This window comes from uncultured Dokdonia sp., assembly GCF_947492815.1.
Lineage (GTDB): Bacteria > Bacteroidota > Bacteroidia > Flavobacteriales > Flavobacteriaceae > Dokdonia.
On sequence record NZ_CANLOB010000032.1, the window covers coordinates 1 to 54,427 of the forward strand.

The 54,427-nt window shown below is 33.5% G+C and carries 51 protein-coding genes and 1 other RNA gene; 31 read left to right on the forward strand and 21 right to left on the reverse strand.

The window, feature by feature from the left end:
• The first annotated feature begins 2 nt into the window (after positions 1-2).
• From Q1A01_RS23915 to Q1A01_RS20770, 5 genes are all read left to right on the forward strand, one after another.
• Positions 3-98, forward strand: a complete 96-nt coding sequence (locus Q1A01_RS23915; protein WP_366520120.1) for a hypothetical protein — start codon at positions 3-5, stop codon at positions 96-98.
• Positions 99-389: 291 nt separating this feature from the next.
• Positions 390-2,258: a histidine kinase gene (locus Q1A01_RS20755; RefSeq protein WP_299684716.1), complete on the forward strand. Its 1,869-nt coding sequence runs from the start codon at positions 390-392 to the stop codon at positions 2,256-2,258.
• Positions 2,251-2,991, forward strand: a complete 741-nt coding sequence (locus Q1A01_RS20760; protein WP_299684718.1) for a LytTR family DNA-binding domain-containing protein — start codon at positions 2,251-2,253, stop codon at positions 2,989-2,991. Before Q1A01_RS20755 ends, Q1A01_RS20760 begins: the two co-directional genes overlap by 8 nt.
• Positions 2,992-3,108: 117 nt before the next feature.
• Positions 3,109-4,020: a hypothetical protein gene (locus Q1A01_RS20765; RefSeq protein ID WP_299684720.1), complete on the forward strand. Its 912-nt coding sequence runs from the start codon at positions 3,109-3,111 to the stop codon at positions 4,018-4,020.
• Positions 4,021-4,238: 218 nt separating this feature from the next.
• Positions 4,239-4,442, forward strand: a complete 204-nt coding sequence (locus tag Q1A01_RS20770; RefSeq protein WP_299684722.1) for a hypothetical protein — start codon at positions 4,239-4,241, stop codon at positions 4,440-4,442.
• A gap of 51 nt (positions 4,443-4,493) precedes the next feature.
• On the opposite strand, the gene Q1A01_RS20775 is transcribed toward Q1A01_RS20770, so the two are convergent.
• Together Q1A01_RS20775 and Q1A01_RS20780 are read right to left on the reverse strand one after the other, a co-directional pair.
• The gene (locus Q1A01_RS20775; RefSeq protein WP_299684724.1) at positions 4,494-6,653 is read right to left on the reverse strand and encodes a TonB-dependent receptor; all 2,160 of its coding nucleotides are present in this window, start codon (positions 6,651-6,653) and stop codon (positions 4,494-4,496) included.
• 41 nt (positions 6,654-6,694) lie between these two features.
• Entirely contained in the window at positions 6,695-7,270 is a 576-nt protein-coding gene (locus Q1A01_RS20780) for a hypothetical protein (protein WP_299684726.1), read from the reverse strand.
• A gap of 190 nt (positions 7,271-7,460) precedes the next feature.
• Between Q1A01_RS20780 and Q1A01_RS20785 the strand changes: the two genes are divergently transcribed.
• From Q1A01_RS20785 to Q1A01_RS20845, 13 genes are all read left to right on the forward strand, one after another.
• Positions 7,461-8,471, forward strand: coding sequence for a DUF1028 domain-containing protein (locus Q1A01_RS20785; RefSeq protein WP_299684727.1), 1,011 nt, complete (start codon positions 7,461-7,463; stop codon positions 8,469-8,471).
• 8 nt (positions 8,472-8,479) lie between these two features.
• The gene (locus Q1A01_RS20790; RefSeq protein WP_299684729.1) at positions 8,480-9,079 is read left to right on the forward strand and encodes a DUF1801 domain-containing protein; all 600 of its coding nucleotides are present in this window, start codon (positions 8,480-8,482) and stop codon (positions 9,077-9,079) included.
• A gap of 14 nt (positions 9,080-9,093) precedes the next feature.
• Positions 9,094-9,516, forward strand: coding sequence for a DUF1801 domain-containing protein (locus tag Q1A01_RS20795; protein WP_299684731.1), 423 nt, complete (start codon positions 9,094-9,096; stop codon positions 9,514-9,516).
• A gap of 170 nt (positions 9,517-9,686) precedes the next feature.
• The gene (locus tag Q1A01_RS20800; protein ID WP_299684733.1) at positions 9,687-12,335 is read left to right on the forward strand and encodes a choice-of-anchor I family protein; all 2,649 of its coding nucleotides are present in this window, start codon (positions 9,687-9,689) and stop codon (positions 12,333-12,335) included.
• 231 nt (positions 12,336-12,566) lie between these two features.
• On the forward strand, positions 12,567-13,064 hold the full coding sequence (locus tag Q1A01_RS20805) for a sigma-70 family RNA polymerase sigma factor (RefSeq protein ID WP_299684735.1): 498 nt from the start codon (positions 12,567-12,569) through the stop codon (positions 13,062-13,064).
• Between the two features lie 2 nt (positions 13,065-13,066).
• Positions 13,067-13,678, forward strand: coding sequence for a hypothetical protein (locus Q1A01_RS20810; RefSeq protein ID WP_299684737.1), 612 nt, complete (start codon positions 13,067-13,069; stop codon positions 13,676-13,678).
• 239 nt (positions 13,679-13,917) lie between these two features.
• Positions 13,918-14,751 carry a rhomboid family intramembrane serine protease gene (locus Q1A01_RS20815; protein WP_299684739.1) on the forward strand — a complete coding sequence of 278 codons (834 nt, stop codon included), beginning with the start codon at positions 13,918-13,920 and terminating at the stop codon, positions 14,749-14,751.
• A gap of 120 nt (positions 14,752-14,871) precedes the next feature.
• Entirely contained in the window at positions 14,872-15,519 is a 648-nt protein-coding gene (locus Q1A01_RS20820) for a GDSL-type esterase/lipase family protein (protein ID WP_299684740.1), read from the forward strand.
• A 186-nt stretch (positions 15,520-15,705) separates the two neighbouring features.
• Positions 15,706-16,071, forward strand: a complete 366-nt coding sequence (locus Q1A01_RS20825) for a DUF2200 domain-containing protein (protein WP_299684742.1) — start codon at positions 15,706-15,708, stop codon at positions 16,069-16,071.
• 143 nt (positions 16,072-16,214) lie between these two features.
• Entirely contained in the window at positions 16,215-17,414 is a 1,200-nt protein-coding gene (locus tag Q1A01_RS20830; RefSeq protein ID WP_299684744.1) for a hypothetical protein, read from the forward strand.
• Positions 17,415-17,532: 118 nt separating this feature from the next.
• Positions 17,533-17,943, forward strand: a complete 411-nt coding sequence (locus Q1A01_RS20835) for a carboxypeptidase-like regulatory domain-containing protein (RefSeq protein ID WP_299684746.1) — start codon at positions 17,533-17,535, stop codon at positions 17,941-17,943.
• Positions 17,944-17,953: 10 nt separating this feature from the next.
• Complete coding sequence (locus Q1A01_RS20840) at positions 17,954-18,631, forward strand: transglutaminase domain-containing protein (RefSeq protein WP_299684748.1); 678 nt, start codon at positions 17,954-17,956, stop codon at positions 18,629-18,631.
• Between the two features lie 195 nt (positions 18,632-18,826).
• Complete coding sequence (locus Q1A01_RS20845) at positions 18,827-19,930, forward strand: two-component regulator propeller domain-containing protein (RefSeq protein WP_299684750.1); 1,104 nt, start codon at positions 18,827-18,829, stop codon at positions 19,928-19,930.
• 35 nt (positions 19,931-19,965) lie between these two features.
• Here Q1A01_RS20845 and Q1A01_RS20850 read toward each other — a convergent pair whose 3' ends face one another.
• Both Q1A01_RS20850 and Q1A01_RS20855 read right to left on the reverse strand, forming a co-directional pair.
• Positions 19,966-20,151, reverse strand: coding sequence for a hypothetical protein (locus Q1A01_RS20850; protein WP_299684752.1), 186 nt, complete (start codon positions 20,149-20,151; stop codon positions 19,966-19,968).
• A gap of 110 nt (positions 20,152-20,261) precedes the next feature.
• Positions 20,262-20,837: a Crp/Fnr family transcriptional regulator gene (locus Q1A01_RS20855; protein WP_299684754.1), complete on the reverse strand. Its 576-nt coding sequence runs from the start codon at positions 20,835-20,837 to the stop codon at positions 20,262-20,264.
• A 178-nt stretch (positions 20,838-21,015) separates the two neighbouring features.
• Here Q1A01_RS20855 and Q1A01_RS20860 point away from each other — a divergent pair, with 178 nt between their 5' ends.
• From Q1A01_RS20860 to Q1A01_RS20870, 3 genes are read left to right on the forward strand one after another with little or no spacing between them, the layout of a single operon-like run.
• Positions 21,016-21,501 carry a hypothetical protein gene (locus tag Q1A01_RS20860; protein ID WP_299684756.1) on the forward strand — a complete coding sequence of 162 codons (486 nt, stop codon included), beginning with the start codon at positions 21,016-21,018 and terminating at the stop codon, positions 21,499-21,501.
• Between the two features lie 44 nt (positions 21,502-21,545).
• Positions 21,546-23,111 carry an amidohydrolase family protein gene (locus Q1A01_RS20865; RefSeq protein WP_299684758.1) on the forward strand — a complete coding sequence of 522 codons (1,566 nt, stop codon included), beginning with the start codon at positions 21,546-21,548 and terminating at the stop codon, positions 23,109-23,111.
• 3 nt (positions 23,112-23,114) lie between these two features.
• A complete protein-coding gene (locus Q1A01_RS20870) occupies positions 23,115-23,705 on the forward strand; it encodes a hypothetical protein (RefSeq protein WP_299684760.1) in 591 nt (196 codons plus the stop codon).
• Positions 23,706-24,248: 543 nt separating this feature from the next.
• Here Q1A01_RS20870 and Q1A01_RS20875 read toward each other — a convergent pair.
• Complete coding sequence (locus Q1A01_RS20875; RefSeq protein WP_299684762.1) at positions 24,249-24,971, reverse strand: hypothetical protein; 723 nt, start codon at positions 24,969-24,971, stop codon at positions 24,249-24,251.
• Between the two features lie 407 nt (positions 24,972-25,378).
• Complete coding sequence (locus Q1A01_RS20880) at positions 25,379-26,899, reverse strand: hypothetical protein (RefSeq protein ID WP_299684764.1); 1,521 nt, start codon at positions 26,897-26,899, stop codon at positions 25,379-25,381.
• Positions 26,900-27,356: 457 nt separating this feature from the next.
• Here Q1A01_RS20880 and Q1A01_RS20885 point away from each other — a divergent pair, with 457 nt between their 5' ends.
• The 5 genes from Q1A01_RS20885 to Q1A01_RS20905 are packed head-to-tail and all read left to right on the forward strand — an operon-like array spanning position 27,357 to position 31,494.
• Entirely contained in the window at positions 27,357-28,931 is a 1,575-nt protein-coding gene (locus tag Q1A01_RS20885; protein ID WP_299684767.1) for a protein adenylyltransferase SelO, read from the forward strand.
• 18 nt (positions 28,932-28,949) lie between these two features.
• The gene (locus tag Q1A01_RS20890) at positions 28,950-29,489 is read left to right on the forward strand and encodes a Crp/Fnr family transcriptional regulator (RefSeq protein WP_299684769.1); all 540 of its coding nucleotides are present in this window, start codon (positions 28,950-28,952) and stop codon (positions 29,487-29,489) included.
• A gap of 60 nt (positions 29,490-29,549) precedes the next feature.
• Complete coding sequence (locus tag Q1A01_RS20895) at positions 29,550-30,086, forward strand: GNAT family protein (protein ID WP_299684771.1); 537 nt, start codon at positions 29,550-29,552, stop codon at positions 30,084-30,086.
• Complete coding sequence (locus Q1A01_RS20900) at positions 30,083-30,874, forward strand: class I SAM-dependent methyltransferase (RefSeq protein WP_299684773.1); 792 nt, start codon at positions 30,083-30,085, stop codon at positions 30,872-30,874. Before Q1A01_RS20895 ends, Q1A01_RS20900 begins: the two co-directional genes overlap by 4 nt.
• 26 nt (positions 30,875-30,900) lie before the next feature.
• Positions 30,901-31,494 carry a CHAP domain-containing protein gene (locus Q1A01_RS20905; protein ID WP_299684775.1) on the forward strand — a complete coding sequence of 198 codons (594 nt, stop codon included), beginning with the start codon at positions 30,901-30,903 and terminating at the stop codon, positions 31,492-31,494.
• A 67-nt stretch (positions 31,495-31,561) separates the two neighbouring features.
• Here the strand turns inward: Q1A01_RS20905 and Q1A01_RS20910 are convergent, their stop codons facing one another.
• From Q1A01_RS20910 to nhaC, 11 genes are all read right to left on the reverse strand, one after another.
• Positions 31,562-32,653 carry a COX15/CtaA family protein gene (locus Q1A01_RS20910; RefSeq protein ID WP_299684777.1) on the reverse strand — a complete coding sequence of 364 codons (1,092 nt, stop codon included), beginning with the start codon at positions 32,651-32,653 and terminating at the stop codon, positions 31,562-31,564.
• Positions 32,654-32,761: 108 nt separating this feature from the next.
• A complete protein-coding gene (lpdA, locus tag Q1A01_RS20915; RefSeq protein ID WP_299684779.1) occupies positions 32,762-34,162 on the reverse strand; it encodes a dihydrolipoyl dehydrogenase in 1,401 nt (466 codons plus the stop codon).
• A 225-nt stretch (positions 34,163-34,387) separates the two neighbouring features.
• The gene (ribB, locus tag Q1A01_RS20920) at positions 34,388-35,530 is read right to left on the reverse strand and encodes a 3,4-dihydroxy-2-butanone-4-phosphate synthase (RefSeq protein ID WP_299684781.1); all 1,143 of its coding nucleotides are present in this window, start codon (positions 35,528-35,530) and stop codon (positions 34,388-34,390) included.
• Positions 35,531-35,594: 64 nt separating this feature from the next.
• Complete coding sequence (locus Q1A01_RS20925) at positions 35,595-37,598, reverse strand: LptF/LptG family permease (RefSeq protein ID WP_299684783.1); 2,004 nt, start codon at positions 37,596-37,598, stop codon at positions 35,595-35,597.
• 60 nt (positions 37,599-37,658) lie between these two features.
• On the reverse strand, positions 37,659-38,306 hold the full coding sequence (locus Q1A01_RS20930; RefSeq protein WP_299684785.1) for an outer membrane lipoprotein carrier protein LolA: 648 nt from the start codon (positions 38,304-38,306) through the stop codon (positions 37,659-37,661).
• A complete protein-coding gene (locus tag Q1A01_RS20935) occupies positions 38,299-40,791 on the reverse strand; it encodes a DNA translocase FtsK (RefSeq protein ID WP_299684787.1) in 2,493 nt (830 codons plus the stop codon). The genes Q1A01_RS20930 and Q1A01_RS20935 overlap by 8 nt, the downstream gene beginning before the upstream one ends.
• A 182-nt stretch (positions 40,792-40,973) precedes the next feature.
• Entirely contained in the window at positions 40,974-41,336 is a 363-nt protein-coding gene (locus Q1A01_RS20940; protein ID WP_299684789.1) for a diacylglycerol kinase family protein, read from the reverse strand.
• On the reverse strand, positions 41,337-41,837 hold the full coding sequence (tpx, locus tag Q1A01_RS20945) for a thiol peroxidase (protein ID WP_299684791.1): 501 nt from the start codon (positions 41,835-41,837) through the stop codon (positions 41,337-41,339).
• A 111-nt stretch (positions 41,838-41,948) separates the two neighbouring features.
• Positions 41,949-42,593 carry a peroxiredoxin gene (locus tag Q1A01_RS20950; protein ID WP_299684793.1) on the reverse strand — a complete coding sequence of 215 codons (645 nt, stop codon included), beginning with the start codon at positions 42,591-42,593 and terminating at the stop codon, positions 41,949-41,951.
• A 156-nt stretch (positions 42,594-42,749) separates the two neighbouring features.
• The gene (locus Q1A01_RS20955) at positions 42,750-43,205 is read right to left on the reverse strand and encodes a type II secretion system protein GspG (protein WP_299684795.1); all 456 of its coding nucleotides are present in this window, start codon (positions 43,203-43,205) and stop codon (positions 42,750-42,752) included.
• Complete coding sequence (gene nhaC, locus Q1A01_RS20960; RefSeq protein WP_299684797.1) at positions 43,205-44,692, reverse strand: Na+/H+ antiporter NhaC; 1,488 nt, start codon at positions 44,690-44,692, stop codon at positions 43,205-43,207. The genes Q1A01_RS20955 and nhaC overlap by 1 nt, the downstream gene beginning before the upstream one ends.
• Before the next feature lie 251 nt (positions 44,693-44,943).
• On the opposite strand from nhaC, the gene Q1A01_RS20965 reads away from it, so the two are divergent.
• Both Q1A01_RS20965 and Q1A01_RS20970 read left to right on the forward strand, forming a co-directional pair.
• On the forward strand, positions 44,944-46,713 hold the full coding sequence (locus Q1A01_RS20965) for a tail fiber domain-containing protein (RefSeq protein ID WP_299684799.1): 1,770 nt from the start codon (positions 44,944-44,946) through the stop codon (positions 46,711-46,713).
• 257 nt (positions 46,714-46,970) lie between these two features.
• Entirely contained in the window at positions 46,971-47,702 is a 732-nt protein-coding gene (locus Q1A01_RS20970) for a hypothetical protein (protein WP_299684800.1), read from the forward strand.
• 75 nt (positions 47,703-47,777) lie between these two features.
• Here the strand turns inward: Q1A01_RS20970 and Q1A01_RS20975 are convergent, their stop codons facing one another.
• Entirely contained in the window at positions 47,778-48,995 is a 1,218-nt protein-coding gene (locus tag Q1A01_RS20975; protein ID WP_299684801.1) for an aminotransferase class I/II-fold pyridoxal phosphate-dependent enzyme, read from the reverse strand.
• A gap of 190 nt (positions 48,996-49,185) precedes the next feature.
• Between Q1A01_RS20975 and Q1A01_RS20980 the strand changes: the two genes are divergently transcribed.
• Together Q1A01_RS20980 and Q1A01_RS20985 are read left to right on the forward strand one after the other, a co-directional pair.
• Positions 49,186-49,644 carry an Lrp/AsnC family transcriptional regulator gene (locus Q1A01_RS20980; protein WP_299684802.1) on the forward strand — a complete coding sequence of 153 codons (459 nt, stop codon included), beginning with the start codon at positions 49,186-49,188 and terminating at the stop codon, positions 49,642-49,644.
• A gap of 1 nt (position 49,645) precedes the next feature.
• Positions 49,646-50,284: a CPBP family glutamic-type intramembrane protease gene (locus Q1A01_RS20985; RefSeq protein ID WP_299684803.1), complete on the forward strand. Its 639-nt coding sequence runs from the start codon at positions 49,646-49,648 to the stop codon at positions 50,282-50,284.
• 345 nt (positions 50,285-50,629) lie between these two features.
• Here the strand turns inward: Q1A01_RS20985 and Q1A01_RS20990 are convergent, their stop codons facing one another.
• The 3 genes from Q1A01_RS20990 to ffs form a co-directional block, all read right to left on the reverse strand.
• The gene (locus Q1A01_RS20990) at positions 50,630-51,979 is read right to left on the reverse strand and encodes a T9SS type A sorting domain-containing protein (protein WP_299684804.1); all 1,350 of its coding nucleotides are present in this window, start codon (positions 51,977-51,979) and stop codon (positions 50,630-50,632) included.
• 184 nt (positions 51,980-52,163) lie between these two features.
• Positions 52,164-52,661 carry a hypothetical protein gene (locus tag Q1A01_RS20995; RefSeq protein WP_299684805.1) on the reverse strand — a complete coding sequence of 166 codons (498 nt, stop codon included), beginning with the start codon at positions 52,659-52,661 and terminating at the stop codon, positions 52,164-52,166.
• A gap of 222 nt (positions 52,662-52,883) precedes the next feature.
• An RNA gene (ffs, locus tag Q1A01_RS21000) (signal recognition particle sRNA small type) lies at positions 52,884-52,982 on the reverse strand.
• Positions 52,983-53,066: 84 nt separating this feature from the next.
• Between ffs and Q1A01_RS21005 the strand changes: the two genes are divergently transcribed.
• Positions 53,067-54,128 (forward strand): glutaminyl-peptide cyclotransferase, encoded by a 1,062-nt coding sequence (locus Q1A01_RS21005; protein ID WP_299684806.1) that lies wholly within the window; start codon positions 53,067-53,069, stop codon positions 54,126-54,128.
• Positions 54,129-54,427 lie beyond the last annotated feature (299 nt).

Sequence of the window (54,427 nt, forward strand, 5' to 3'; positions counted from 1 at the left end):
CGTTGCAGTTACCAGTATCCAATATAAGTAAGGGTCCTTATATACTTCGACTAGAAACGGATATGGGATCATTTACAAAAAAATTAATTATTCACTAGCGCATTTTATGCATACATTGACAAAAGAAGCCTCTATAATAAGAGGCTTCTTTGTTTTCTGGCAATGTTGTTTTATATGCTTTCGCGAAAGCGTATATAGAAAGCGTACTTTTTAAACTAAAAAATAAAATAACTCCCCTCCTATTTACTTTATTTGTATCATAAAATAGTACCCGCAGAATATCAAAATTATCAAAAATAGTCTAATATTCTAAATGTCAGCAAAATTGACAGACAGTAATATATTATAAAGAATTACCTTTAGTTTAACATTTTCTGTAAGTTTGATATATGATAAGAAATACATCCCTATACTGTATTCTATTAAGTTGCTTTCTTTTCGCATGCTCAACCGATCAAAAATCTACGAATAAAAGTATAGAAGATACCGTAAAGCTTTTTCAAAAAAAAGCTTTTGAAAACGTATCAGACTCTTCATTAATATATCTAAAAGACGCAGCCAATCTTATTAAATCAACCCCTACTCTATCTGATTCTTTACAAGCAGAAAATGATTACTTAACGGGGTCTTACTACTCACAAATAGGGGAAATAGATAGTGCTGCTACCTATTTTCATAAAACAATTGATCGCATTAAAGATTCTATTAAAAATGATAGAGAAGTTGCCTATTTTTATAACTCGTGGGTAACCTACAAGAAACTACAAGAATATGGGGATTGTATTGCTGTCGCACATAAATTTGAATCATTACTCCCTATTAATAATAATGTTTATAGAGCATTTGCTTTCTATCAATTAGAAAACACATACATTGAAATAAAAGATTACAAAAAAGCACTTTCATATAGTGATAAAAGAATTGAAACATTACAAAAACAGAAAGATACATTATCGCTAATCTCTGCTGTTAGCTCTAAAACAAAAATCGAATATAAATATCTAAACAATAAAGAAAAGGCATATCAAACTTTAGAAAATATTCTTCAAAAGGAAGAACAATTAAATGATATATTTAAACAAGAATTATTCATTAATTACGGATACTATAATCATTTAGACAAAAATTATAGAGTTGCATTAAAATATTATTTGAAAGCCTCACATATTGCTAAAAAAATTTCAGAATCACCTACTAAAATTGAGAACTTAGCTAAAACGTACGCAAATTTAGGAGAAGTATATCTTGATTTAAAAATATATGATAGTTCAAAATATTATCTAGACCAAGCAACCACTCTAAAAACACTTAATATTTCAAAAACTACTATAAGCAATATTTCAAATTATAAATTAAGATATGCTTATGAGACAAAATCAAATATTAATGAAGTACTAAAATATCTAGATACGATTACAAAATATCAAAATACGAGATATGAAGAAAAGTATTCTAAAGATTTAAAATCTTTAGAATTTGCATATAAAGAAGAAAAACGCTTGCGTAATGAAAAACAGGAAGCAATTATAGAAAAACTAAGAACACAGACACAATTACTCTTAGTCTTTATAATGGCTATCTTATTAATAAGTATAGGAATATTCTTCTATAAAAAAAGACAACGTACATTTGATGAAATGAGTTTACAAATGCAACAGCGTTTATTGCGTTCACAAATGAATCCTCACTTTACATTTAATACGCTATATGCTATCCAGAATACAATCAAAAAAGATCAACAAGGTGCTATTAATTATCTGTTGAAGTTTTCAAGATTGCTACGATTGATTCTCGAAAATTCAACAAATAATTATGTATTATTAGAAAAAGAATTAGAATCCCTTCGGAAATATATGGATTTACAATTGCTTCGTTTTCCTGATAAATTTGAATATGAAATTCATTTGATAGATCTAGAAGAAGATGACCTTATATTCATCCCTCCTATGCTCCTACAACCTTATATAGAAAACAGTATTGAGCATGCTTTTAAGGGAATTGAATATAAAGGAAAAATTAGCATTACATTGTCAGAAAAAGAAGAATACTTACAATGTATCATAGAAGATAATGGTGTAGGAATACAATCTAAGATGAATTCTCATAAAGAATCTGTTTCTACAACATTGATTTCAGATTTTATAGAAAAAGCAACCAAACAGAAAATTTCCGTCTTAAATAAAGGAGATCGTGATACTTCTACGAGTGGAGTGATCACTTCTTTTTTAATTCCATATAAACAAACAGAGCATGATTAAAACAGTTATTATTGATGATGAAGCAAGCGTAAGAGCAGATATCAAAGAAAAAGTAATATCACATTTTAAAAATGAAATTTCTATTATAGGAGAAGCAGATAGCGTTACTTCAGGGATAAAAATGATTGAGCAACTTAAACCTCAACTCCTATTACTCGATATCAATCTAGGAGATGGTACTAGTTTTGATATTCTGCAACAAACCACTTTTAAAGATTTTGATGTCATATTTATTACAGGATATGATACACATGCCATCAAGGCTATTAAAGTAGGAGCCTTAGATTATATATTAAAACCTATTGAGATAGATGAATTTGTAGATGCCCTTCAAAAGGTAACGACACAAGAAAAAAAGGAAAATCATTTAGAAAAGCTTATTGAGATTTCTAGTGAATATTTTAGTGGCGTTAAAAACAAAAGAGTTATTCTTAAAACGAGTGATAATGTATATGCGATCTATGAAGATGACATCATTTACTGTAGATCTGAAGGAAATTACACTACTTTCTACACACAACAAATGGAGAAAATTATGGTGTCAAAATCTATAAAAAAAGTAGAGGAAATTCTCTCTGAAGAATCTTTTATACGATGTCACCAATCATATATTGTAAATAAGAAACATGTACTCAAATATAATAAACAAGGAATACTTGTCGTACATCTAGATTTCAAAGTACCCGTTTCTAGTAGGCGCAAAGATTATGTATTAAAAAGAATTTTTGATTAAAATCAAAAATGAAATGAATTCATACGAAAATGAAATAAACACATGCACTTATATATGGACATGATTATTTTGTATGAAAATGTAGTACTATTACCCTATAATTAAAATGTAAAAACTATGAGAACACTAAGTCCCTATTTAGTATTAATCGCATTATTATTCGTAATCACATCTTGTTCTGTAGATCAAGAGTCTGTTATCGAAAATGATCCAAGTAACTTTAGTATTGAAACTACAGATGTTGATAACATATCAACTCAAACAGGACAACGTTTCTATGATACCTCGCCTTTATCTCAAGAAAGTATTGACTTAGAGCGCGGAATGCAATGGGCATCTTATATTGCAGCATACACATTGATGCATTATCCCGAAGCAAAAGAAGATTTCATAGATAAAAAAGGTCCTCGAAGATATGTAAGCCTTTCTAATGTTATAGGATTAGATACATCAAATCCTGCAAATGAATTTCAAAACACCTATAAGGAAATCTTAATTGATTTTATAACAATAGTTTTAGAAGAAGAAGACAATCAAAAAAGTTCCAATAATAGATTTGAAGCATCAGATCTACCTGAAAATTGTCGTCCTGAAACGGCTTCTAACATACCTCCTCCTCCTTTGGGTCCTAATGGTCAAAATGGAGCACCTGAATTAGAAAACCCTATTCCTGTAGAAGAAGAAGCTGAAATAATTGCAACTAATTTCATTAATTATATTCTACAAAATAATTGTTTAGAATTCTTTTTCCCATTAAATATAAATGATAATGATTTTTCACAAATTTCCTCAACAGCACATCCTTTAACATCTAGTGACAGTAATACCGCGATTGCACGTAATAGAAGTTCCGTTTTTCCTGGTAATACCTGTCATAACCAAATGACTACTCTTGAGTATATAATCTCATCAAATTATACACCAGCTACAGATGAAATCATTATTGTTACAAGACCAAAAACATCAGTAAATCCAAATCCAGATTGTGTATATCAATATGATATTAACTTTAGCCAATTCTTAAATTAATATTCTGTAAAAAGTAAAAACCTCTTACCATTAATAAATAAAGAGGCTTTTTTATAAAATACATATTTGAAATAAAATCAAGCACTTATGAAATGATACTTGTATTTTAAAGAGGAAATATTCAATTTAGAAATTAAATCTTTTTCGCGAAAAGTAGACATATCTAGTGAATGTCTATAAATGATCACATCATTATTTAATATCTAAAATTAAAATTCATGTTAAAAAACATTTCAAATTTAGGAACAAGATTAAGTAAAAAAGTACAACAAGAAATACAAGGAGGTGATGCCTACTGCGAAGGAGGCTGTTCAGACAAAAATGAAGGAGATGCATGTTATACTTCATCAGGTGGTTGTCGTACAGTTTTACCTGGAGTATGTAAAAACTTTGGAGGTACTCTAGGATGTTTTCCTTTCTAAAATATTTTATAGTAATCTAGTAAAGCACCGACTTAAGTCGGTGTTTTACTTTTACAAATTATCCAACTGATTACTATTATTATCATCACTTATTGTCCAGAAAAAACCAACAAAAAAGAACTGATCTGCTGCAGGAGTAAGTGCTCTTCTATCAAACGTCCCGTTTATATCAGGAGTATTACTATACTGGAATCCGTTTACATTATTAAATCCTAATACATTATTTACAGAAACATATAAAATCTTTTGTTGCGATAGTAAGTACGCCCAGTTTAAACTAATACTATTAAACGATTTTGTTTCTTCCTGTAAAAAACCAGGTACATTTGGATTCGTATACCTACGACCAGAACCATACTGATAACTAAACCCAACCTGAGACTTCCAATCAGTTATAAAGTATTTTACTACTCCAGAAAAATTATGGGTATTAGCAAAAGAAGGCCTTGCTTGTTCTGGAAAATTAAGATATTTCCTTTCTGAATCTAAGAAAGAATAACTTACCCAATAATCCATGTTTTTAATACTGGTATTATCCCTCCAGAATATATCTAATCCTTGCGCATATCCATCTCCTCCATTCTCAAACACACTATCTACACCTGCAAAATCTGTATCAAACGTAACAAGATTGTCATATGTTTTTCTATAGGCCTCTGCTCTAAAAATACGTCCGTTATTATTGTATTGATAATTCAAAATATAATGCTGGGTTTTTTGAGCTTCTAACTCTTGACTAAACTTTAAAAAATCATTCGTAGGATTTTGATAAAAATCTCCATAAGCAAGTGACAACTGACTTTTCTTTCCTGTTTTATAGGCTAGCGAAACTCTAGGCGATACTGTAACTTGGTCTGTTAGATTTGTATATGAACTTCTAAGTCCTGTCTTAAGTGCTAATTTTTTAGAGAATATAACATCTGCTTCTGTAAAAGCAGCACTAATCGAACTATCATACCCATAAGCATCTGTGATCGTTTGGGTATTAAAAACGCCACTGAAATCTTCATTAAAATCTGTAATGAACTGCTCTACCCCCATTGATACCTTAAATCTACTTGAAAAACGCTTTTTTACTTTCAGTTTAAAATGGGCAGAATTCTCTGTGTCATCAATTGTATTGGTCATGATCCCTACATCAGTTTTAGCATACGTATAGCTTCCTCCTGTTTGAATACTCCATGTATCTGATAACACACCTGTGTAGGACGTATTCACATATAAATTACTATTCTTTAAACTAAAGTCAAGTCCATTCTCCAGATTAATATCCTCTTGATTCAGTTCAAAATTAGAGGTGTCAAAAGCACTATAAAGTTTAAATAAACCATTTGCTGTTCTATAGCGATAAACAGCCTCACCAGAAAGCGCTTCAGCTGGTTTGGACCAATTATTACGATCAGGAAAAGCTTCTATATAAGGCGCTAGATTGATATAGGAAGTACTTAAACTAAGCGAAGACTTCTCCCACTTTCTTGTCATCCCTAAACTTCCACCTACAGACATTACAGAAATATCCGTTTTATTTTGATCAGGCTCATTTACTGTATTTAATAAAAGAACACTAGAAAGGGCTTCTCCATACTCAGCAGAATAACCTCCAGTAGAAAACGTAATCCCATCAAATAGAAATGGACTATAGCGTCCTCGTGTAGGGATATTATTAGTGGTGGGTGTATACGGTGTAAATACACGAATACCATCTATAAAAATTTGTGTTTCTCCCGCATCACCACCACGTACAAATAAACGACCATCTTCTGCTACGGTAGTAGTCCCAGGAAGTGTTTGTAACGCCCCTACAAAATCTCCTAAAGCACTTGCTGTTGTCACTACATCCAATGGTTTTAATACAGAAATCTTACTGTTATCACTAGCTTCAAAACTCCCAGCCGAAATAACAACAGTATCTAAAGAATTAATATCTTCTTTAAGCTGTACTTTTAAATCCTTCATACTAGATAAAGGTCCAAAAAATGAGAATGTCTCATATGATAAGAAAGTTACAATAAGTACTTGATCACCCGTTTCACTAGTAGTAAAACTAAACGTTCCATCCACAGCACTAGATGCACCATCGTATGTGCCATCTAGGTATACATTGGCTCCCTCAATAGGAATACCCTTGTTATCTGTCACAGTTCCCGAAACAGTCGTTTGTCCATAGGTACTAATACATAAAAAGAAAAATAAGATATATAAATAGTTCATAGTGATTGGTTTTTGATTGATGATGAATGATGATGAATCCTTTACACAATACGGTATTCTGATGCTTGTGCTAAGTGTTTATTAGAAATAAATAATGTAATTGTAAGTATGGTTAATGCAATAGTCATTGCAAGTGGAGCAAGCATAGGTGATTGGGGAAGCACTGTAAAACTTAAAACAACAGCGCCTATAGAAATAATCCCAGCCATAATAGCATACATTGGTTGTTTATAAAACCAAGCATACGGAAAGAAATGTCCGCCAGTAATAATCATAAAAACAGGCAGAAAATAAGTAGGTATAAATTTGATAACAAGTATTAGAATAGGAAAATAAAATAACTGTGCGATATTAAGCAATAGCCCTAAAGGCTGTAAAGGATTATCTTTTATTTTCCATTGTGACTTATATACTTTTGAAAACAATAACGCCAGTGGCATCATAATCCCTCCTATAGCTAGTGTTGCTATATTTTTGGTTTCTAACGTCATTTCTGTACTCCATATAATAGTGATAAGCACCCAAATAACAGTTGCGGCAGTAATAAAATCAATACCTTGTTTTGCTCTTTGAGCTACATCTAATCGTGCTTCGTTTAATTGTGCTTTAGAGATCATAGTAATCATTTTTTTGGTTACAGGACAAAAGTGTTACTTCTTACGCTTTCGCGAAAGCATAAACTACTAAACCGTCATTTTTTGATTCCCAATTGTATTTTCTTTGCATCATCTTGAAGTAGCTATGCTCTAAACGTCTGAAAAAGTGCTCGTAATTGATTAACTTTAAAGTCTATAAAATTGCTAACTCATGAAAAAAAATTACGTTGTACTCATTGCATTATTCCTAAGTCTTACCACCTATGCGCAAGACACATTCTCTATCATTGCTGTAGATCCCGATACAGGTGAAGTGGGCTCAGCTGGAGCTTCTTGTGTAGATGGTATAGGGCAATTTGGAGGGCTTATTGATATTATTACTGATATTATTCCTGGACGCGGTGGTGTAAACTCTCAGGCTTTTGTTTGTATTCCCAATACCAACTTAGCAAATGCGATTGATCAAATGGAAGCAGGGCTTTCTCCAGATGAAATCATTGATTACCTTATTAATAATGACGATTGTAGTTCTCAAAACTTCAATCCAGAATTCAGACAATACGGTGTTGCCGATTTTGATCCAGATGGAAACCCAAGAACTGCTGGCTTTACAGGCAGCCTCGCAGACGATTTTAAAGATGATAGACAAGGCGCTACCTATAGTGTACAAGGAAATATCCTATTAAATGAAACCGTACTCATTAATATGGAAAACAATTTTAACAATACGACAGGTACTCTAGCAGATAAACTGATGGCTGCAATGCAAGGTGCTAATTTTGCCGGAGCAGATATGAGATGTTTGGATAGAGGTACCTCATCTACTTCTGCTTATCTTGTAGTATATCAAGAAACAGATACTCCAGGAAATCCATCTTTAGAATTGAATATAGAAGAAATGCCTTTTGGAGAAGAACCGATAGATTCGCTTCAGGTACTTTATGATAATGTACTCTCTATACAAGATAATACACTTGAAGATTTAGTAAAAGTATTTCCAAATCCAGTTTCAGATCAATTTCAAGTAATCTTACCTCCTACTACATTTATAAAAAGACTAGAACTATTTGATGTGAGTGGTAAGCGCGTACATCTACAAACACAGTTTTCAGGAGCTAACACTGGAGAAATTATAGACAGTAGCTCCTATCAAAAAGGAGTTTATTTCCTTCGTATTACGGGAGCAAATGAAATACATACCATAAAAATTATTAAGAATTAAGAATACCCATGACTACCGAAGAAAAACTAACACACTATTTTACAAAGTCTTCGCCTTGGAAAGAAGGTATACAGCAGTTACGCGCTGTTATTAAGGATACAGAACTTAAAGAAGAATGGAAATGGAATTTTCCTTGCTATACGATACAAGGTCGTAATGTAATAGGTGTAGGAAATTTTAAAAACCATTTTGGTGTTTGGTTTTTTCAAGGTGTTTTTCTTTCTGACACAAAAAAACTATTACGCAATGCACAAGATGGAAAAACCAAAGCAATGCGCTCATTGCATTATGAATCTCTAGAAGATATTGATACGACCATTTTAAGGGAATATCTTCTAGAGGCTATTCAAAATGCCAAAGATGGGAAAGAAGTAAAACCCGACAGATCTAAAAAAGAAGTGGTCATTCCTCTTGAGCTGGAGTCCGCTTTCGCGAAAGCGGAAACCTTACAAACTGCATTTAAGGCATTGACACCCTCAAAACAAAGAGAATATACAGAACATATAGGCGGGGCAAAACAAGAGGCAACGAGAATACGAAGACTAGAGAAATGTATTCCAATGATTCTAGAAGGAATAGGGCTAAATGATAAGTATAAGAATTGTTAAATATATAGTATACCATGAGCGACGTAAAAACCAAAGTAAATGATGCTTCAGTCGAAGAATTTCTAAATGCCGTTGCACATCCTGTAAAAAAAGCAGATAGTTTTATATTGCTAGAAATGATGACAGAAGTCACAGGTGTAGCTCCCAAAATGTGGGGAGGTAGTATTGTAGGGTTTGACTCGTATCATTATGTATATGCCAGTGGTCGTGAAGGAGATTGGCCTATCGTTGGTTTTTCTCCACGTAAACAAAACATAAGTTTATATATCATGCCAGGCTTTGTTAATTTTGATCCTTTACTTAAAAAATTAGGGAAACACAAAACCAGTAAAGCTTGTTTATATATAAACAAACTAGCCGATGTAGATCTGGACATTCTTAAAGAACTCATACAACAATCGGTTGATTATATGAGAGATAAATACCTTAAACAATAGCTATATTGCGTATTCTTTAAGAGAATATTACCTTTTTTTTATCCCTATATTATAGAAATGTAAATTCTATGATTATACACTACAAAGAGTAAAATTTTCGTAACATTAATTTCAAATGATTACATAGTTGACCTAGTATTTTTACGGGTATCAATCTTATGAAACTCATTATGAAAAAACTCTACTCTTTAATACTCTTACTGAGTATTTCTACAATTACACAAGCGCAAGACCTATTAATTACTGGTATTGTAGACGCAACACTTACAGGCGGAACTCCTAAAGCTATAGAACTATATGTGATAAATGATATTACAGATTTATCTTCTTATGCTATTGGTTCTGCAAATAATGGAGATGGTACTGATGGTGAAGAATTTTTCCTCTCTGGAAATGCAACTGCCGGTGATTTTATTTACATCGCAAGTGAGCAACCAAATTTTAATACTTTTTTTGGATTTGACCCTACGTTTGTAGATGGTACTGCCAATGTAAATGGAGATGATGCTATTGAACTATTTAATAACGGAATGGTAATAGATGTATTTGGAGATATTAATGTAGATGGAAGTGGTGAAGACTGGGAATATCAAGATGGATGGGCATATCGTAATAGTGGTACAACAGCAGATGGATCAAACTTTATGATAGACAACTGGAATTTTAGTGGTCCAAATGCATTAGATGATGAAACTGATAATGCGAGTGCTGCTACTCCTTTCCCATTAGGAACCTACACTACAGGAACGCCTACACGTATTTCTTTTGATGAGGAGCTTTCTGAAGTTACAGAAGATAATGGAACCGTTAATATACCTGTATCTATTTCTGAGTCTGCAGATGCTTCTGTAGCTGTCTCAGTAACACTCACAAATGACCTTGGTAGTTCTTTTACTTTAGATACTACGACACTAGCATTCACTGCAGGCGGAGCAACAACACAAAATGTGACTATTACCCTTGCTGATAATATGGATGAAAATCAAGATTATTATATAGCAATCGCACTAGAAAATTTTACAGAGGCTGAAGAGGGAGAACTTACCACACATACAGTATATGTAATAGACAATGAGTTACAAGCTCCTGATGCAACAAATGCTTTAGGGATGTCTTTTGCTACAAACATAGAGGTAAATGGTGCAGAAATCGTAACACACGATATGAGCTCTAATAGACTTTTTGTATCTAATGCAGGAGATAATGCTGTAGAAGTCATTGATTTTAGTGATCCGTTAAACCTCACCTCATTATCTGCTGTAGATATGAGTGCTTTTGGAGATGAAGTCACTAGTGTAAGTGCTTTTAATGGTACTGTAGCAGTAGCGGTAAGAGCTGCCGATCAAGGAAATGGGCAAATTGTATTTATAGATACAGACGGGACTGTGCTAAGCAATGTAGAAGTTGGTTCGCTGCCAGATATGGTAACCTTTACACCTGATGGAACAAAAGTATTGGTAGCTAACGAAGGAGAGCCTAGTGATGATTATACGATAGACCCAGAAGGGACGATCTCTGTTATTGACATTACTGGAGGAATTGAAACAGTAACACAAGCAGAAGTAACTTCTCTTAACTTTAATAGTTTTGATGCAAACCAAGCAACATTAGAAGCCGCAGGTGTACGTATTTTTGGCCCAGGGGCTTCCGTGTCTCAAGATCTAGAACCAGAATTTATTACCGTTTCTGAAGATAGTACCATTGCTTATGTATCCCTTCAAGAAAACAATGCTTATGCGATCGTAAATCTAGAAACGCCAAGTATTACTGCTGTTGAGGCTTGGGGTGTTAAAGACCATTCTCTTGAAGAAAACGCATTAGATGCTTCCAACAGACTAGATTTCGTATTCATGACGACATGGAATACAGTAGGAATGTATCAACCAGATGCTATCGATACTTATACCGTAGATGGAACAAATTATATTGTCATTGCAAATGAAGGAGATGCTAGAGATTATGATGGATTTAGTGAAGAAGTACGTATAGGTGATCTTGACCTAGATCCAGAAGCCTATCCAAATGCTGAGTTTCTACAAATGGATGAAACGCTAGGAAGACTACGTACTACAAATGCAACAGGAGATACAGACGGCGATGGAGATATTGATTCCATACATATTTATGGAGGACGTTCTTTCTCTATTGTAAATGCAGAAACAGGCGCAATTGTATATGATAGTCAAGACTTACTAGAAAGTATCACAAAAGAAGATCCTGTATATGGAGCGATCTTTAATGCTACCGATGATGAAAATGCTTTTAAAAACCGTTCTGATGATAAAGGACCCGAGCCAGAAGCTGTTATCGTTAGAGAAATTGCAACACAATGGTATGCCTTTGTTGCATTAGAAAGAATTGGAGGGATTGCTGTATTCAATGTAACTGACCCAACAGCGCCTACTTTTGAAACCTATGTAAACAATAGAGATACAACATTAGATATAGAAAATCCAGAAGGTGATCTTGCGCCAGAAGGCATCATTTATGTGGCACCAGAAGATAATGCCACTGGTAACGGACTTATAGTGGTTGCTAATGAAGTAAGTTCAACTATTTCAATATATACACTTGAAAATGATACTTTAAGTACAGAAGAATTCTCTGCAAATAGTGATCTTATTACAGTATATCCAAATCCAACTTCAAATGGAACACTATTCTTTAGCAAAGAAAGTGGTTTTGATATGTATGATCTCGTAGGTCGTAAAGTAGCTAGTAGTCCATTAGCATCTCAAGTAAATGTCAAAACATTAAAAACAGGAATATACCTTATCCATTTTGAAAATGGTACTACTCAAAAAGTAATTATTAAATAAAAAAAAACATTTCAATTATTAATTAGGGAGAAGAGTCCGCTGTATTCGTACAGGGGGCTTTTCGTTTTCTAATGGTCTGTATTAAAATGAAAATCAGCGTTTATACGCTTTCGCAAAAGCGTACTTATAACTATTAAAATAGGACTTCCTGTCCTACATAAAATAAAATTCTAAAGATTTCTGTAACATTACAGTAAAATCCCCTACCAATAGGTAACTAACGATCAATCATTGGAGAAAGATTTACAAGAAAAATTTGTAACACTTCTGGAAGAAAACCAGAACATTGTACACAAGGTCTGCCGATTATACACCAATAATCGAGAGCAGCATAACGACCTGTTTCAAGAAGTGACTATACAGCTATGGCGTGCATTTCCCAAATTTAGAGGAGATGCAAAATTTAGTACATGGATGTATCGTGTGGCATTGAATACAGCAATCACATTGTATAGGAAATCAAAACGTACTGTGCAAACACAGGATTTTGATGATGTGATGTTTCGTATCTCTTCAGAAGAGTATGACGATACTGTCGAGCTGCAATTAAAGGTCATGTATAATGCAATCAAAGATTTAAATGATATAGAAAAAGCCCTAGTTTTTCTTTATTTAGAAGATAAAAATTATAAAGAGATTTCCGAAACGATGGGAATTACCGAGGTAAATGCTCGTGTAAAAATGAATCGTGTAAAAGGAAAGCTTAGAAAACTAGTAAACCCATCATAGTTATGGTAGATGAATTAGAATTATTAAAAAAGCAGTGGCAAAAGCAGGATGAAACACTTCCTAAACTTAGTAAAAAAGATATATACCCCATGTTACTAAAGAAGTCCTCTTCTATTGTAAAGTGGATTTTTATTATCAGTATGCTAGAATTTGTATTTTGGATTGTACTCTCCTTTGCTTTTGGCGGAGACGATTCCAAACAATTTGAAAAAGAACATGGTCTACAAACCTTTGACACAGTGATACTGGTCTTACATTTAGGAGCATTGATTTTCTTTGTTTCTTGGTTTTATCGAAATTATAAACGTATAGAAACTACCGATTCTTCAAAAGTATTATTAGAGAATATTATCAAAACCCGAAAAACCGTAAAGTATTATATCTGGTTTAGTATGGCATTTTTAGCCGTAAGTGCTTTGATTGCTTTTATCATCTCTACTCAAAATGATACAGGGGATTTTGCAGATCGAAGTATGACAGTACTTGCATTACAATTTACAGCTATCATGACTGTAATCATGCTTCTTATGTGGGGCTTTTATAAAATGATCTATGGAATCTTAATGAGACGTTTAGACCGTAATTATAAAGAACTAAAAAAAATGGAAGTATAGTTTTTGGGGAACTATACTCACTCCCAAATGGGTTTTAAAATGAGCCTAAATCATTTTGATTTATAAGACTTGTTTACTACTCATTTGGTATAAAGCCTGAACATGTGTATGGATGTTCAGGCTTTTATGTTTATAGATTACGCTTTCGCGAAAGCGTATACTGGTTTTCAAAATATATTAATCCTCAAATAATACATTCAAATTCTTACTTTTATACATACAATCCCAAACGAAAACGAATGGAAGACATAGGAATCGTAACTTTAACACTTATAGCTATAAATGGAATAGTTACTTATAAAGGTTTAAAAGACTTCAACTTCTTAGATCGATTTGCTTTTCATATTGATCAAATTTTAATACATAAAGATTACAAAAGACTTATTACCTCTGGTTTTCTACACTTAGATTGGAAACACTTTGGGTTTAATATGATTACGCTCTATTTATTTAGTACTAGTTTAGAACCCTCTATAGGGATAATAGCTATTGTACTGTTATATGCTGCTAGCTTAATTGGTGGAAATTTACTTGCCTTATACGTTCATAGAAATCATCCTGATTATACTGCAGTAGGAGCCTCAGGAGCCGTGAGCGGATTAGTTTTTGCATCTATTGGATTGTTTCCTGGTATGGATATTGGTTTTATCATCATACCTATTCATATTCCAGCATGGTTGTATGGAATAGCGTATGTATTATATTCTATATATGGAATCAAAACACAAAGAGATAACATAGGACACGAAGCGCATTTAGGAGGCGGTATCATAGGTTTAATTGTCGCGATATTCATAGATCCTACTATCTTGACTACGAATTATTTCCCCATACTTCTTATTCTTATACCATCATTTATTTTTCTATTCTTGATGATTAAAAAACCACATATATTACTTATTTCCAATCCTTTTTCAACATCAAAAAAAGCCTACACAATAGAAGATAAATACAATGAAAATAAAGCTTCAAAACAAGTAGAACTTGATAGAATTCTTGATAAGATTCATAAAAAAGGATACGACAAACTTTCTAAGAAAGAAAAGGATACACTAAACGAACTCTCCAAGTAACATTTATTAATGTTATCAAAAACACATCATTGCTTCCTACTTATTAAACTTCTTATGGTTTTAGTATCTTAGTTTCTCTGAATTTTCACAAATAGTAGTAAACTAAAAAAATACGAACTTATGAAGAAAATAGTAGTCATATTCTTTCTCTTCATCATACCGTTTGCAAATCTAATAGCACAAGATCCAAATCGTTTTGATGAAGACATTAAAAAATTTACTGAGATAGCAATCTCAAAAGGGGAAGAATTAACGGTATTTACTGGAAGTTCTAGTATTCGTTTTTGGGAACAGTTACAAACAGATTGTAATAATACAAAAGTTATTAATACAGGCTTTGGAGGATCACATATGTCTGATCTACTTTATTTTTTAGAAGAAACTGTATTGAGATTTCAACCAGATCATGTTTACATATATGAAGGCGATAATGACATTGCTGCAGAAAAAGATTTAGAAGACATTCTAAAAACAGCAGAACAAATCACTGCAAAAATACTAGCCTCAAACCCAAAGATTAAGATTCATTTTATGAGTGCTAAACCAAGCCCCTCTCGTTGGAAATATAAAGAGAAGTACCTAGCATTTAATTCGCTACTAAAGACCTATTGTAATAGTCATAAACAACTTTCATATATAGATGTATGGCATCCAATGTTAGCTAAAAATGGCCGTCCAATACCCAATATTTTCATTTCAGATAGTTTACATATGAATAGACAAGGCTATCTATTATGGAAAGATATTATCTGTTCTGATTTTGAATAATGATGAGAACCATTTTTTGATGCTACTTATACAGAAAGTTCTTATGATGATAAATCTTACAGTCCCATACATATCATATACGCTTTCAACTAAAAAACGATAAGAAAGTCTATACTGCACACTATCAAAGAGCAAAAGCATAATTATTTTTATATATTGTATATGTAATAACATCAAACTAAAATCATGGCAACAACTCCAGAACACGATGCTCGTGTAGCCAGCATAAAATTCTTTTCTGTCTATCCCCATTACGTGAATAAAGTAGAGAAAAAAGGGAGAACTAAAGAAGAATTACATCAAGTAATAGAATGGCTTACAGGTTTTAATGAGATTGATATTCAAAAACTCATAGATGAAAAAGTAACCTTTGCGACCTTCTTTGAAAGAGCAACGTTGCATCCTAATGCATCATTAATTAAAGGAGTTATATGTGGGTATAGGATAGAAGAAATTGAAACACCTTTAACCAAACAATGTCGCTATTTAGATAAACTCATCGACGAACTTGCTAGAGGTAGAAAAATGGAAAAAATACTGCGTACAGCATAATACCTCCACTCATTCTTATCACTGAAATCATATATAAACTTTCTTTACAACTAAATAATTAGTTTAAACTAATTATTTAGTTATTTTTACAATCACAACGAATTTAGAAAGTTATGATTTCAAAAAACACTTTTAACCTATTCTTGTCTTTCCTACTTCTAGTCATAATAGTAAGCTGTAAAGAAGAGAAAAGAACAATACAAGAAATAGATTTTACATCTGAGTATAAATTAAATCAACAAATCCAAGACAAGGTTCATCAAGATACTGTCCCGTGGAAATATCAAATTTCGGCTTCAGATTATGCTACAAAAGGAGCCTATAAAAATGCCTTGAACGACTGGGATATAGCAATGGGCGGAAGAGAACAAAGCTATACCCCTATTCAGATAGATTCCATACATAAAAAACATACTCAAATCAATGCTTCTAAGTATATCATTGAGCAAGCAAAACAAACACAAGTAGTTATCATAAATGAGGCACATCATAACTCTTCGCATCGAGTATTTACCAAATCCCTTCTTAAGGATTTATATCAATTAGGCTACAGAAACTTAGGATTGGAAGCACTTGCTAGTGGAAAATTTACAGATTCTTTATTAAATGAACGAGGCTATCCTATTCAAAAATCGGGATATTATATCAAAGATCCTCAGTTTGGAGATTTAGTGAGAACAGCTTTACAAATTGGATATACTGTTTTTCCATATGAGCAAACTACTAATGTTAATGGGAAACAAAGGGAAATTGAGCAAGCAAAAAATATCCAAAAAGCAATGCAAGCTAAACCAAATGAAAAATTTCTAATTCATTGTGGTTTTGATCATGCACTTGAGGGAACACATTCATCTTGGGAGAAAGCGATGGCAGGAAGAATTACAGAATACACTGGTATAAATCCGCTTACCATTAATCAAGTGGTTTATAGTGAAAAAGGAAACCCAGCTTACAACCACCCGTTATTAAAAGCATTAACCATAAAAGAATCTTCTGTTATCATTGATACATTACAAAACCCTTTAAAATACGAACGTGGAGAAGCTTGGTCAGATATTGCTGTATTTCATCCAAATACAACGTATATAAATGGCAGACCTAATTGGTTATTTGATCGTGATCATCAACCTACGATTGTTACGCTAGATGACCTCATCATTGAATATCCAGTAATGGTATTAGCATATGCAAAAGGGGAAGACATTACTACTGCCATTCCGCTAGATATTACGGAAGTTGAAAACAACACTGACGATGCACATCTAAGTTTAAAGAAAGGGACCTATACAATAGTCGTGACTAATGGAAAAAAATCCTATACATTTTATCAGATTGTAAACTAATCAACAGGAATACTTGTCAAAATGGCGGTTTTACTCAAGCAATCGTATCATTACCTCATTATAGCTTTTTATACACATGATGTATTTCTAAGTTTGATAGAAACAAAACAGATATATTATGAAAACACTATGTATTCCAAAACAACAAAACGTATTAAAAACGGGAATTGCTTTAGGCATTTTCCTAATCATTGCATTATGTACAACGACTGTAAATGCACAAGAAACAGAACGCACAGTCACTGGGCAAGTAACCTCTACTGATGGTGTTGTCCCCTCTGCCACTGTACTCTTAAAAGGGACTTATGTGGGCGTAGTTTGTGATGATGATGGAAAATTTACATTTCCTCAAAAATTAAAAGAAAATGATGTATTGGTCGTGACTTCGCTAGGATATAAAGATAGAGAGATCAAAATTACAGGAAATACGACATATATCGAGCCGTTTTTAGATGATATTCCGTTAATTATTATAGGTTCTTTACGTACAAAAGCGACACCAACATCTTCAGATATAAAAAAGAAGTAATACACGTAGGATGAAAACGTATTTTCTTTTCATGTTCTTTACCTTTATACAATTCTTGCAAGCCCAACAAAGCGATTTTAAAACCATCGATTTTACAAAAGCAGAGTATCTTGCAGAACGCTATAAAGGTGAAGAACTTACCAATTTACCAATACTCGCACATCACCTAACGTATACCTTAGATACCGATGTAGAGCGTTTTAGAGCTATCTATTATTGGGTATGCCATAATATTAAAGGTGAATATGGCTTGATGCAAAAAAACAATCGTAAACGCCAAAAACTAAAAGACCATCCAGCAATACTACATGCTTGGAATCATCAATTTAAAAGACAGGTATTTAAAAAACTAATCAATGATAAAGAAACCCTTTGCACAGGATATGCTTATCTAATTAAAGAGTTGTCTAGACTTGCTGGTTTAGAGTGCAAAATTGTTAATGGGTATGGTCTAGATGGAAGTATGAAATCTAAAAATTTGGATATCCCTAACCATTCCTGGAACGCTATTAAACTACAAGGTAAATGGTATCTATGCGATGCCACTTGGTCTAGTGGCTTTACAGATGTAACCACTGAATTATTTGAATTTGATTATGATAATTCATTCTTCTTAATGAAGCCTTCCATATTTATAAAAACACATCAACCTGTAGATGAAACTTGGACATTACTTCCTGAAAAATGATACTGGAATGTTTCTGGGTACGCTTTCGCGAAAGCGTGTATAGCATTTTCTAGATTTAATAACGTATTCATTACAAGAAATTTGATGTGCAAAAAAAACGACTAACAACAACTACAAAAGTTACCCCCATAGAATACAAATTATTAAGTACCTTTAATTACTAGCACACTATAGATAAAAAGTAAAAGGTCATATATGAATATCGTTCTAAACAACTGGAAAAATAAAATTACTATACTTAGGTATATAGTAGTTTTAGTCGCTATTTCTATTACCGCTTGTAACGGACAAGACCATATAAAAGATCCGGAAAAAGCAACCGAAAACATACAATCGCAACAAAAACAAACAACGCCACCCGCTGTTGAGTATAGCGCTACACAACTCTTATCTCCTCCCATAAGTGACTTTGTACGTAGGATATTTCAAGACTCAAAAGGTAATGTATGGTTAGGGACTAATGGAGATGGTGTTGCGCGCTACAACGGACAGTCTTTGGAGTATTTTACGATTAAAAATGGTTTTGAAGGGGCTGCTGTACGAGGTATTTTAGAAGATCGTAATGGGGCAATTTGGTTTGGTACCAATAGAGGTATTATAAAATATAATGGAACCTCTTTTACAAATTATACAGAAAAAGAAGGTTTAGCTGATAATAATGTGTGGAGCATGACCATAGACAAAGAAGGGATCTTATGGATAGGCACCTATCAAGGAATAAGCCTATTTGATGGTACTTCATTTACTCCTTTTACACTTCCTGAAACAAAAGAAGATCACAGAAGAGGTGTGACAAGCAAAAAAATTGTGCATAGTATTATGCAGGATAGTAAAAATCGTATGTGGTTTGGCACCAATGGCGGTGCATATATCTACGACGGAAAATCGCTAACAAATCTCTCTGAGAAAGATGGTTTAAGTGATAATTCTGTCAATGATATTTTAGAAGACACTCAAGGAAATTTCTGGTTTGCTACTCATTTTAAAGGGATTAGTAAATACGATGGAACTACTTTTACAAATTATACCAAAGACGGTGTTATAGCAGGAGATGAAGTGTGGAGTGTATATGAAGATCAAAATGGGCATATTTGGTTTCCCGCAGAGAATTATGGTGTATATCGCTATGATGGTACCACATTTACAAATTTTTACAATGATCAAGGACTTACTACCAATGGAGTACAAACCGTTTATCAAGATGCTGAAGGCAGAATTTGGGCGGGAGGTTGGAAAGGGCTCTTCCTTAAAAAAGAAGAAAGTTTTGTTCCTGTAACGATACATGGTCCTTGGAAATAATACATTTCATAAACCAACGACTCATCGTATTAATCTTAAAACAGCGTACTATGTAAGTCGTTCATTGCTTCTACCATAGTAGCCCCATAACCACGTATAATTTCAAAACCAGTCAAATCAACTAAACTTACAACATGCTGATCCTCGTATTGTTCAAATTTTAAATGCTTTAACTCTCCTAATACAATATCGGCAAGATTCATTTTATCTAAAATATTCATATCACATTATTTTTTGTTTCTAATTACTACAAATGTATAGAGGTCATTAAAAAACACATGTGACATATGTCAATAAATAAACTACCCTAGTTTATAAGAGAAAGACTCCCCTATAATGAGACTTTCTTACGTATTCTACTTAGTGTTTCTCTGGTAATTCCAAGAAATGATGATAATTCTTTTTGAGGAAGTTTTTGTATAAAGTGGGGCATATTATGAAGTACATAATCATATTTTTGTGTAGCAGAAAGGGCTTGTAAAAAAAACAAACGCTCGTCAGATTGAATAAAATAGATCTCTAGCATTTCTCTAAAAAAAGTCTCTACCGCATGATATTTTGCTGCTAGACGATAACAATTTTCTCTAGAAATATGAATATACTCACAATCTTCAATAACTGCTATTTCTTCCTTGCTCGTTTTTTGAGTTACAAAACTCGTATAAGCAGTAACAAGATCATTTTCAAAATTAAACCATGTTATATGCTCTGTCCCGTCTTCTTTATATCTATATTGTTTTGCTATCCCTTTTTGTAACACATATAATTGATCGCATATACTACCATGAGATACTAAAATGTCACCCTTTTTAGCATTCCCCGATTTAAATGCTCCTTGGAACTCTAAAAAAGCCTGGTTATTTTTTGATTCAAGAGCTTCTAGTCTTTGTGACATTATATCATTCATACAATAGGTATTATAAGTACTAAGATAACGTTTGTATGGCTAAAAAATAACCTCTTATTGTTAAGTGTATCTTATGTTAGAAATATCACAAAATATAGAGTTACCCGATTTTCCCTCACAATACGTATCTTTAGCAATGAACATTCATTCTAATACACATTAATAACTACGACCATTTATGAATAAAAAAGCTACCTACACGATCATTTTGCTTTTAGGGCTTTGTCAAATAGGATTTGCACAGATCTTAAATACATCAGAGAAATATTCTTTTTCATTTGAAACCCCTGTAGAATTAGAATTATACGATACAGAATCTGTACGTGTAGTGGGTTATGAAAACGATGATCTTGCGGTAGATACAGAGATTTTTCTTGTAAATGAAGTGAGTAAAGATTACTTTGTAAATCTTGCTAGAACTACCGAAATTGTAGCTTCTCAATTAAGCCTACATGAGGTACAAACAGCTCAAAAACTAACAACTGTCGCCAAAGGGTATTATGTACGAGCAACAGATATAGATGGTGAGACTAAAAATCCCGTTTTTGTAGTTGTCATGTACCATCCAGAAAAAAAGATCATATACGAGGCAACTATCTATTGCTATGATAATGATGCTGATGCTGGCGAAAAAATAGCGCAAAGTTTTAGATTAATATACTAGTATTATAAAAAACCATCCATAGAATAGAATACAAACCATCACTCATGAAAAAACAACTACTTCTCACTTTAACCATTATTTTGAGTGTATACGCTTTCGCGAAAGCGCAAACACAACAAGGCCCATTTAATCAATTAATCATTCGTGGCGTTACGGTGATAAACGGTGATGGTGCTCCGCCTATTGGTCCTGTAGACATTGTTGTAGAAAATAATGTTATTAAAGAAATAAAAGTAGTAGGTTATCCTGGTGTACCTATCGATAATTCTAAACGACCTCAACTTAAAAGCGGAGGGAAAGAACTAGATGCTAATGGCATGTATCTCTTACCTGGCTTTGTAGACATGCATGGTCATATAGGAGGTGTTGCACAAGGCGCCGATTGGGAATATGTATTTAAATTATGGATGGCACATGGCGTAACTACAGTGCGTGAGCCTTCTGGTAGAGGCATCGATTATGCACTAGATTTAAAACGTAGATCTGCAAAAAATGAAATCATTGCACCACGTATTGTCGCTCATACAGGGTTTGGACAAGGGAGTAAAAATCCTATCACTACAGCAGAGCAAGCAAGACAATGGGTACGTGATAATGCAAAAAAAGGTGCTGATGGGATTAAGTTTTTTGGCGCAGAACCACATATCATGCAAGCTGCCCTTGAAGAAAATAAAAAACTAGGTCTTACTTCCTCTATGCATCATGCACAAATGAGTGTAGCTCGATGGAATGTATTACACTCAGCCAGAGCAGGACTTACCTCTATGGAACATTGGTATGGATTACCTGAGGCATTGTTTACAGATCGTACGGTACAAGATTATCCATTAGATTATAATTACAATAATGAGCAACACCGTTTTGGAGAGGCAGGTCGATTATGGCAACAAGCTGCTGCGCCCTACTCTGATCATTGGAATGCTGTTATGGAAGAATTATTAGCCTTAGACTTTACGCTTGATCCTACGTTTAATATTTATGAAGCAAGTCGCGATCTCATGAGAGCACGTAGAGCTGAATGGCATGAAGACTATACGTTACCTTCTTTATGGCGTTTTTATCAGCCTAGTAAAATCTCACATGGGTCCTACTGGCATTTCTGGGGAACAGAAGAAGAAGTTGCTTGGCGCGAAAACTACCGCTTGTGGATGACTTTTATTAATGAATATAAAAACCGAGGAGGACGGGTTACTGCTGGATCTGATTCTGGATTTATCTTTCAACTCTATGGATTTGCATATATACGCGAATTAGAACTTTTAAGAGAAGCAGGATTTCATCCTATGGAAGTGATTAGAGCTGCAACATTGAATGGTGCCGAAGCGTTACGTATGGATGATAAAATAGGATCTGTACAAGTAGGAAAACTAGCCGATTTTGTGATTGTAGATGAAAATCCGCTTCAAAACTTAAAAGTACTGTATGGAACGGGGGCTATTAAACTTACAGAAGATAATGAGGTGATTCGTGCTGGTGGTGTAAAATACACCATTAAAGATGGTATTATCTATGATGCTAAACAGCTATTACGTGACGTAAAAGCAATGGTAGACAAAGCCAAAGCTGAGGAAGGTGGATTTGAAATTAAACAACCCGGAGTTAAAGATTAGTCAATGGATTATATAATTATTCTTGTTTTAATAGGAGTTATGATAGTTCCTATTTTAATCGCTTACTATTATGATTATAAAAGTAATCCAAAAGAGTTTTCATCATCTTTAAAAATAGATCTAGTAGATCTAAAAAAATTATTACGTTGGGTAATTTTTTCTCTTCTAGCACTAGGAATCAATTCTCTTTACAAAGCTGTCATCCCTTTTAATAAAGAGCATGGAATAGTTTTCAACCAAGAAAGAGAAAATCTTGGATTACCTTTACTAGATGAAACTTGGTATTTAGATAAAGATCGCTCTGAACAATTTACTACGTATTGGAGGAAAAATGATGTTCAAAAAGGATTGTTTAAGAAAGAAATAACCTATAGTATTTTTGATATTAAAGCAGAAACCAGCTATTATAAAAATCCTGATTATCAAAATAAAATAGGAAATTCATCTATTTATGTGTGGTCTATTTATGATTTTAGTACTACATCTACTACCTATTTTATGAACAATCCTAAATATGGATTTCCATTTGAGCCTAAGCAAGACAAAACAATAGAAATATCTCAAGAAGCATTTAAGGAGTATCTATTAAAATAAAAGATATTAACCAGGATCCTCCTATATATTGAAACGAGTTCAGTAAACAGCGGGATGAATTCAACTATTTATTTTGTATGTGTCTTTCAGGCTTTACAAGACTGTTTCTTATGAATAAAAAACACGTTACCCAATAAAGAATAACGTGTTTTCATTTTAAAATAGAATCTTAACCCAAAGGTTGCTCTCATTGAAAAGTCTCAAAAGAAGGTACTATTGTACTTCTTTTTGATTAGAGTCTTTCTCCATCAAAGTTCCTACAACAATCACTTAAAAAGTAATGACTGTCTTCACTTACAAAGGCAAAATACATCTTTCACAAAAGTGTCTTACAAAGTAGTAGTGTTCATAGTCTATCAAAGCGATTTTTACACCACTAAGACACACATACGTTTTACCAAAACCTTTGCACTAATGCGATTATAAGTTGCCAGAGCAGGCTATACACATATCAAATCTAGTCTCATGACTGTTTTCATAAAGGTACTTCTCGTATAAAGTCATCCTACCCAGTTAAGGTTATTCTATTTATGAGCATATTGCTTAATCAAAAGCAAAATTTATAGCATCTGTTGTTTCACCACTTCCCAAAACTATTTTTAGGTCTATAGGATGTGATGTGTAATTCATATTATCTATAGTTATTTGTAATTTCATTTGAATCGGAACGTACGATTTTCCGTGTCGAGAGTATTTAAAAGATCCTGATCTACGTATACTCCCCGAAGGCCTAAAATCTCTAAAACTCGCGCCAGGTTTAAAATAATGAATAGGTCCTATGTCTACAATCATTTCCTTTGAAGTCACATCATATTCGGACTTTCTATTCCATAATGCGGCATCAAATGGTAATTCTTTATAAAAGCCTGCTGGTTTGATATACCCACTAGCTAATTTCTTTTTTTGTTTATAGCGTTCTATAATAATTTTAGGTTGATGCCTTTCAATATCAATAGTTCCTTCTATTGTACACACTAATTCTTTATATTGAATTACTCTACTTGAAAGCAATGTATAACCCGACATCTCTTCTGCAACACTTCCAAACGGAGCTTCGACTGTTTTATGGGCTTCTGCAGAAGAAGGTGAATTAGAAGCATAAAAATGATAGAACTTCGTTTGTAGAGTTCCTGAAGGTTTTAATTTTAACCCAAAGTTCAGTTCATTTAAATGCACATAAGAATCTATAAGTTGTGCAAATTGAATTTCTGTTGGTCGATCTCCATTTTCAAAATATGTCTTTAATACTTCTCTTTGTTCTCTCATAATGTTATTTTATCATTCTCCAAGTTAATCCCCTGTTCATATGTTTGTCAAAAATAGACTCCTTTTTTTAAAATTATATTACGTTTTCTCAATCAGATCAGTAGTTTCAGTAGATCTTTAAAAACTTATTTTAGTATTTTAGAATGACATAATGTTACTCTTTTATTAAATAACCTCTATATCATTTCTAGTATCAAAAGTAAATGAAGAAATCAAAAATCAAACTATTATTTCAAGATCAGATCAGTCGTTTCAGTCTTATTTATAAAAATAAAATATCAAAAAAACTTCTATAATAATACCTTACCAAGACGTAAGAAATATTAATATCCAATCTCATTTTCAAACCTCATCTTGAAGCCCTCATACATCATTTAAGTTTAAAATCTTTTGGATACTTTCTATAATTATAAGGTACCCCAAATAGTTCTTTCTGAATTACCTTGAACAACTGTGAATGTTCTTGGATTATACCCACTATTATATACAGATGCTCCTACTAGTCCTGTTTGCTCTGCAAAATTATAATATTCATTTCCTATTCGTAGGTTACGGATATATCCTATATGTGCTGATGCCTGTGCACCTTTAAAAATTTCATCTATAGTCCATGTATAATCGCTATTTCCTATCAAAGTTTCTGGATGATCATTCAATTTTATAAAGATATCATTATCAGCATCTCTACGAAGTCTTACAAAATTATCTTCTGCTACTGTAGCATCTAGATTACTATTTTCTCCAAAAGTGGTTCCATTTAATGTTAAAATAGGTCTTGTCCCATTAAAATAGAAAGTGTTATCACCTAGTGCACTACTACTATGCCCTAACATGCTTTGAACAACTCCAGATTGAATATTATTAACTCCAAATTCTACAGTAAACGCTCCTTGCAATACATGTGGTTGATCAAAAGAAGCTGTATTTTCTTGATTTAAATGTAATACGTTTAATCGTTCTTTAGACTGTCCACCTCCATTAATCCAGTAATTTCCTGTCGCTTCTAACAAGTCTATAGGAACGGTATATGTCCCCTGTCTATATATTATACAGCTAGGAACAGAATTTAATACAAGATCACTTGTTGTATTTAATCTAAATGATACACTTGTAGCATCATATGATGTTATCATTAGAGGATGACTACCAACAGAAGCTTCATTTAAGACAATAGTTGGTGCTAAGTTTCTACTCATTTTAACTTCAGGATGATTAATAGTTACTATATCTGTTGAAGTATCAAATGTATAGCTGAAATAACTATTAGGGATATTATCTGATGACGTATTAACAAATGTAAGATTACTATTATCTATATTTATTTTAATTGGAAATCCATTTGTAGCGGTAATACGCATAATACCTATTCTACCCCCTACAGAACCTCCTATAATATATCCTTTTGATCCATCACTCTCATCTGCTGTTGCTAGTAAGCTACCTACTACATTATCGGCATTAGGATAACATACTGCAAATTGAAAAGATCCTGTACCAAAAGGGTCTGTAATAATAAACCTTGCTCCTATAGGTTTATGAGTAGTATTATCTAATAAATCAAATTTACCAGTTGTATTATTTTTTCTTAGTACACATTGTACATTAAAAGGTGTTATTCTTTCCCATCCGTCACTTTTTCTAATAAAATGCACAACATCGTGAAGGTAATTATCAACCACCGCAATATCTCCTTCTTGAGAATTTTCTAATAAAATGAGTTCTCTCAAATCAACAGGGTTCGCAAGTGTTAGATATGTTGTTTTTACACCTTTTGATACTTCTAGTGTCTGTTGCAAATTTTGAATATTCTCAATAGGTATTTGGTCTTCCTTATGCCAAAAACTATCCCAAGTATTTGAAAATTGTGATTCTGTAGGTCTTAGCCCTCTTTTAAACCAGTTTTTAATTGTATTAATTGATACTGTCATTTTACTAAATTCTATTTTTAAAGTTTATATATTTTGGGTGTTTAAGTTTTCTCTAATGGGAGCACTACACTCTTATTTTAATCAAAGAATCATTCTAGAAAGAATTAACGTGACTCTCATCATTTTTACTGTTGTCAAAAGTAAATGAGGAAATCAAGAATCACACTATTATTTCAAGATCAGATCAGTCGTTTCAGTAGTTCTTATCAAACACTTTAAACATAACATCAATGATATATTCATGCCTTACTTCTTCGTATTATTGGCATTTTGTCATCTTGATTTCCTTCATTACAACGTACACTTCAAAAATAAAACATGACTTCATATATTGGGTGTGATTTTCAGTATCAGATCAGTAGTTTCAGTGTTTTACTGAGGGCTCAAATAATATGATATACTACTGAAAATTGCATAAGTCGTTGTAACTTTGATACAACGTATTCAAAAATGCACTATGCGACTAGTTATAGAAGATACTTTTACTAAAGAACTCCCTGCCGACCCTATTACAACAACTGAAAGACGACAGGTAGAAAAAGCTTGTTTTTCTTATGTAACTCCGAGAATTCCATCAGCTCCTTCATTACTACACATTTCTAAAGAAGTAACTGAAACGCTTGGTTTTTCGGAAGAAGATGTGCAATCAAAAGAGTTTCTGGATATGGTCACTGGAGCCAACGTTCAAGAGGGTACTTCTCCATATGCAATGTGTTATGGTGGTCATCAGTTTGGACATTGGGCTGGTCAATTAGGAGATGGTAGAGCCATTAATCTTACCGAGATCACACACAATAATAAACGGTGGACATTACAACTTAAAGGCGCTGGAGAAACTCCCTATTCCCGTACGGCAGATGGATTGGCAGTACTTCGTTCTTCTGTGCGAGAACATTTATGCAGTGAAGCCATGTTTCATTTAGGCGTTCCTACCACACGATCATTATCACTGTCTTTATCTGGAGATCAAGTATTAAGAGACGTTTTATACGATGGTAATGCCGCTTATGAAAAAGGAGCGATTGTATGTCGCGTGGCACCTAGTTTTATACGCTTTGGAAGTTTTGAAATTTTTGCAAGCCGACAAGATACAGAGACACTTAAAACTCTTACAGATTACACGATTAAGTATTTTTATCCGCAATATGAAAGCGGCACTAAGGAAGGGTATCTTGGATTCTTTAATGAAGTCGTGCAAAATACCCTCAATATGATTGTTCATTGGCAACGTGTCGGGTTTGTACATGGTGTAATGAATACCGATAATATGTCTATTCTCGGACTTACCATAGATTATGGTCCTTATGGCTGGCTAGAAGGCTATGAACCCGGATGGACTCCTAATACAACCGATCGTCAAAACAAACGCTATCGCTATGGAAATCAGCCTCAAATAGGCTTATGGAATCTGCTACAACTTGCCAATGCACTCGTTCCGCTTATTGGGGAGACTGCACAGTTAGAAGCCATTTTGCAAAGCTATCATACAGAATACCCTAAGAAGTATCTATCTATGATGCGTGATAAATTAGGATTGCAGTTAGCGTTAGAAACTGATAGTCAATTGGTAGCTGATCTTGAAAAAAACCTCCAAGCTTCTGAAACAGATATGACCTTATTTTTTAGAAACCTCTCTCAAGTTTCTAAAAATGATTCTACTAATGTGAAAGATGCTTTTTTTGCTTTCGCGAAAGCGGCCTTCTACAAACCTGAAGAGATTATAGGAGCGATCTATACACGTTGGGAATCATGGTTTCAAAACTATCTCCAACGACTTTCACAAGAACGCCTAACGGATGTTGAACGTACCGTACAAATGAATAAAGTAAATCCTAAATATGTGTTGCGCAATTACATCTCACAGCTTGTAATTGATGAAGCTGAAAAAGGGAATTACGAATTACTAAACGAGATCCATACGCTTCTTAAAAATCCATACGATGAGCAACCTGAACATGAACGTTGGTTTGCCAAACGTCCTGAGTGGGCACGTCATAAAGTAGGATGTTCAATGTTATCGTGTAGTTCCTAAATATCTAACCCTATTTTGATGGAAAATGCCATCCAACGTTTAAAAGATATAATTACTACTGCCAATTTATGGGAGCAAGAATTGGTACTGAAAAGAGACACCTATATTAAAGATGCAAATACGATTGATACGCATCTTTATTTTCTTGAAGAAGGAAGTGTACGTGTTTATTTTACAGAAGATGCTAAAGAACATATTGTATACTTTGGTTATAAAGGATCATTAGTATCTGCTATCGATTCATTTTTGACAGATACTACTTCTAAACTATGCATCAAAACCATCAAAAAAACAACCGTAAAAGTCATCTCTAAGAAACAATTTTTAGCATTTATTCAAAAAGAGAAAGAAATAGTAACACTTTGGCAACACGTACTTTCTCAGCTCCTAGTTATGCAAATTGATCGAGAGAAGACCTTATTACTTGACGCACCAACCTCGAGGTATCAACATGTCTTAGACACACATCCTATGTTATTTCAAAAAATACCGCATCGTTATATTGCTTCCTATTTAAGAATGACGCCTGAAACATTATCAAGAATTCAGAAATCTTGATTTCAATCAATACTTTTGGGGAGAATTCATTGTAACATTGTGTTATCAACTACCTACCCTATGTCATTTGATTTTGATACGTATCAGTTTACACGCTTAGAAGAAGGAGATAGTACGTTATTGTTCCATCTTATACAATCTAATAAGCAACGATTACAAGACTTCTTTGCTGGAACAGTTTCTAAAACCGCTACACTAGAAGCTACGCAAGCGTATTGTAAAGAAGTCATGACACGTATAGAGGATCGCTCTTATTTTCCTTATATCATTAAAGAGAAGGCATCTCAACAGCTCATAGGGTTTATAGATATAAAGAATATAGATTGGGACGTCCAGAAAGCTGAGTTAGGTGCTTTTATAGATAAGAACTTTGAAGGGAAAGGGATTATAACACATCATCTTACAATGCTTATAGATCGTATCGTAAAAGAACATGGTTTTAAAAAACTCTTATGTAGAATTGCCAAGGAGAACAAGAGAAGTATTCAAGTTGCACTAGCGTGTGGTTTTGAATATGAAGGTACTGTTAAGTGTGACTATCGTACTACAGATGGACGATTAGTCGATTTAAATTATTATAGAAAGTTGTTTCAATGAAAGCCAAATACGACAAGATAGGAATTGATTATGATCTGACTAGAAAGGCTGATCCATATCTTATGGAGCGTATGTTATATCATCTGCAACCCACTGTAGAAGGCGTATATCTAGATATTGGGTGTGGTTCAGGAAATTATACACATGAGTTCCAACAATATGGAGGACAGTACATAGGCATTGATCCATCTATGACGATGTTAGATAAAGCAAAAAAGAGAAATACGGCTATAGACTGGAGAATAGGTACTGCAGAAGAAACAGGATTAGACACTGAAAGTGTGCATGGAATGACTGCTTTTTTAACCCTACACCATTGGCCTGATATTCATAAAGGAATCGCAGCATTAGCAAATGTGCTAAAACACAAAGGCCGTATGGTTATTTTCACCTCGACCCCTAAACAAATGAAACAGTATTGGTTATGTCATTACTTTCCTAAAATGCTTGCGGGTTCTATCGCACAAATGCCTTCTTTAGCATCTATTACAAAGTCATTAAATAATGCTGATCTTGAAATCATCACAACAGCACCATATAGTATTCATCCTGATTTACAGGATCATTTTTTATATTGTGGCAAGCACAATCCAGCAATATATTTTAAGCCACAAATTCGAAATGGGATTTCATCATTTTCTGCTTTAGCGCATACAGAAGAAGTCATCCAAGGGCTTGCAAATCTTAGAAAGGATATTGATTCTGGAGGTATTCATCGAGTGATGAAATCTTATGAAAATGATCTAGGAGATTATGTTTTTATTGTTGGAGAGAAGAATTGTCTTTAATTTGTTTGTGAGAACAGTACGTATACATGAATAAAAAACAATTACTCATACTTGGATTGTCATTACTTATATTACTAGTAATAGGCATTTTAATGTCAAAAAAAGTACATCTAAATCCACTTTATGAAGTAGGTCAGAAAATAGATAGTCTAGATGGTGTCTATGTTTATTACAATGGCGGAGTTGGAAATGTTAATGGGAGAAGAGTCACCAAAGATGGATATAATCTAGGATTAAAATATCAATGTGTTGAGTTTGTAAAACGTTATTATTACGAAGAATTACATCATAAAATGCCAGACAGTTATGGTCATGCAAAAGATTTCTTTAACCCAAGAGTAAAAGACGCCAGTATAAATAAACAGCGAGATTTAATTCAATACACAAACACAAGCATCTCTAAACCAAAAATAAAAGATTTAATTATTTATTCAGGAACATTATTCAACACATATGGTCATGTTGCTATTATCTCTAAAGTAACTGAAAATAAAGTCGAAATCATCCAACAAAACCCTGGATCTTTTGGAACATCAAGAGAAACTTATACATTGAAAAAAGTTGATGGGAAGTGGCATATCGATAACCAACGAATTCTAGGTTGGTTAAGGAAACCATAGAAGTCTTGATAAATATCTTCCATTGTATTAAGAGTAAACATTCTTCTCTAGTAAAGAAGGAATACCTTTACGCTGTTAATTCTTCTTCTCTCCTACTCACACTCCCTAAATACACATAAAACTGAACCCCAAAGAGTAACGATGCTACTACCAAGTGTAACGGTTGTGTTCCAAATGGAAAATCTATATAATACATGGCAATTCCTGTCACAACTTCTAATGCGATAAGAATTAACACCCATAGCAACAGATTTGCATGTCCTAATAGATATTTTCGGTTACGCCAGAATAGGTATACATTCAATACCGTCACGAGTATAGAAAATGATCTATGTACATAAAACATCACTGTAGGCGGATTCAACCATTGGTCTTTGGCTTCATATCCTAGAGCAATAACTTGTTCATCTATATATTGACGTACTTGAGTTCCAAATGCTACCTGAACTAACGTCAATACGCCAGCTAATAACACTAAGTTCTTAAATAGAGGATCATACTTTTTAAATTTTAATGCTTCGCTCTCCCTATGATCGTGAATCTCACGAGTTCGATTTCGCGAAAGCGTACTCCCCTCCTTCTCCTGAGACTTATACCATAGATATAATAAAAGCGCTACAATAACTAAGGCTGCAATCAAGTGAATGGTAATCTTTACTGGTAATAGATTGGAATCTACGACTTGTTTTCCCAACCATGCTTCAAACCCCATAAGTGGTAGTACAAAGAAAGACCCAAAAATGAGCCATGGGCGTCGTCTCCAATACCAAAAAGCACTTATAATCATTAAGAGAATTGGTATTCCTGCAAGTACTGTTACTTGTCTATTAATATATTCTATCCATGTTTGTAAGACATTAAATTTGGCATAGTCATGCTTGTCATACGTAGACCAATTATTTTCAGCATATGTACTTCCAGAAGTAAAATCTTTGGAAGCAATACGCAATGATTCTTCTACAATAATAATGTATCCTTCTTTATATTCTTTATGAGGTTCCCATTGGATTTGTGCTTCTTCTGTAGGAGGTATATAGTATCCAAAACATTTTGGCCAATCGGGACATCCCATACCACTCCCCGTCATCCTAACAACAGCACCAGCAATGATAATAAGGTATAAGAATATGATAGATATTTTGAGGGTTGTTCTGTACATAGGTAGTTAGATTAAAGTACAATAGGGTTCAAAAAAATCCCGCGACGAGCGCGGGATATATTTAGCTATATGTTTTAAGTGCGCTACACTTGTTAAAACATCGTTTCCTTAAATATGTAAGGGTCTATCTTCTGTAGCAGCAAGAGCAGCTTCTTTTACCGCTTCTGCATAGGTTGGGTGTGCATGACTCATACGTGCAATATCTTCTGCACTTGCTCGGAATTCCATAGCGGTAACTCCTTCTGCTATAAGGTCTGCTACACGAGCGCCTACCATATGTACTCCTAGTACTTCATCGGTAGTTTTATCTGCTAAGATTTTTACAAATCCGTCTATATCTCCACTTGCACGACTACGTCCTAAAGCACGCATTGGGAATTGTCCAGACTTATAGGCTACACCAGCTTCTTTTAATTGTTCTTCTGTTTTTCCAACAGAAGCCACTTCTGGCCATGTATACACAACACCTGGAATTAAATTATAGTTGATATGTGGTTTCTGTCCTGCTAATGTCTCAGCAACAAATACACCTTCTTCTTCGGCTTTATGTGCAAGCATTGCTCCTTTAATGACATCACCTATCGCATAGATATTAGACACATTAGTTTGTAAATGCTCATTTACTTCTATTTTACCACGCTTGTCAGTAGGAATACCCACAGCTTCAAGGTTTAATCCTTCTGTATATGCATGACGCCCTACCGCAACCAATACATAATCAGCTTTAAATTCTACCTCTGTATTTTTCTTATTGTTGGTCGCTTTTACGGTAATTTCATCTCCATTACGCTCTACAGAAGTCACTCCATGAGACAATGCAAATTTCACTTTTTGCTTCTTAAGCGCTTTGAGTATTTCTTTACTTTGAGCACTATCCATTCCAGCAATCAGACGATCCATGTATTCTATCACCGTTACCTCAGCACCTAGTCTCTTGTATACTTGTCCAAGTTCTAAACCTATTACTCCACCACCTATCACAATCATGTGCTTAGGAACTTCTTTAAGTTTTAAGGCTTCTGTGGAAGTAATGATACGTTCTTTATCTAAGGTTATAAAAGGAAGTGTACTTGGTTTTGATCCTGTAGCAATAATGGTGTTTTTTGCTTCGATCGTTTCCGTTTTCTCTCCTTCTATTTGGATATGTGTTGCATCTTTAAAAGATCCCACACCTTGGTATACGTCTATTTTATTTTTCCCCATTAGGAATTCAATTCCTTTTGTGGTCATATCGACAACGCCTTGCTTACGAGCAATCATTTTTTCTAGATTAAACTTTACGTCACCTACTTCAATACCATGCTCATCAAAATGCTTGATAGCATCTTCATAATGGTGTGAAGAGTCTAGTAAGGCTTTAGAAGGGATACATCCTACATTCAAGCAGGTTCCTCCTAAGGTGTTGTACTTTTCTATAATGGCAGTTTTCATTCCTAGTTGTGCGCAACGTATCGCTGCTACATATCCTCCAGGTCCAGAGCCTATAACGGCTACATCATATGAACTCATAAGTTTTTTTTAATATAGTCGTACAAAGGTACGAACCGTTACTTGAGTTTAAAAGTTTATGTGGGATTGTTTTTACTATTAGTATACGCTTTCGCGAAAGCGTATACAATAAAAATAACGGTATTTAAAAAGTAGTTTGAAATGTTATTCTATTATATATCAATTCTATGAGAAGCTGAAACAAGTTCAGCTTGACAACAATTATTTTTTTAGAAATGTTCATTTTTAGTACGCTACTCGATCTACGATTTCGAGTCCATAGCCTATCATACCTACGCGTTTTGTCCCATCACTATTAGATAGTAATTTAATTTTGGTAACAGAAAGGTCGTGAAGTATTTGTGCGCCTATTCCAAAATCTTTGGAATCCATTATGATGTTTGGAGCTTTCATAACGCCTTCTTTTTGGTTCTTTTTAAGCTCACTGAGTCTTCCTAAAAGATTGGCAGCTGTACTATCTTGATTAATAAAGACAATAGCACCTTTTCCTGCATCATTAATCACCCTAAACATATCGTCCAGTTTCTTGTCTGCATTATTCGTAAGTGTACCTAGAATATCATTATTGATCTGTGTTGAATTTACACGTACTAATACAGTTTCTTCTTTTGTCCAACTTCCTTTGGTTAGGGCAATATGTACTTGGTCATTGGTGGTTTGTTTATAAGCACGTAATCTAAAATCACCAAAGCGTGTTTGTATATCAAAGTCGTCTTTTTTCTCAATAAGGCTATCATGCTCCATACGATAGGCAACAAGATCTTCGATAGAGACAATTTTTAAGTCAAATTTTTCGGCTACTTCTAGCAGTTGTGGTAAACGTGCCATGGTTCCGTCTTCATTCATGATTTCTACAATCACTCCGGCAGGTTCAAATCCAGCAAGCCTTGCAAAATCTATGGCTGCTTCGGTATGGCCTGTACGACGTAATACGCCTCCTTCTTTCGCTTTTAAAGGAAAGATATGTCCTGGTCTACTTAAATCGTGTGGCTTCGTGGCTGGATCAGTCAATGCGATAACGGTTTTAGCGCGATCACTTGCAGAAATTCCTGTGGTAACGCCTTGTCCTTTTAAATCTATAGAAACCGTAAATGCTGTTTCCATAGGGTCTGTATTACTAGTTACCATCATATTTAATTGCAGGTCATCACAACGATCTTCGGTAATAGGCGCACAAATCAATCCACGACCATGTGTTGCCATAAAATTGATCATCTCTGGAGTTGCAGCACCCGCTGCGGCTACAAAATCCCCTTCATTTTCACGGTCTTCATCATCTACCACAATGATCACTTTACCTTGTCTGATGTCTTCTATGGCTTCTTCTATAGTATGGAGTTGGGTAGTACGTTCTGCAGTCACTTGCATTGTTTGAAATTTTGATTACAAAGATACGAATTATGATATGTTTATTAGGTGTAGGAAATGATAGTTACTCTAAAGTATTCATATCTTCTTTAATCTTTTTCTTAAAATAAAAATAGGTTATAAGATAAAATGGTATGCCAAGTATTTCTGCTACAAGAAAGGCATTAGCTCCTTCTTTTACTTTCCCCATAGATTTATATATTTTTCTAAAAGAATTAATAGAAATATAGTAGAAAACTACATATATTAAAGATGAAAATATATTAACTAGTAAAGCAATTTCTCTTGTTAAAAAACCAGAGAATGTTTTAAATAATAATGGAGTAAACGAGATTATTAAAGAAAGTAATGCTAAACCATAAAATATAAAAGTTACTATTGAATATTTCTTATAAGCATTATAATATCTTTCAGCATCATTGTATTCTTTATTTTCATAAAACCCTTGAACCTTCAGATTTTCTTTCGTGATTCCTAGTGCATCCAATCGATCTAAAGCACCGTATCGTAGGGCTTCACTATAGTTATATTGTTTATAGTTTTTTACGATCTCTTTTAGTTGATTAATAGAACGTGCATCAAGTAGTGCTACCTCTTCTTCTGTTAAGGTATACTCAATTTTTTCTTCTATAACTTCCTTTTCTTTTTTCTTCTTTCCAAAGATTTTCTGAAGTAATAAACGCACAGGATCTAGATCTATAAGTCCTTGGTCTGTTGTGGCTCTATAGGTGAGATAGACGCCTATGGGTAGTGTAATAAATGTACTTAACCAACTTGCTGTAAAAGCAGATAGTGTTCCATCTTCTGCGCTGTTTTTTGCAAATATGCCTATAAAGTGAAATGTCAAGAAAAGAACCACTCCTACTACTATAGGTAATCCTAACCCTCCTTTACGAATAATAGCTCCTAGAGGTGCTCCTACAAAGAATAATACAATACAACTAAATCCAAGAACATACTTTTCATGAATCGCAATCTCAAATTTGTTAAGGCGCTTTACATCTACTGCATGTATTTTTTTTCTTCGTTCTATAGAGGTGATAGCATTCCCTATACTAGATTTTACAGTCTGTAAAATAGCAACCTTATCGGTGAGATTATAGTTATCTAAAAGGACTTCTTGTATGGTATCTTCTACAGGTAATTTAAAATCTTTTACAGGTTTAAAATTAGCTTTTCGTACAAAGGTCTGGCCAAAATCTTTTCTACTTTTATCATACTTTATCGCTAATCCTGTTAATGAAGAATCTAACTCTTGTACGTTAAGCATTTGATAAGAATTATCTATTCCTTTTTTATCAAGATCTACTCCTCCATTAAGTACGCCTAAATCTATATTAAGTGTATATGTCTCAAAGTAACTCTTTGCAAAAGGTTCTCTTTTTTGCTTTTTATAATCTGTTTGTTTTACTTCATTATAATAATTACCGTCCGTAAGTTTTAAAGAAAGTATAGGTGACTCTAAAGAACTTATCAATTCGCCTTCTTTTGCTTTTATAACAGTAAAATTACCAACACGCCCTGGTTCTTTTTTATGTATAATCACATCTTCAAGGTACTGATCTCGATCTCCATATTTATTAGCAACACGTATATTGATTTCCTCTCCTATCGCATTAAACTGTCCAGAACGAATAATCATAGCAGGTTTTAACTTTCCTATATTATTACGAAGATTCCTAAACTCAAATTGAGAGGCTGGAATCACATAATTTGCAAATAAGAAGGAAGTAATGCCTAAGAAAACAATAAATACGATGAGGCTTTTCATAGCTCTCTGTAATGAAATCCCTGTCGATTTCATTGCCGCAAATTCATAATTCTCAGCAAAATTACCAAAGGTCATGATACTCGTAAGTAATACAGAAAGTGGTAAAACTAGCGTAACAAGACTTGGCGTTACAAATAATAAAAACTTAAGAATTACGCTAAAGTCAAGGTCTCGACCCGCAAGTTCTTGTATATAAAGCCAGACACTTTGTAAAACAAAAATGAACATCAATATGATAAAGATGCTCAAGAATGTTTTCACGAACGTGAAAAGTATATAACGATCTAGTATTTTCATTAATTAGGAAATCGAAAACAAAAATACAATACCTTCTTCATTCCTACAGTACTGTGCTTGTTATATTTTGTTAATATAATAATCTGCGTACTTACTTTGATCAAATACAAATGCATTTGCAGACATTGTTTGATCAGGTTTAAAAGAATTTACTGTGATTGTAATTTTAGTATCGTTCTTTTGTACAATGATCAATCTATAAATGTGTTTTGTTGTAGTATCAACTCCTAATAATGTATGTTTTACCTCACTATTAGAATCCATAGGAGTTAATTTCACATATTGTATAGTACGTCCATTTACTTTTTGAGTAATATCCATTTTTTGAGTATACCCATCATTAAAAAACGATAGCATTTTTGAGGGCGTAATTGCATTTGGATCTTGATCATTTAAAGCACTTACAGTTACCTCTTCATCTTCTGGAACAATAGTATAAATATTAGATCCATCAAAAATTTGCTTTGTTCCTAATAAATTAAGCGCATATAAATCTCCTTTTAATACGACATTTCCCTTGGTTTCTTGGTTTACACCTTGCGCTTCGTTGGTCAATGCGTATTTAAAGTCGATCGCTATATTTTTATAGCTTTTGACTTTACTGTCTACTTCTTTAAGTAATGACTGTGCTGATTGCGCTTTCGCGAAAGCGTACCCACCTACAATTAACATCATACTTATTAAAAATCGCATACTAACTTTATTCATTTCCTTCATTATTTAAAAGTTGGTCTAGAGCCATTATATCTGGTACGAGTACTTGACGTGCTTTACTACCTTCAAAAGGTCCTACAATGCCTGCTGCTTCCAGCTGATCTATAAGACGTCCTGCTCTATTATATCCTAGTTTGAGTTTACGTTGTAATAAAGAGGCACTTCCTTGTTGTGCAATCACCAATACTTCGGCGGCTTCTCGGAAGAGTTTATCTCTATCACTAGCATCTATATCAAGACTCGTGCCACTTTCTTCACCTACGTATTCTGGTAAAAGGTGTGCATCTGGATAAGCTTTTTGCCCTCCAATATAATCTACAATACGTTCAACTTCAGGAGTGTCTACAAACGCACACTGAATACGTACCACTTCATTTCCTTGTGTATATAACATATCTCCTCTACCTATTAATTGATCTGCACCAGAAGTATCTAAAATAGTACGACTATCAATTTTTGAGGTTACTCTAAAAGCAATACGCGCTGGGAAGTTTGCTTTAATAATACCCGTAATTACATTTACAGAAGGTCTTTGGGTCGCAATGATCAAATGAATTCCAATAGCACGTGCTAACTGTGCTAAACGTGCAATAGGGGTTTCTACTTCTTTTCCAGAAGTCATAATTAAATCTGCAAACTCATCTACCACCAATACGATATAAGGTAGAAATTTATGTCCATTATTTGGATTGAGCTTACGGGCTTTAAACTTAGCGTTATACTCTTTAATGTTACGACACATGGCGTTTTTAAGAAGGTCATAACGTGCATCCATCTCAATACACATAGAATTAAGTGTATTAATTACCTTAGAATTATCTGTAATAATAGCTTCTTCGGTATCTGGAAGTTTTGCCAAGTAGTGACGTTCTATTTTATTAAAGAGGGTGAGTTCTACCTTTTTAGGATCTACGAGTACAAATTTTACTTCGGCTGGATGTTTCTTATATAATAAGGATGTCAATATTGCATTCAGTCCTACTGATTTTCCTTGTCCTGTGGCACCCGCCATTAATAAGTGAGGCATTTTGGCAAGATCTACCACAAAAGTTTCATTAGAAATCGTTTTACCTAAGGTTAATGGTAGTTCCATCTCTGCTTCTTGAAACTTAGGAGAAGCCACAGCAGATCGCATAGAGACAATTCTTGGCTTTTTATTTGGTACTTCAATACCTATAGTTCCTTTTCCAGGAATAGGAGCTATAATACGAATACCAAGTGCACTTAAAGATAATGCAATATCATCTTCTAAGTTTTTGATTTTAGAGATACGAATTCCTGCTTCGGGTACAATTTCATATAAGGTTACTGTAGGTCCAACTGTTGCTTTGATATTTGCAATCCCTATCTTATAGTTATTTAAGGTCTCTACAATTCGGTTTTTATTTTCTTCTAGCTCTTCTTGGTTAATGGTAATTCCTTGCCCTTTAGTATAATCTTTTAATAGATCTATAGGCGGAAATTTATAATGTCCTAATTCTAACGTAGGATCAAACTCTCCAAAATCATCTACAAGTTTATCACTCAGATTCTTTTTAACTTCTTTTTCTTCTACAGGAGCTTTTATTTCGATGTCTATTTGTTCTGTTACTTCTGGAGTAACTACTAATTCTGGTTCAGGGTCAGGAGTTGTAATTTCCATAGGCGGATTTACAACTTCTCCTTTTGTTTTCTTTTTACCAATAGTAGGTTGTAAATTTTCTACATTCATTTCAAATGTAGATTTTCCAGATGTAATTTCTTCTTCGGTATTTTTAATAACTTCTTCTACAATCGCAGGTGTTTCTTTTATTTCTGAATCTGCTATTGGTGTTTCTATTTTTTCAGGAGATTCAGTTATCTCAACAGGAGTTTCTTTAAACTCATCAGATAATTGATCTTTTGTACTTTTAAAGAAGGTTCCGACTTTATCAGGTGTCATTTTAAGTCTTATCACGGCATACGCTATTGCTAGAAACGCCAAAATAAAAGCAGCTCCTATGCTTCCTAAATAATCTTGTAAGTAATCATTAATTTCATAACCTACTTGTCCTCCAAGAATATCGTTCTGTTTATGGAAAAAACCAAAGAATACTGAGAGCCATATCATCACTAAAATACCCCAAAACCAAAACTGTCTTAATTTTGCTTTTGCATAATCAAAGAAATAATATACCCCCGATATGGTAAGGAGTGCAGCTATAATAAATGCTGCAATTCCAAATCCTTTGTAGATAAAAAAGTTACTTACTCCTGCTCCAAAATTACTTAACCAGTTCTTGGTTTGCGCATCTCGATCTGAGAGATCTGCAATGACACTTTGGTCTACTTTCCAAGTAAATAAATAAGAAATAAAGGAAAATAACAAAGCGATTCCAAGAAAGAACAAAAAACTTCCTAGTATAATCTGTTGTTGTCTAGAAAGTTTAAAGCTTATAGGTTTTCTGGGTGTCTTTGTCTTTTTAGGTTTACTTTTAGTCGTTGTTTTCTTTTTAGCCATTAAGCTAGTGATTGGATTGTGTTGTTAGGTTAAAAATACAAATATGAAACGGAAATATAGATGATTTGGTGCCCTATTACTGCTTTTTGTAAACAGAAATATCTTCAGTTATCATTAATATTATTTTTATAATCTATAAAAAAACTTCGAAACAATGAGACTACTATTGGTATTCTTTAGAACTAAAACACCTTAGGAACATAGATAATACCAGCTACTATTACAGCAATAAGTGCAGCAATACCTACAGCTCCTGCTGCAATATCTTTGATCTTTCCTATTTTATCATGAAAATCGGGATGTACGAAATCTGCAATCTCTTCTACGGCAGTATTTAACCCTTCAATACTCATCACCATACCTATACAGAGGGTTTGTATCATCCATTCTGTAGGAGAAATACGGAAATAAAAACCTGCAATAGTTATGAGTATAGCGATCCCAAATTGCACCTGAATACTTGCTTCAGATTTTAACAGGAGTATTCCTCCTTTAAATGCATATACACATCCTTTAAGACGTCCTTTTATAAAACTAGTTGGCATTTATGACAATGCATTAAGTGCTGCTTCATAATTAGGTTCATGTCCTATTTCTGAAACTTGTTCGGTATGGATTACTTTTCCCTTTTCGTCTACAACCACAATAGCTCTTGAGTGTAATCCTTCAAAACCTCCATCTATAAGTTCTACCCCGTAATCTTTACCAAATTCACCACGTTTAAAGTCAGAAAGTGTGCTTACATTTTCAATACCCTCGGCACCACAAAAACGTGCTTGAGCAAATGGTAAATCACGAGATATACAAAGTACTTCTGTATTTTCTAATGCACTTGCTTTTTCATTAAAAGTGCGTATAGATTGTGCACATACTCCTGTGTCTACACTTGGAAATATATTCAATACCAGATTTTTACCTCTATAATCGTTAAGGGTTACAGAAGAAAGATCATTTCGCGAAAGCGTAAAAGCAGGCGCTGGACTTCCAATTTCAGGAAGACTGCTAATTGTATTTACTGGGGTTCCCCCTAAGGTTACTGATGCCATAAAAAAGTGTTTTTGTAAATGTAAAAAATCTATGAGAAAATACCGTCTATATTCTAAAGAAAAAGCCCTGTGAAATCACAAGGCTTTGTTAAATTTCATAAAGAAATTATATTAGTTTAATTGCTCACTTAAATATGTTGCAACACCTTCTCTATTTGCATTCATTGCTTCTTCTCCTTCTGTCCAATTTGCAGGACATACTTCTCCATTTTGCTGTACATGTGTATATGCGTCTATCAAACGAATAAATTCTGCGACATTACGTCCTACAGGCATATGGTTTACACTTTCGTGAAAAACAACTCCTTTTTCATCAATAAGATAGGTTGCTCTATAGGTTACATTATCTCCATCTACCATTACTGCTCCAGTTTCTTCATCATAACGCTCATTAGTCACATCAAGAATCCCTAATTGATTTGCCAAATTACGATTACTATCTGCCAATATTGGGTAGCTCACCCCTTCTATACCGCCATTATTTTTTGGAGTACACAACCATGCAAAATGAACTTCTGGAGTATCACAAGAAGCACCAATAACAATAGTGTTTCTTTTTTCGAATGCTTCAACGGCTGCTTGAAAAGCATGAAGTTCTGTAGGACATACAAAAGTAAAATCTTTAGGGTACCAAAAAAGAAGTACTTTTTTACCTTGATTTTGAGCTTCTTCTACAATGTTTATTTTTTTGTTTTCGCCGCGATTATTCATTGAATCAACAGCAAGATTTGGAAAGTTTTTCCCAACTAAGGTCATACGATTATTTTTATAAATAGTTAGCTATTTTTTGAGCGCGCAAAAGTAGGTATGTACTATTTAAAAACAAAGATAGCATCACTAATATTTTTCGATTTTATGATCCTTATAATCATCATATCGTTCTACTAAGAAAGTACTAAAAAAAATGGCTTATTAATGAGATATTCTGATATCATCTTCTGTTCCAAATTGTGAATCACTTCCAGCTGATATTAATTGAAAATTTGGTATTGTAGTAAGCTGATAAGGTTTTCCCCATGCATCTTTTAACCAATCTTTTCGTAGAGGTCTACCGACAACAAGAGTCTCTAAGGATTGTATTTTTTTGCCAGTATTTTCTTCATAGGATACTATAGCATGTGTAATTGTTTTCATTTCTTTCAATGTTTGTTTAGGGTAAGCAAATAGTACTGTATATAGAAACCAAGACCCAATAAGAAAAATAACAATTACAAAAACAGATACGTATATTTTGACTGATGGAGAAAGTACATATTTTTGAATAGGTCTAGAACTACCATCTGCTTTCTCTTTTTTTCTAACTTTTTTATAATGCCTTTCATCTGCCACTAAAAGACCTAACTCTAGAAAAATTTCAAGTAACCACATTATGCTTCTTTTCCTGCATCCTTTAGTTGACGGATTTTAATATTAAAAGCAGCAAATAATAAAGTCATAAACGGACTTAACCAGTTAAAGACGGCAAATATTGCATAGTCAGCTACACTAACTCCCAGAACACCACTCTGATAAGCTCCACAAGTATTATAAGGTATCAATACTGATGTTACAGTTCCTGAATCTTCCAGTGTTCTTGATAAATTTTCAGGAGCTAGTCCTTTATCTTTAAACGCTTTACTATACATTTTACCTGGCACCACAATTGCCAAATATTGATCACTTGCTGTAGCATTAAGTCCTAAACAAGTAATTACTGTACTTGCAAATAGTCCAAAAGTACTCTCAAATAGACTAAGCATAAACTTACTTATTCGTGCCAATGCTCCAATAGCATCCATGACTCCTCCAAATACCATGGCACATATAATTAGCCATATTGTCTTTAACATACCATACATACCTCCTGCTGAAAAAAGATCATTAAGTGATTCTGCATCAGTAGCTACTGCTGTATCTACCGTTATAGCATTCATAATACCTTTATATGCATTAATAAAATTTAGAGTTTTTCCTCCTGATACAGCTAAAACAATCTCTGGTTGAAAGATTAACGCAGCAACTGCTCCTAATAATGTTCCTAATAAAAGGGCTATTAATGGTGGTGTCTTTTTTACAATAAGTATGATCACAATAATAGGTACTAAGAATAACCAAGGTGAAATATTAAAAGATTTATCAATTGAAGCTAAAATAGATGCAGTATCTGCTGTACCTACAGGTTCTAATGTAAAGCCGATAATTATAAATACAATAAGTGTAATAATGATTGTGGGTACTGTTGTTAATGTCATATACTTTATATGTGTAAACAAATCTGTTCCTGCCATAGCAGGTGCTAAATTTGTCGTATCACTCATAGGAGATAGTTTGTCCCCAAAATAAGCGCCGGAAAGTACCGCTCCTGCAGTCATTCCTAATGAAATCCCTAAAGCTTCAGCAATACCTATAAGTGCTATACCTACGGTTGCAGATGTGGTCCAAGAACTTCCTGTAGCTATTGATATAATAGCACATATAACAACACAAGATGCTAAAAATATAGTAGGATTTAATATTTGTAATCCATAATAAATCATAGTAGGGATAATTCCACTTATTAACCAGGTTCCTGCTAGCGCTCCAACCATCAATAGTATCAATATAGCACCTGTAGTAGATTTTAAATTTTGCGACACCTCCTCTATCATAGTTTTATAACTTACTTTATTGAAGTATCCTACTATAGCAGCGACGGCAGCACCTAATAGTAAAATGAATTGATTTGACCCATTTAAAGCATTATCTCCAAAAGCAAAGAACACATTAAAGAATAACATACCCACAAGAGCAAAAACAGGAATCATTGCTTCCCATATATTCAACTCTTTATTTTCTACTATTTTTTCGTTTTGTGTATCCTGCCTTTGGCTATCCATATGATCTAAATTTTAAACTCACAATGTAACCATTTTATATAAAATACGGAATACACATTGCCAAGATATCATTAGATATTTTTTACGGTTTTACCACAAACTCTGTGCGTAATTGTAGTAAAACGATGTTAAAAACAGTGTTTTTTGTGACTTTCATCGAGTTTTTGAGACATGTTAACGAAAAGTATATGTTACTACATACCAGTACCTTTTAATATCTATATGTTTGTACTCCCAAATCGTATTTAATAATGAAACAGCTACTACTTATTACCCTTCTAATGGTATCTACAATTACCATCGCTCAAGTTGGTATAAATACAACAAGCCCAAAAGCAACTTTAGATATCACAGCTTCTAATAGTTCTTCTCCAACTGCTACAGATGGAATTCTAATACCTCGCATTAGTAATTTCCCTATTACAAACCCTACTGCAGAACAGCAATCGATGCTGGTATATTTAAATACTGCTAGAACAGGTGTAAACATTAGTGGTACTCCACAGGATTACAGTGTTGGATTTTACTATTGGGATCATACCATTCCTAATTGGGTATCTGTAGTACCTGAGGTGAGTGCAGATTGGAAAACTACAGGAAATAATGATGCTATCAGTGGTACTCATTTTATAGGAACCACTAATAATCAAGAAGTAGACTTTAGAGTAAATAATAAGTTTGTAGGACGTCTTACAGAAATGGGACAATTTGAATTACAATCTGATGAATTATCATTATTCATAGGTTTTGAGGCTGGAGAAGCATATGATCCTGATAGTACTTCTGCCGAACACAATACATTTATAGGGTATCAAACAGGAAAAACAACAAGTTCTGGACGAGATAATACGGCAGTAGGAACATTAAGTCTTACTAAAAATACAACTGGAGATTTTAATACTGCTGTAGGAGATGAAACATTAGAAAATAATACTTTTGGAAGTCGTAATACTGCTGTAGGAAATGATGCTTTAAGACAAAATACATCAGGCGGTAATAACACCGCTATTGGACAAACGTCACTAGCTAGTAACCTATCAGGTATTAATAATACCGCTATAGGAATTAATGCTGGATTAACTAATCAAACAGGAAGTAATAATGTTTTTATAGGAGTAAATTCAGATGCAAATAGTACGTCAAGTAATCTTTCTATTGCCATTGGACGCAATGCAATAATAAGTGGAAGTAGTGCTACTGCTATAGGACATGAAGCGAGTGCAACTGCAAATGAAGCAATTGCTATTGGAGATAATACTATTGTAGATGGAGGTTCTAGTAGTGGTGTTGCTATTGGAGATAATACTATTGTAGATGGAGGTTCTAGTAGTGCTGTTGCTATCGGAAAAAATTCAACAGTAGACGGAGGATCTGATGAATCAGTTGTATTAGGAATTGGAAGTATTATTAATAATGGAGCTAGTTCAAGTATTGCTTTAGGAAATAACAATACTATTGCTGGTGGTGCTAAAAATGCCGTTGCTTTAGGAAGCAATATCACTATAGATAATGGATATGATAACGCTGTCGGTATAGGAAATGGCGCTGTACCTACAAAAGCTAATCAATTGAAATATGGGAGTATTACTGAAATTGATCAAGGAACTGCTACGATTGTAAATACATCTGACGGCCGATTCAAATATGACATCAAAGCAAATGTACCTGGATTAGATTTTATAAATCGATTACGACCTGTAACATACAAGTTTGATCTAGCAAAACTAGATGCATTTCATAATGCACAAACCATAAGAGAAAATCCTACAAAAATCGAAACAGGGTTTATTGCTCAAGAAATTGAAGAAGCTATGATCGCTTCAGATTATGACTTTTCAGGTTTGGTAAAACCAGAAGATTTAACAAAGGATAATTATAAAGTGTCTTATGTTACTTTTGTTGTACCGCTAGTACAGGCAGTTCAAGAACAACAAAAAGTGATCGATTCTCAAAATGAAAAAATTGATGCACTTGAAGCACATCTTAAAAAATTAGAAAGCCTTATTGAAGGCCTTAAGTAAAACAACTATTTCTATATCAATACTTGTAAAAGTCCGAAAATACTTATTTCGGACTTTTACTATTTATAGTAGTTTATACGTACTCTTACGTTTGTGTAATTTTGATAACACAAACCAGAAAAAAACAACGGTTTTTACTTAATTAATTCTTAATACTTAGTTGTTTATAGATGGAACTGGTCATTTCAACGAATACCTATTGTTAATTATTTTATATAAAGATCTACGTCCCTACTTTTGAGCGTAAATTGAGTACTATGAAAAAACTTATCTTTCTAATTGTCTTTATTTTTATCAACATAACTATGTCTTATGGACAAGTAGGTGTTGGTACCACTACACCTAGAGCAGCTTTAGAAATTTCTAATACTACAAATGGCGGTGTTCTCGTTCCTAAATACGCACTTTCAGGAAATGATGATACATCTACTGTTACCAATCCGCAAGGAACTGCTTTAGAAATTGGTACAGTTGTATTTAATACAACGCAAGTAACAGGCACTAATGGTCTGGAGGTCGGTTTTGTATATTGGGATGGTGCTGTGTGGACTAGTATTATGCCTAGAACACAAATTATGCAACGATCTTTTAGTTCTAATACTTTAACTTCTAGTACTGTTACTCCGTTTAATTATGATACAGAACTTTTTAGTAATATTGATGGGGCTTCTTTCTCTGGAACAACAGTAACATTACCAAGAGGAGTCTATGAACTCACTGCCACAATTCGTGTCAATGAACGTGTTTCTGTTGACTATCAAGTACGAGTAAACGGTGCTAATATAGGATCTATAGGAACTTCAAGTGCTGCATCATTTAACTCTGATGCAGGAAGCTATTCTCCTGTAGCCGCTGTATTTGAAATTACAGCTGCTTCTGGTACTGTAGATTTTTTGATTGTCAATGCTTTTGACCAAGGTAGTGGCGATGTAAGTAATGGAATAACTGTATTATCAGGACAATGTTATATGACTATTAAAAAATTATAAGTACAAAAAATAAGATATAATAAGAGCCTGTGTTTTTTTATACAGGCTCTTATCTTTTTATATACATATAGTATGTTATATGACAGCTGCGGTTTCAAAAACACCTACCTCATACATACATTTTTTCATTTCTTGATACGTACGTTCTATATCATTATCGAGTCCTACAGAAAAACGGATTAAACCATCGGTAAGTCCCATTTCTACTTGTTCTTCTTCTGGAATTTCTGAAGAAGTAGAGGTACCTGGTGCACTAAATAATGTTTTATAAAACCCTAAACTTACAGCTAGATATCCTAAATTACGTTCTTGCATTAATTCCATAAGCGCATTTGCTTTATCAAGACTTCCTACATCTATAGTAAGCATTCCTCCAAAACCATATTCTTCATTCATCATACGCTTAAACACTTCATGACTTGGATGTGATATTAATCCTGGATAAACAGTACGTAAACCATCAGCTTGGAATTGAGTTGCTAAATACAATGCATTATGGCTATGTTGCTTCATTCTAATATGTAACGTACGTAAGTTCTTAAGTACTGAAGAAGCACGCAAACTATCCATAGTAGATCCTAACAACATACTTGCCCCGTCATTTACATTACGTAACTGATCGATAAATTCCTGACTACCACATACAACTCCACCTACAGTATCTGAAGAACCGTTAATAAACTTTGTCAAACTATGAATGACGATATCTGCTCCGTGTTTTACAGGAGTAATAGATAAGGGTGAGAATGTATTATCTACAACAAGTTTCAGGTTATGCTTTCGCGAAAGCGCACTTAATGCCTCCAAATCGGCTATTTCTAATAAAGGATTACTTACTGACTCACAATACAACACTTTGGTTTTCGGTGTAATAGCGGCGGCTACTTTTTCTAAGTTGGTGATATCTACAAAACTGGTTGAAATTCCTAACCTAGGTGTAAAATTCTTCAAAAATGCATACGTACCTCCATAAATCGTTCTACTAGAAACGATATGATCTCCCGCTTCGCATAATTGTAATAGTACAGGAGTTATAGCTCCCATTCCACTAGCGGCAACATTAGCTGTTTCTGTATCTTCCATAGCAGCAAGCGCTTCTCCTAGGTACAAATTAGAAGGGGTACTATGACGTGAATATAAATAACATCCATCGGCATCTCCTTCAAAGGTGTCAAACATGGTTTTGGCAGATAGAAATGTATAGGTAGAACTGTCAGAAATAGAAGGGTTCACACCTCCAAATTCTCCAAAGTACTGTAAATCTTGAATCTTATTTGCGGGTTTATAGGACATAATATATGTATTTTTATAGTGTATTTTTTTTAAGATAAAATTATTTATACATCAAATCTACAGCACGCTAGATTATTTATCAATCATTATGATTATATTTAGAAAATTAAACTACAAATAATGTATTTTTGCTGTATACGCTTTCGCGAAAGCGTATAAATCACCATAACCACTAGAAATATTTTCTATCATGACTTTTGACGCTATCGATAAAAAACTCTTGGGCTATCTTCAAGAGGATTGTAAAAAAACAAATAAAGAACTTTCAGGTTTATTAAATCTCTCGGTTACTGCTGTCTATGAGCGTATAAAGAAATTAGAACGTGAAGGTATTATTGAGAACTATGTAGGACTCGTTAATAAATCAAAAGTAAATCGTGATTTTGTGGTGTTGTGTCATATCAAATTAATACAGCATCGTAAAGAATATCTCACTACTTTTGAGAAAGCAGTACTTGCTATAGAAGAAGTGGTAGAATGTTACCATGTAAGTGGAGATTACGATTATATTATCAAGGTTTTGGTGGCCGATATTAATGAGTTTAGAGAGTTTATGGTTACTAAATTAACAACGCTAGACCACATAGGAAGTACACACAGTTCGTTTGTTATTAATGAAGTAAAACATACTACAGCTATCACCTTATAATATGCAATTATCTAAATACCTCGCTATCGAATTATTTGTGCTTTTTATAGTGCTTCCGCTTAGTTTATTACTACCGTATGATTTTAGAATTAAAGCTGCCTCTATTCTAATTGCTTTTACCTACCTTATCGTAGTACTTTTTAGAAAAACACCGGTTCGGCTTAGATTAAAAAAGGGAATTAACTGGGCTTCATTCTGGAAAGCCACAGGTATTAAGTTTATAGGTATTGCTATTATCACAAGTATCTATGTATATATCATGGATGCTTCTGCCCTATTTTGTGTGCCTCGTAATAAACCAGATTTATGGGTCACCATTCTCTTTATCTATACCTTTTTATCGGTATGGCCTCAAGAAGTAATTTATCGTACTTTTTTCTTTGAGCGGTACCAATCGATCTTTACCAATAAGAAGGTGTTCATTTTTATAAATGCCATTGTATTTTCTATGGCGCATTTGTTTTTACGTAATACACTGGTGACTGTTCTTACTTTTATAGGAGGATTATTATTTGCATATACGTATACCAAAACAAAATCTACTACACTAGTTTCGATAGAGCATGCTTTATATGGCAATTGGCTCTTCACGGTAGGTATGGGTCAAATGCTTGCCTTTCCTGGTATGGATGCTTGTTAGCCTGAGATGGGTGGTTGTTTATAGAAAAGTGTATTTTTCTATACATTTTTATATAAACTTTCCGTAACACATCTACCACACCTTTCCTGGTATGGATGCTTGTTAGCCTAAGACGGGTGGTTGTTTATAGAAAAGTGTATTTTTCTATACATTTTTATATAAACTTTCCGTAACAAATCTACCACACCTTTCCTGGTATGGATGCTTGTTAAATTCATTGTCATGAAGATGAGAATTTCATTGTCTTCAGGCAAAGTCTTCTAGGCTTTACAAAATCGTGTTTCACTTATAAAAAGAAGTGTTATGCTTCCGCAAAAGCATAACACAACATAGAATACGTGTTCTTTATTTTTTTAGGAGCTGTTTTACTTCAGATATAGTATTAGAAGTGATTGTCATAAAATAGATACCTGAATCATAACTAGATATATCGATAGTTTTTTCATTGATGAGGTTTTCAAATATTCCTACGCGTTGCCCAAGTGCATTATGAATCGTTACAGAACTAATAGGCATACGACTTTCTATAGTCACAAAATCACTTGTTGGGTTAGGATATACTGCCAAATCAATAAACACATTACTGTCTGTAGCTAACTGGCAATCTTCGATAAATTCGGCTGATGTAGAGACTAGAAAATTTTCTTCTGCAAATTGAATATTATCTACACAAACACTAGCCAAGGCATTTCCCATTAGAAAAACTTCTGAAGGTGTAGAGAAAGATGTAAAACCTGCACTCACAGAGCAGTTTCCTCCATTTTCAAATGCTTCATTGGCGCCATTTTGGAGATTGACTGTTTCTAACTTATCTGATAGTGCAAAGACATTGCAAAGTGCTGTGTTGCTAGAAAAATCAATGTCTTGAATATCTGTTTGAGAAAAATCAATAAACTGTAAATCTGGTAATACAAACGGATTTAACTCTGAAAATAGTGTGTTACTAATATTCAACAAACGAAGGTTCTCATTAGCAGAAAAGTCTATAGTTGCAACAGATGTTCCTGCTACTGTCAAAATCTCTAATAACGGATTATTGGAAATATCGATCGTATTGAGCGCAAGGTTATTTGCCTGTAATGTCAACAGATTCTCATTTTGAGATAAATCGATTGTGGTTATATTAGAACCACTTATTTCTAATGTATTTAATGCACTAAGCGTGGTGATATCAAGAGTTTCAGTTGTAGCATCGGCGATACGTATGAGTTCTAGTAGTGTATTATTTTGAACATCTATCGTTTGTAATAAGGTCTCATTTAGATTAAGTACTGTTAGATTTGTATTATTTGAAATATCAAGACTTGTAAGCGGATTGTTACTTGCTATAATTGTTACGAGATTAGGGTTTTCAGAAAAATCTAAGTTTTGCAAATCATTGGATGCTATAGATACTGTTTCTAGGTTAGGAAAAAAAGAGGTATCCAACTCACTTATACTATTAAAAGAAGCTTGAAGGAATTCTAAACTTATAAAAGCTGCTATACCTGTTAGATCAGAAATATTACTATCAAATACCACAATCATTGTTGTTGCCTCGGCTTCTGTTACTTGAATTTCTCCATCATTATTACTATCAATAACTGGCGTTTGATTAAGTAATGCATTTTTAAAATTTTCATCAGGGATGTCTACAGTTTGTGCAACACTTAATATGGTTTGAAATAGGATGGTGAGGAGTGTTATTTTTTTCATAATATGTGATTGTTTATACATACTATATCTAGTTATCCTCAAAAAGGTTGCGTTAGAAAAACTGATTCTTTCTTTCTTTTATCAATTTTGTTTTTAAATAAATAGTTGCAAGAGTACGCTTTCGCGAAAGCGTAAGAAGCAAAAAAACCGAAGCAAATTTGCTTCGGTTTAAAAAGAATCATTCCTATTTTAGGGTCTTATAACTGGTATAATCTTTTAATGTTTTTAGATCATAAATCTTTTCTTTGATTTCATTAATTATTTTGATGTTACTTAGTGGCACATTTTGGCAGTGAATAAAACTAATAAACTGTCCTGGATTAAATTCACCTTCTACAACAATATCAAAACCATTCTCTACTTCAAGAGAACTGTACCATTTCCAATCTTTAATTGTTTGTAAATTATAAATTGTTATGTCTATATAGTCTAATAACTCATCATATTTATAATCAGTATCATCTAATTGTTTTAATTTATTTATAATTCCAACTGGTAATATCTTTTCCCATCTAAGATCTTCATCATTAATAGTTTTATTTTGTAAAAAAATTAATATTGCATTTTTAAAGTTTTCTAAAACTATATTAGCATTAGGTGTATTCCTAATTCTAATTATCTCATAATTACTTGATGGCTTTTCACCTTTTATTTTGTTTTTTATATTATAGACTTCTGTCATCTTTTTATTTCTTTATAATTACTGCTCTATTTTTAAATATTTTAATAAAATCTTCTATAGTTATAGTAATATGAAGCTGTTATTGTAATAAGGTATTCTCGAGAAAAAGAGTAAGAATCATTTCTACAACTTGTTTATTCCTAGATTCTTTTAAAGAAACAAAAAAACCGAAGCAATTTTGCTTCGGTTTCTTCTATATAAACTTTAAATAATGTGCATAAAAAAAGGCAAGCTACCTACATCACACCGCTACGACCGTCTACCCTTGCTGTGTTCCCACCCTGGGGGATTCAACAGGAGCTAGTTGTGTAGGACTTGCCGATGCAAAGATACATCATTTAGATACCTATGCAAGGTTTTTTTGCCCGATTTTTTGTTATAAATTGCCATTCAAATTTGATACCCATGACATCGCTATATAAGACCCTCTGTTTCCTGAGTTTATCTCTTCTAATGTACGCTTGCGGAGACACCAAAAGTTTAGTTGGAAACTACTCCATTAAAACATCATCTACTAAAAATGCTGTTACCAATGGTGAAGACATTTCGTTTTCTCTTACTGCAAAAGAAACATATGCAATAGATTCTATTATATATGTAGTAGATGGCAAAAAATTACCTAAGACTACAGCAGTGACAAATTATACGACCAATATAAAAACGGCTACACTAGGTCGTAAAACAGTTGCGGCAACAATATATACCTCAGAAGGTACTGCAAATGCTACAACTCAGATTTCAGTTCTTCATACCAAAGCACCAAAAATATACGGTTATAAAATTATAAATCGTTTTCCTCATAAAACCGATGCGTATACACAAGGATTGGAATTTGTAGGAGACACCTTATATGAAAGTGCAGGAAAGTATGCTGAATCAAAACTACGTAAAGTAGATTATAAGACGGGAGATATATTACAAGAAGTCAAATTAGATAACGCCTATTTCGCAGAAGGGCTTACGATATATAATGATAAGATATACCAACTCACTTGGAGAGAAAACACAGGATTTATTTATAATTTATCTGATTTTAAAAAGACAGGTACATTTACATACAATAGAAGTAAAGAAGGTTGGGGATTATGTAATGATGGTACTACAGTATATAAATCTGATGGATCTAGTAAAATATGGAAGTTAGATCCTACTACCCTAGCAGAGCAAAGTTATATAGAACCTACTAATCACAAAAGTGTATCTAAAGCTTTTAATGAACTTGAATATATAGACGGTAAGATATATGCCAATACCTATCAAGTAGCCAGTATTGCTATTATTGACCCAACTACAGGCGCTATAGAAGGTCTTATTGACCTCACATCTTTACCAAAAGAAGTACAAAGTGGTCTTGATCCTCAGAATGAGGTATTAAATGGTATTGCGTATAAAGTAAATGAAGGACGCCTTTTTGTTACTGGAAAACACTGGAATACCTTGTTTGAAATTGAAATTTTTGAGAAGTAGGTTTTTAATTTTCGTAATCAAGTATAACGTATTCTTACTTCAACAATAAATTTATCTAAGTGCTTATTACAGGATGCTTAGATAGAAAACTAATATGATATTAAGGGACGTTTTCTAAGTACGTTTTACCTTTTGATCATGAATCTCGCAAGTTTGCTTTCGCGAAAGCGTATATAAGCTATCTCAAAATATAATTTTGAATATATAAGTTCTCGACTGCGCTCGAAATTGTAAAGGTTACCTAATTCGTTGACAAAAATGTATATTTTGTTATGCGAATAAATACCAATGATTTAACC

Bases quoted from the DNA above. Each gene is read 5' to 3' on its own strand.
- Q1A01_RS20755 (WP_299684716.1), top strand. From the start codon at position 390: ATGATAAGAAATACATCCCTATACTGTATTCTATTAAGTTGCTTTCTT.
- Q1A01_RS20760 (WP_299684718.1), top strand. From the start codon at position 2,251: ATGATTAAAACAGTTATTATTGATGATGAAGCAAGCGTAAGAGCAGAT.
- Q1A01_RS20765 (WP_299684720.1), top strand. From the start codon at position 3,109: ATGAGAACACTAAGTCCCTATTTAGTATTAATCGCATTATTATTCGTA.
- Q1A01_RS20770 (WP_299684722.1), top strand. From the start codon at position 4,239: ATGTTAAAAAACATTTCAAATTTAGGAACAAGATTAAGTAAAAAAGTA.
- Q1A01_RS20775 (WP_299684724.1), bottom strand. From the start codon at position 6,653: ATGAACTATTTATATATCTTATTTTTCTTTTTATGTATTAGTACCTAT.
- Q1A01_RS20780 (WP_299684726.1), bottom strand. From the start codon at position 7,270: ATGATCTCTAAAGCACAATTAAACGAAGCACGATTAGATGTAGCTCAA.
- Q1A01_RS20785 (WP_299684727.1), top strand. From the start codon at position 7,461: ATGAAAAAAAATTACGTTGTACTCATTGCATTATTCCTAAGTCTTACC.
- Q1A01_RS20790 (WP_299684729.1), top strand. From the start codon at position 8,480: ATGACTACCGAAGAAAAACTAACACACTATTTTACAAAGTCTTCGCCT.
- Q1A01_RS20795 (WP_299684731.1), top strand. From the start codon at position 9,094: ATGAGCGACGTAAAAACCAAAGTAAATGATGCTTCAGTCGAAGAATTT.
- Q1A01_RS20800 (WP_299684733.1), top strand. From the start codon at position 9,687: ATGAAAAAACTCTACTCTTTAATACTCTTACTGAGTATTTCTACAATT.
- Q1A01_RS20810 (WP_299684737.1), top strand. From the start codon at position 13,067: ATGGTAGATGAATTAGAATTATTAAAAAAGCAGTGGCAAAAGCAGGAT.
- Q1A01_RS20815 (WP_299684739.1), top strand. From the start codon at position 13,918: ATGGAAGACATAGGAATCGTAACTTTAACACTTATAGCTATAAATGGA.
- Q1A01_RS20820 (WP_299684740.1), top strand. From the start codon at position 14,872: ATGAAGAAAATAGTAGTCATATTCTTTCTCTTCATCATACCGTTTGCA.
- Q1A01_RS20825 (WP_299684742.1), top strand. From the start codon at position 15,706: ATGGCAACAACTCCAGAACACGATGCTCGTGTAGCCAGCATAAAATTC.
- Q1A01_RS20835 (WP_299684746.1), top strand. From the start codon at position 17,533: ATGAAAACACTATGTATTCCAAAACAACAAAACGTATTAAAAACGGGA.
- Q1A01_RS20840 (WP_299684748.1), top strand. From the start codon at position 17,954: ATGAAAACGTATTTTCTTTTCATGTTCTTTACCTTTATACAATTCTTG.
- Q1A01_RS20845 (WP_299684750.1), top strand. From the start codon at position 18,827: ATGAATATCGTTCTAAACAACTGGAAAAATAAAATTACTATACTTAGG.
- Q1A01_RS20850 (WP_299684752.1), bottom strand. From the start codon at position 20,151: ATGAATATTTTAGATAAAATGAATCTTGCCGATATTGTATTAGGAGAG.
- Q1A01_RS20855 (WP_299684754.1), bottom strand. From the start codon at position 20,837: ATGAATGATATAATGTCACAAAGACTAGAAGCTCTTGAATCAAAAAAT.
- Q1A01_RS20860 (WP_299684756.1), top strand. From the start codon at position 21,016: ATGAATAAAAAAGCTACCTACACGATCATTTTGCTTTTAGGGCTTTGT.
- Q1A01_RS20865 (WP_299684758.1), top strand. From the start codon at position 21,546: ATGAAAAAACAACTACTTCTCACTTTAACCATTATTTTGAGTGTATAC.
- Q1A01_RS20870 (WP_299684760.1), top strand. From the start codon at position 23,115: ATGGATTATATAATTATTCTTGTTTTAATAGGAGTTATGATAGTTCCT.
- Q1A01_RS20875 (WP_299684762.1), bottom strand. From the start codon at position 24,971: ATGAGAGAACAAAGAGAAGTATTAAAGACATATTTTGAAAATGGAGAT.
- Q1A01_RS20880 (WP_299684764.1), bottom strand. From the start codon at position 26,899: ATGACAGTATCAATTAATACAATTAAAAACTGGTTTAAAAGAGGGCTA.
- Q1A01_RS20885 (WP_299684767.1), top strand. From the start codon at position 27,357: ATGCGACTAGTTATAGAAGATACTTTTACTAAAGAACTCCCTGCCGAC.
- Q1A01_RS20890 (WP_299684769.1), top strand. From the start codon at position 28,950: ATGGAAAATGCCATCCAACGTTTAAAAGATATAATTACTACTGCCAAT.
- Q1A01_RS20895 (WP_299684771.1), top strand. From the start codon at position 29,550: ATGTCATTTGATTTTGATACGTATCAGTTTACACGCTTAGAAGAAGGA.
- Q1A01_RS20900 (WP_299684773.1), top strand. From the start codon at position 30,083: ATGAAAGCCAAATACGACAAGATAGGAATTGATTATGATCTGACTAGA.
- Q1A01_RS20905 (WP_299684775.1), top strand. From the start codon at position 30,901: ATGAATAAAAAACAATTACTCATACTTGGATTGTCATTACTTATATTA.
- Q1A01_RS20910 (WP_299684777.1), bottom strand. From the start codon at position 32,653: ATGTACAGAACAACCCTCAAAATATCTATCATATTCTTATACCTTATT.
- lpdA (WP_299684779.1), bottom strand. From the start codon at position 34,162: ATGAGTTCATATGATGTAGCCGTTATAGGCTCTGGACCTGGAGGATAT.
- ribB (WP_299684781.1), bottom strand. From the start codon at position 35,530: ATGCAAGTGACTGCAGAACGTACTACCCAACTCCATACTATAGAAGAA.
- Q1A01_RS20925 (WP_299684783.1), bottom strand. From the start codon at position 37,598: ATGAAAATACTAGATCGTTATATACTTTTCACGTTCGTGAAAACATTC.
- Q1A01_RS20930 (WP_299684785.1), bottom strand. From the start codon at position 38,306: ATGAATAAAGTTAGTATGCGATTTTTAATAAGTATGATGTTAATTGTA.
- Q1A01_RS20935 (WP_299684787.1), bottom strand. From the start codon at position 40,791: ATGGCTAAAAAGAAAACAACGACTAAAAGTAAACCTAAAAAGACAAAG.
- Q1A01_RS20940 (WP_299684789.1), bottom strand. From the start codon at position 41,336: ATGCCAACTAGTTTTATAAAAGGACGTCTTAAAGGATGTGTATATGCA.
- tpx (WP_299684791.1), bottom strand. From the start codon at position 41,837: ATGGCATCAGTAACCTTAGGGGGAACCCCAGTAAATACAATTAGCAGT.
- Q1A01_RS20950 (WP_299684793.1), bottom strand. From the start codon at position 42,593: ATGACCTTAGTTGGGAAAAACTTTCCAAATCTTGCTGTTGATTCAATG.
- Q1A01_RS20955 (WP_299684795.1), bottom strand. From the start codon at position 43,205: ATGTGGTTACTTGAAATTTTTCTAGAGTTAGGTCTTTTAGTGGCAGAT.
- nhaC (WP_299684797.1), bottom strand. From the start codon at position 44,692: ATGGATAGCCAAAGGCAGGATACACAAAACGAAAAAATAGTAGAAAAT.
- Q1A01_RS20965 (WP_299684799.1), top strand. From the start codon at position 44,944: ATGAAACAGCTACTACTTATTACCCTTCTAATGGTATCTACAATTACC.
- Q1A01_RS20970 (WP_299684800.1), top strand. From the start codon at position 46,971: ATGAAAAAACTTATCTTTCTAATTGTCTTTATTTTTATCAACATAACT.
- Q1A01_RS20975 (WP_299684801.1), bottom strand. From the start codon at position 48,995: ATGTCCTATAAACCCGCAAATAAGATTCAAGATTTACAGTACTTTGGA.
- Q1A01_RS20980 (WP_299684802.1), top strand. From the start codon at position 49,186: ATGACTTTTGACGCTATCGATAAAAAACTCTTGGGCTATCTTCAAGAG.
- Q1A01_RS20985 (WP_299684803.1), top strand. From the start codon at position 49,646: ATGCAATTATCTAAATACCTCGCTATCGAATTATTTGTGCTTTTTATA.
- Q1A01_RS20990 (WP_299684804.1), bottom strand. From the start codon at position 51,979: ATGAAAAAAATAACACTCCTCACCATCCTATTTCAAACCATATTAAGT.
- Q1A01_RS20995 (WP_299684805.1), bottom strand. From the start codon at position 52,661: ATGACAGAAGTCTATAATATAAAAAACAAAATAAAAGGTGAAAAGCCA.
- Q1A01_RS21005 (WP_299684806.1), top strand. From the start codon at position 53,067: ATGACATCGCTATATAAGACCCTCTGTTTCCTGAGTTTATCTCTTCTA.